This window comes from Nanhaiella sioensis (genome assembly GCF_046557775.1).
GTDB classification, from domain to species: Bacteria; Bacillota; Bacilli; order Bacillales; family SM2101; genus Nanhaiella; species Nanhaiella sioensis.
The window spans coordinates 1-57,671 of record NZ_JBKAEG010000001.1 but is presented as its reverse complement, the minus strand read 5'-3'; the positions used below and the strand labels follow the sequence as shown (position 1 = coordinate 57,671).

At 33.7% G+C, this 57,671-nt stretch carries 57 protein-coding genes (1 of these 57 running past the window's edge); 41 read left to right on the top strand and 16 right to left on the bottom strand.

Annotation, left to right across the window (positions count from 1 at the left end):
- Window positions 1–975, top strand: partial view of an esterase/lipase family protein gene (locus V1503_RS00290; RefSeq protein ID WP_410623917.1) — the 3' portion only. It extends 363 nt beyond the left edge of the window; only the last 975 of its 1,338 coding nucleotides appear in the window; its start codon lies off the left edge, out of view; the stop codon is at window positions 973–975.
- Window positions 976–1,256: 281 nt separating this feature from the next.
- Window positions 1,257–1,835, top strand: a complete 579-nt coding sequence (locus V1503_RS00285) for a DUF6944 family repetitive protein (protein WP_410623915.1) — start codon at window positions 1,257–1,259, stop codon at window positions 1,833–1,835.
- 348 nt (window positions 1,836–2,183) lie between these two features.
- Here the strand turns inward: V1503_RS00285 and V1503_RS00280 are convergent, their stop codons facing one another.
- The gene (locus tag V1503_RS00280) at window positions 2,184–2,579 is read right to left on the bottom strand and encodes an RDD family protein (RefSeq protein ID WP_410623913.1); all 396 of its coding nucleotides are present in this window, start codon (window positions 2,577–2,579) and stop codon (window positions 2,184–2,186) included.
- Window positions 2,580–3,090: 511 nt separating this feature from the next.
- Between V1503_RS00280 and V1503_RS00275 the strand changes: the two genes are divergently transcribed.
- The 9 genes from V1503_RS00275 (at window position 3,091) to spoIIP (ending at window position 13,711) form a co-directional block, all read left to right on the top strand.
- On the top strand, window positions 3,091–3,546 hold the full coding sequence (locus V1503_RS00275; protein ID WP_410623911.1) for an SRPBCC family protein: 456 nt from the start codon (window positions 3,091–3,093) through the stop codon (window positions 3,544–3,546).
- A gap of 570 nt (window positions 3,547–4,116) precedes the next feature.
- The gene (locus V1503_RS00270) at window positions 4,117–5,727 is read left to right on the top strand and encodes a long-chain-fatty-acid--CoA ligase (RefSeq protein WP_410623909.1); all 1,611 of its coding nucleotides are present in this window, start codon (window positions 4,117–4,119) and stop codon (window positions 5,725–5,727) included.
- A 457-nt stretch (window positions 5,728–6,184) separates the two neighbouring features.
- The gene (locus V1503_RS00265; RefSeq protein WP_410623907.1) at window positions 6,185–6,751 is read left to right on the top strand and encodes a TetR/AcrR family transcriptional regulator; all 567 of its coding nucleotides are present in this window, start codon (window positions 6,185–6,187) and stop codon (window positions 6,749–6,751) included.
- 76 nt (window positions 6,752–6,827) lie between these two features.
- Window positions 6,828–7,712, top strand: a complete 885-nt coding sequence (locus V1503_RS00260; protein WP_410623905.1) for a 3-hydroxyacyl-CoA dehydrogenase family protein — start codon at window positions 6,828–6,830, stop codon at window positions 7,710–7,712.
- On the top strand, window positions 7,712–8,491 hold the full coding sequence (locus V1503_RS00255) for an enoyl-CoA hydratase (protein ID WP_214482336.1): 780 nt from the start codon (window positions 7,712–7,714) through the stop codon (window positions 8,489–8,491). Before V1503_RS00260 ends, V1503_RS00255 begins: the two co-directional genes overlap by 1 nt.
- A gap of 243 nt (window positions 8,492–8,734) precedes the next feature.
- Window positions 8,735–9,514 (top strand): SDR family NAD(P)-dependent oxidoreductase, encoded by a 780-nt coding sequence (locus tag V1503_RS00250; protein ID WP_320257288.1) that lies wholly within the window; start codon window positions 8,735–8,737, stop codon window positions 9,512–9,514.
- A gap of 34 nt (window positions 9,515–9,548) precedes the next feature.
- On the top strand, window positions 9,549–10,328 hold the full coding sequence (locus V1503_RS00245) for an enoyl-CoA hydratase/isomerase family protein (protein ID WP_410623902.1): 780 nt from the start codon (window positions 9,549–9,551) through the stop codon (window positions 10,326–10,328).
- 17 nt (window positions 10,329–10,345) lie between these two features.
- Complete coding sequence (locus V1503_RS00240) at window positions 10,346–11,326, top strand: quinone oxidoreductase family protein (RefSeq protein ID WP_410623900.1); 981 nt, start codon at window positions 10,346–10,348, stop codon at window positions 11,324–11,326.
- Between the two features lie 1,239 nt (window positions 11,327–12,565).
- Window positions 12,566–13,711 carry a stage II sporulation protein P gene (spoIIP, locus tag V1503_RS00235; RefSeq protein ID WP_410623898.1) on the top strand — a complete coding sequence of 382 codons (1,146 nt, stop codon included), beginning with the start codon at window positions 12,566–12,568 and terminating at the stop codon, window positions 13,709–13,711.
- A gap of 1,764 nt (window positions 13,712–15,475) precedes the next feature.
- Here spoIIP and V1503_RS00230 read toward each other — a convergent pair.
- Window positions 15,476–16,669 carry an aminotransferase-like domain-containing protein gene (locus V1503_RS00230; protein WP_320257285.1) on the bottom strand — a complete coding sequence of 398 codons (1,194 nt, stop codon included), beginning with the start codon at window positions 16,667–16,669 and terminating at the stop codon, window positions 15,476–15,478.
- A 623-nt stretch (window positions 16,670–17,292) separates the two neighbouring features.
- Window positions 17,293–18,018, bottom strand: coding sequence for a sulfite exporter TauE/SafE family protein (locus V1503_RS00225; protein ID WP_410623896.1), 726 nt, complete (start codon window positions 18,016–18,018; stop codon window positions 17,293–17,295).
- Window positions 18,019–18,768: 750 nt separating this feature from the next.
- Between V1503_RS00225 and V1503_RS00220 the strand changes: the two genes are divergently transcribed.
- The 6 genes from V1503_RS00220 (at window position 18,769) to V1503_RS00195 (ending at window position 22,385) form a co-directional block, all read left to right on the top strand.
- Window positions 18,769–19,155, top strand: coding sequence for a YbaN family protein (locus V1503_RS00220; RefSeq protein ID WP_410623894.1), 387 nt, complete (start codon window positions 18,769–18,771; stop codon window positions 19,153–19,155).
- Window positions 19,156–19,343: 188 nt separating this feature from the next.
- Complete coding sequence (locus V1503_RS00215) at window positions 19,344–19,778, top strand: dUTP diphosphatase (protein WP_410623892.1); 435 nt, start codon at window positions 19,344–19,346, stop codon at window positions 19,776–19,778.
- 30 nt (window positions 19,779–19,808) lie between these two features.
- Window positions 19,809–19,997 carry a hypothetical protein gene (locus V1503_RS00210; RefSeq protein ID WP_410623890.1) on the top strand — a complete coding sequence of 63 codons (189 nt, stop codon included), beginning with the start codon at window positions 19,809–19,811 and terminating at the stop codon, window positions 19,995–19,997.
- On the top strand, window positions 19,988–20,125 hold the full coding sequence (locus V1503_RS00205; RefSeq protein ID WP_410629357.1) for a DUF3221 domain-containing protein: 138 nt from the start codon (window positions 19,988–19,990) through the stop codon (window positions 20,123–20,125). Before V1503_RS00210 ends, V1503_RS00205 begins: the two co-directional genes overlap by 10 nt.
- 539 nt (window positions 20,126–20,664) lie before the next feature.
- A complete protein-coding gene (locus V1503_RS00200; RefSeq protein ID WP_410623888.1) occupies window positions 20,665–21,453 on the top strand; it encodes a VOC family protein in 789 nt (262 codons plus the stop codon).
- Between the two features lie 287 nt (window positions 21,454–21,740).
- On the top strand, window positions 21,741–22,385 hold the full coding sequence (locus V1503_RS00195) for an MOSC domain-containing protein (RefSeq protein ID WP_214482346.1): 645 nt from the start codon (window positions 21,741–21,743) through the stop codon (window positions 22,383–22,385).
- A gap of 351 nt (window positions 22,386–22,736) precedes the next feature.
- Here V1503_RS00195 and V1503_RS25130 read toward each other — a convergent pair whose 3' ends face one another.
- The 3 genes from V1503_RS25130 to V1503_RS00175 form a co-directional block, all read right to left on the bottom strand.
- Window positions 22,737–24,422: a methyl-accepting chemotaxis protein gene (locus V1503_RS25130; RefSeq protein WP_496113354.1), complete on the bottom strand. Its 1,686-nt coding sequence runs from the start codon at window positions 24,420–24,422 to the stop codon at window positions 22,737–22,739.
- Between the two features lie 418 nt (window positions 24,423–24,840).
- A complete protein-coding gene (locus V1503_RS00180) occupies window positions 24,841–26,217 on the bottom strand; it encodes an MATE family efflux transporter (RefSeq protein WP_410623885.1) in 1,377 nt (458 codons plus the stop codon).
- A gap of 183 nt (window positions 26,218–26,400) precedes the next feature.
- The gene (locus V1503_RS00175) at window positions 26,401–26,838 is read right to left on the bottom strand and encodes a MarR family winged helix-turn-helix transcriptional regulator (protein ID WP_410623883.1); all 438 of its coding nucleotides are present in this window, start codon (window positions 26,836–26,838) and stop codon (window positions 26,401–26,403) included.
- 333 nt (window positions 26,839–27,171) lie between these two features.
- On the opposite strand from V1503_RS00175, the gene V1503_RS00170 reads away from it, so the two are divergent.
- Window positions 27,172–27,330 carry an LPXTG cell wall anchor domain-containing protein gene (locus tag V1503_RS00170; RefSeq protein WP_410623881.1) on the top strand — a complete coding sequence of 53 codons (159 nt, stop codon included), beginning with the start codon at window positions 27,172–27,174 and terminating at the stop codon, window positions 27,328–27,330.
- 257 nt (window positions 27,331–27,587) lie between these two features.
- On the opposite strand, the gene V1503_RS00165 is transcribed toward V1503_RS00170, so the two are convergent.
- Entirely contained in the window at window positions 27,588–27,788 is a 201-nt protein-coding gene (locus V1503_RS00165) for a cold-inducible protein YdjO-related protein (RefSeq protein WP_320210574.1), read from the bottom strand.
- A 367-nt stretch (window positions 27,789–28,155) separates the two neighbouring features.
- On the opposite strand from V1503_RS00165, the gene V1503_RS00160 reads away from it, so the two are divergent.
- Window positions 28,156–29,037: a DMT family transporter gene (locus V1503_RS00160; RefSeq protein ID WP_410629355.1), complete on the top strand. Its 882-nt coding sequence runs from the start codon at window positions 28,156–28,158 to the stop codon at window positions 29,035–29,037.
- Window positions 29,038–29,157: 120 nt separating this feature from the next.
- Here the strand turns inward: V1503_RS00160 and V1503_RS00155 are convergent, their stop codons facing one another.
- The gene (locus V1503_RS00155; protein ID WP_410623879.1) at window positions 29,158–30,594 is read right to left on the bottom strand and encodes an NAD(P)/FAD-dependent oxidoreductase; all 1,437 of its coding nucleotides are present in this window, start codon (window positions 30,592–30,594) and stop codon (window positions 29,158–29,160) included.
- A 367-nt stretch (window positions 30,595–30,961) separates the two neighbouring features.
- On the opposite strand from V1503_RS00155, the gene sigY reads away from it, so the two are divergent.
- The 6 genes from sigY (at window position 30,962) to V1503_RS00125 (ending at window position 34,693) form a co-directional block, all read left to right on the top strand.
- Entirely contained in the window at window positions 30,962–31,525 is a 564-nt protein-coding gene (gene sigY / locus V1503_RS00150) for an RNA polymerase sigma factor SigY (protein WP_410623877.1), read from the top strand.
- On the top strand, window positions 31,479–31,820 hold the full coding sequence (locus V1503_RS00145) for a YxlC family protein (protein ID WP_410623875.1): 342 nt from the start codon (window positions 31,479–31,481) through the stop codon (window positions 31,818–31,820). The genes sigY and V1503_RS00145 overlap by 47 nt, the downstream gene beginning before the upstream one ends.
- The gene (locus V1503_RS00140) at window positions 31,817–32,035 is read left to right on the top strand and encodes a sigma-Y antisigma factor component (protein WP_410623873.1); all 219 of its coding nucleotides are present in this window, start codon (window positions 31,817–31,819) and stop codon (window positions 32,033–32,035) included. The genes V1503_RS00145 and V1503_RS00140 overlap by 4 nt, the downstream gene beginning before the upstream one ends.
- Before the next feature lie 34 nt (window positions 32,036–32,069).
- Window positions 32,070–32,945 carry an ABC transporter ATP-binding protein gene (locus tag V1503_RS00135; RefSeq protein WP_214482356.1) on the top strand — a complete coding sequence of 292 codons (876 nt, stop codon included), beginning with the start codon at window positions 32,070–32,072 and terminating at the stop codon, window positions 32,943–32,945.
- Window positions 32,946–32,958: 13 nt separating this feature from the next.
- Entirely contained in the window at window positions 32,959–33,756 is a 798-nt protein-coding gene (locus tag V1503_RS00130; protein ID WP_410623870.1) for a DUF2705 family protein, read from the top strand.
- A 661-nt stretch (window positions 33,757–34,417) separates the two neighbouring features.
- Complete coding sequence (locus V1503_RS00125) at window positions 34,418–34,693, top strand: hypothetical protein (RefSeq protein WP_214482358.1); 276 nt, start codon at window positions 34,418–34,420, stop codon at window positions 34,691–34,693.
- Window positions 34,694–35,018: 325 nt separating this feature from the next.
- Here V1503_RS00125 and rarD read toward each other — a convergent pair whose 3' ends face one another.
- On the bottom strand, window positions 35,019–35,930 hold the full coding sequence (gene rarD, locus V1503_RS00120) for an EamA family transporter RarD (RefSeq protein ID WP_214482359.1): 912 nt from the start codon (window positions 35,928–35,930) through the stop codon (window positions 35,019–35,021).
- 214 nt (window positions 35,931–36,144) lie between these two features.
- Entirely contained in the window at window positions 36,145–37,794 is a 1,650-nt protein-coding gene (locus tag V1503_RS00115) for a M20/M25/M40 family metallo-hydrolase (protein WP_410623867.1), read from the bottom strand.
- 462 nt (window positions 37,795–38,256) lie between these two features.
- On the opposite strand from V1503_RS00115, the gene V1503_RS00110 reads away from it, so the two are divergent.
- From V1503_RS00110 to V1503_RS00100, 3 genes are all read left to right on the top strand, one after another.
- The gene (locus V1503_RS00110) at window positions 38,257–38,850 is read left to right on the top strand and encodes a dienelactone hydrolase family protein (protein ID WP_410623865.1); all 594 of its coding nucleotides are present in this window, start codon (window positions 38,257–38,259) and stop codon (window positions 38,848–38,850) included.
- 68 nt (window positions 38,851–38,918) lie between these two features.
- On the top strand, window positions 38,919–39,083 hold the full coding sequence (locus tag V1503_RS00105; protein WP_214482362.1) for a hypothetical protein: 165 nt from the start codon (window positions 38,919–38,921) through the stop codon (window positions 39,081–39,083).
- Window positions 39,084–39,304: 221 nt separating this feature from the next.
- Window positions 39,305–39,523: a hypothetical protein gene (locus tag V1503_RS00100; protein WP_214482363.1), complete on the top strand. Its 219-nt coding sequence runs from the start codon at window positions 39,305–39,307 to the stop codon at window positions 39,521–39,523.
- Window positions 39,524–39,744: 221 nt separating this feature from the next.
- On the opposite strand, the gene V1503_RS00095 is transcribed toward V1503_RS00100, so the two are convergent.
- From V1503_RS00095 to lexA, 3 genes are all read right to left on the bottom strand, one after another.
- Window positions 39,745–40,878: an alpha/beta fold hydrolase gene (locus V1503_RS00095; protein ID WP_410623863.1), complete on the bottom strand. Its 1,134-nt coding sequence runs from the start codon at window positions 40,876–40,878 to the stop codon at window positions 39,745–39,747.
- A gap of 181 nt (window positions 40,879–41,059) precedes the next feature.
- Window positions 41,060–41,665 (bottom strand): TetR/AcrR family transcriptional regulator, encoded by a 606-nt coding sequence (locus tag V1503_RS00090; protein WP_410623861.1) that lies wholly within the window; start codon window positions 41,663–41,665, stop codon window positions 41,060–41,062.
- A gap of 693 nt (window positions 41,666–42,358) precedes the next feature.
- Window positions 42,359–42,982, bottom strand: coding sequence for a transcriptional repressor LexA (gene lexA, locus V1503_RS00085; RefSeq protein ID WP_214482366.1), 624 nt, complete (start codon window positions 42,980–42,982; stop codon window positions 42,359–42,361).
- Window positions 42,983–43,224: 242 nt separating this feature from the next.
- On the opposite strand from lexA, the gene yneA reads away from it, so the two are divergent.
- From yneA to tkt, 4 genes are all read left to right on the top strand, one after another.
- The gene (gene yneA / locus V1503_RS00080) at window positions 43,225–43,539 is read left to right on the top strand and encodes a cell division suppressor protein YneA (protein ID WP_214482367.1); all 315 of its coding nucleotides are present in this window, start codon (window positions 43,225–43,227) and stop codon (window positions 43,537–43,539) included.
- A 12-nt stretch (window positions 43,540–43,551) separates the two neighbouring features.
- Window positions 43,552–44,202 carry a YneB family resolvase-like protein gene (locus tag V1503_RS00075; protein ID WP_320257267.1) on the top strand — a complete coding sequence of 217 codons (651 nt, stop codon included), beginning with the start codon at window positions 43,552–43,554 and terminating at the stop codon, window positions 44,200–44,202.
- 607 nt (window positions 44,203–44,809) lie between these two features.
- Window positions 44,810–45,040, top strand: coding sequence for a DUF896 domain-containing protein (locus V1503_RS00070; protein WP_214482369.1), 231 nt, complete (start codon window positions 44,810–44,812; stop codon window positions 45,038–45,040).
- 221 nt (window positions 45,041–45,261) lie between these two features.
- Window positions 45,262–47,268, top strand: a complete 2,007-nt coding sequence (gene tkt / locus V1503_RS00065) for a transketolase (protein ID WP_410623857.1) — start codon at window positions 45,262–45,264, stop codon at window positions 47,266–47,268.
- Window positions 47,269–47,351: 83 nt separating this feature from the next.
- On the opposite strand, the gene V1503_RS00060 is transcribed toward tkt, so the two are convergent.
- Entirely contained in the window at window positions 47,352–47,774 is a 423-nt protein-coding gene (locus V1503_RS00060) for a YuzC family spore coat inner layer protein (RefSeq protein WP_410623855.1), read from the bottom strand.
- A 305-nt stretch (window positions 47,775–48,079) separates the two neighbouring features.
- On the opposite strand from V1503_RS00060, the gene sirA reads away from it, so the two are divergent.
- From sirA to V1503_RS00025, 7 genes are all read left to right on the top strand, one after another.
- Window positions 48,080–48,517: a sporulation inhibitor of replication protein SirA gene (gene sirA / locus V1503_RS00055; protein ID WP_214482372.1), complete on the top strand. Its 438-nt coding sequence runs from the start codon at window positions 48,080–48,082 to the stop codon at window positions 48,515–48,517.
- A gap of 185 nt (window positions 48,518–48,702) precedes the next feature.
- The gene (locus tag V1503_RS00050; protein ID WP_214482373.1) at window positions 48,703–48,915 is read left to right on the top strand and encodes a YneF family protein; all 213 of its coding nucleotides are present in this window, start codon (window positions 48,703–48,705) and stop codon (window positions 48,913–48,915) included.
- Between the two features lie 308 nt (window positions 48,916–49,223).
- Window positions 49,224–50,972 (top strand): ABC transporter transmembrane domain-containing protein, encoded by a 1,749-nt coding sequence (locus tag V1503_RS00045; RefSeq protein WP_410623853.1) that lies wholly within the window; start codon window positions 49,224–49,226, stop codon window positions 50,970–50,972.
- A gap of 2 nt (window positions 50,973–50,974) precedes the next feature.
- Window positions 50,975–52,762 carry an ABC transporter ATP-binding protein gene (locus V1503_RS00040; protein WP_410623851.1) on the top strand — a complete coding sequence of 596 codons (1,788 nt, stop codon included), beginning with the start codon at window positions 50,975–50,977 and terminating at the stop codon, window positions 52,760–52,762.
- Between the two features lie 116 nt (window positions 52,763–52,878).
- Complete coding sequence (locus V1503_RS00035) at window positions 52,879–53,586, top strand: cytochrome c biogenesis CcdA family protein (RefSeq protein WP_214482376.1); 708 nt, start codon at window positions 52,879–52,881, stop codon at window positions 53,584–53,586.
- A gap of 178 nt (window positions 53,587–53,764) precedes the next feature.
- Window positions 53,765–54,121, top strand: coding sequence for a response regulator (locus tag V1503_RS00030; protein ID WP_214482377.1), 357 nt, complete (start codon window positions 53,765–53,767; stop codon window positions 54,119–54,121).
- Between the two features lie 411 nt (window positions 54,122–54,532).
- Window positions 54,533–55,009, top strand: a complete 477-nt coding sequence (locus V1503_RS00025) for a CcdC family protein (RefSeq protein WP_410623848.1) — start codon at window positions 54,533–54,535, stop codon at window positions 55,007–55,009.
- 221 nt (window positions 55,010–55,230) lie between these two features.
- Here V1503_RS00025 and V1503_RS00020 read toward each other — a convergent pair whose 3' ends face one another.
- Window positions 55,231–55,656 (bottom strand): DUF2621 domain-containing protein, encoded by a 426-nt coding sequence (locus V1503_RS00020; protein WP_410623846.1) that lies wholly within the window; start codon window positions 55,654–55,656, stop codon window positions 55,231–55,233.
- 484 nt (window positions 55,657–56,140) lie between these two features.
- Window positions 56,141–56,347, bottom strand: a complete 207-nt coding sequence (locus V1503_RS00015; protein WP_320257262.1) for a KTSC domain-containing protein — start codon at window positions 56,345–56,347, stop codon at window positions 56,141–56,143.
- Between the two features lie 511 nt (window positions 56,348–56,858).
- Between V1503_RS00015 and V1503_RS00010 the strand changes: the two genes are divergently transcribed.
- The gene (locus V1503_RS00010) at window positions 56,859–57,002 is read left to right on the top strand and encodes a hypothetical protein (RefSeq protein ID WP_410623844.1); all 144 of its coding nucleotides are present in this window, start codon (window positions 56,859–56,861) and stop codon (window positions 57,000–57,002) included.
- Between the two features lie 132 nt (window positions 57,003–57,134).
- Window positions 57,135–57,524, top strand: coding sequence for a hypothetical protein (locus tag V1503_RS00005; protein WP_410623842.1), 390 nt, complete (start codon window positions 57,135–57,137; stop codon window positions 57,522–57,524).
- Window positions 57,525–57,671: the final 147 nt, after the last annotated feature.

Below are 57,671 nucleotides of genomic sequence, written 5' to 3'. Positions count from 1 at the left end.
GAGTTGTTTGCCCAAATCAAAGGAGGAACAGTTGATTACGGTGAGGTACATTCACTTGAGCACGGTCATGATCGTTACGGTAGAACATATAGTGGTTTTTATCCTGAATGGGGAGAGGTGAATTCCACTACTGGAGAGGTTAATAAAATACATTTAGTTGGTCATAGTTTAGGCGGTCCAACGATTCGTTTATTAACACAGCTGCTGGAACATGGGGACGAAAATGAATTAGCTGTATCAGATTCAAACGACATATCATCTCTTTTTAAGAAAGAGACTTCTTCAATGGTTAGTAGTGTGTTTACTATATCTTCTCCGCATGATGGATCTACAGCTACAAGATTAGTAGACAGTTTTTTTCCAATGACAAAGGAGATAATAGCTTTAGCAGCAAGTTTAACAGGAAAAACTGACAATATTCTATATGACTTTAAGCTAGATCAATGGGGACTAAAAAGAAGAGAAGGGGAAACATTTGAAAGCTATGCTAATCGTGTATATAACAGTTCTATTTGGAACGATACGAAAGATACTGCAGAATGGGATGCCAGCCCAGAAGGTGCACGTGAAATAAATAGCTGGGTATCAGCACAACCTAGTACATATTATTTTTCAGTTTCCACGGAACAAACTTACCCATCTATATGGTCAGGAAATCATAAACCTGAATTATTTATGAACCCAATATTATACATTCTCAGTGATTTTCTTGGAAAATATACAGAAAACGGTAGTATTACTATTAATAGTGACTGGTGGAAAAATGATGGTGTAGTCAATACAAATTCAATGGATGGACCAACATTAGGATCAACAGACGAGATAGTATTTTACGAAGGGTTACCTGAAAAAGGGGTATGGAATTATTTGGGTGAATTCAATTCGACAGATCATATTGATATTGTTGGTATTGGCTTATATGACGTACGTAGTTGGTATCGTTCTGTTGCTGATTTGTTAGGCTCCTTACAATAATAAGAATGCCCAATCCCCAAGCCGTGAGCAATTAGACTTTTATTAATTAACCAAGGATGTCCTTGATTGTTGATCATCCTATAAAATAAGGCTTAAGGTTCCTTTGGGTCTGTGAAACGATGGACCATCTAGCTATTAATTATGTTGAATTTGTAACAAAATAAATAATAGGAAACGTATTGAAAAAATTATACGATCGGTGTAGGCCTTGCTCCATAACAATTTATATCACTTGAATACAATGAATGTATCAATGTTTTTAGAACGGTGGTGCAAGGCGGGTGGTGACTGAGGGGAAAGAATTAGAAGTTCTTGGTGCGTGGATTCAAGTTGTTGGGAGTGTTATAGCTGCAATTGGGCAATCTGGACGGGTTGATGAACAAGCCGTTAATGACCAACTTATTGTGCTAGGAAATTCTTTAAAAGCTGTAGGGAACTCTTTTAGAGCTATAGGAAGAGAAAAACAACAACTAGCTGAAAATAACAAAGGTAATGATTTGATTATTTTTGGGAATTGGTTACTAGCAGGAGGGTCTGCTGCAAGTGCTGTAGGTGCTGCAATGATGGAGGCACAAAATGAAGATGAAGGTTTGCAAATTGGAGTGATTGGTAATAGTGTACAATCACTCGGGGCTTCATTCGGCGCAGTGGGTGCTGTTTTTAGGTCATCAGATCTGTTGGCTCTAGGAAATAGCATTCAATCTTTCGGTGCGGCTCTGTTAGCAATTGGTATTCTTTACATAATAAATGGCAAAGAGAAAATGGGAAGAATTTTGTCAAGTTTAGGTAGTTGGCTTCAAGCTATTGGAGCATCTATTACAGCGATTGCACTTACTAAAACGTTAAACAATAATCGTTAATTTCTTTATATAGCTAGCTTATTTTTCACAGTGCGATTGAGGTTGTTTAAAATATGGATAATTTTCATAAAAGCTTCTTTGACTATTTTCGTATTTGGTTGCTTTATTGCTCATAAATTTAAATATCTGGTGAATATTGAAATGATTGACCGAATTTTAGTTCTATACGTGTTTTCCCTTACTAAAAAAATAACAATTAGTGCTAAAGCAGTAAACAGTATAACTAAAATCCAGGTTTTAAAAATTGCAATAATTGTCTTTAGTAGTCAAGTTCCTCAATAGAGCCATGCAGTAAATGTAGTCTATTCTTTTGATCCACGATGTTCAAACACATACGTGACTTATAAGCTAATTATCATAAGTCACGTATGTGTTTGCAACAAAATCATGTATTGAGCGATTATCTTCACGTAACAGAACCATAAATATACTGACAATAATGCCTATACCAAGTGTTAAACCATATACGATACCTGCAACTATGACACGCAAAACCATAGTCCCGAGGTGAACATTGGTGCCATCTATTTTAACAATTCGAATACCTACTATTTTTTTTCCGATTGTGTATCCCTTCCAAAAAACAGGAAGTAAGGTTCCGTAGATTACTTCAAATTCGTTTAGTAGGAAACTTTGTTCATTGAAAATGTAATAAGCGATAAAAGTAATGGGTAAACCAATAAGTAACCAATCAAAGAATAATGCGGCAAGACGTACACTAAAGCCTGCTGAGTTTTCGGACATTTAACTTCACCCCAATATAATTACAGTCACAGCATCTTTATAGCATATTACAGTTATAACAGCTTTGTGTATAAGGGGAGGAAATTTAATATTCGAATGTTAACATACTGCTATTACCTTCTTTATCTTTTAATCATCGTCTCTCCACACCTATGCCATAAGGCAAATATACATTTAGGGAGAATCTCAAAAATACACTTATAGTTTAAGACACATAATTAAAGGTTATTTTCGTAAATATTATTGCTATTATTACGAATTTTGTACTATAAGAAGTGGCTTTAAATGCTAGTTATCATGTTACAGGAGAAGAGATGATCCGAACGGTCGTTTTGTACGTGTTTATTTGCTAATTCAGACTTATGTGTATGTTACATAGTTTAATATAAGATTGTATAAATATTCAGTGAAAATACTTGCGTATCTATGATTTACATAATATGATAGAATTATCAAACATACCAACCGGTTAGTTCAAATATACATAGGACAAAAATGAGGGGGCGTTATGTTGATATTCCTAGCAGAAAAACAAGCAGAAATTAACAGACCAATAGAAGATGTATATAATTATGTAATTAATATGGAAAATTTCGGCAAATGGTTTCCTAATGTAATAGAAATGACCTCTAATAATACGCTAGCTCACGGCGAAATAGGTAAAAAATATACTGAGCAAACGAAACTACCTTTCAATATAAAAAAATCAATACCAATCACTGTCATTGAATCAACACATAATTCAAAGTTCGTAACTGATGGTGATTTTCCACCTTTGATGGAAAGAATGACAGTTACTTTTTCGGCTAAGACAATAGATAGTACCCTTGTTACTTGGAAAATGGAGAGTAGAAACCATTCGAGGTTAGCCAATGTTTTCTTTATGCCAATAGCAAAAATAATAATTAAAAATCGAGCAGAAGAGGGTATGTTGAAGCTTAAACAAGAGCTTGAAAAGCCATCTTAATTTTCAATTTGGAATCCTTTAAGTAAACTTGAATTCGTTAAAGGACATTCTTCTCTGTATAACTGAAAGAATCTAAACATATGTGAAGTGTCTAAAACTTTCATACAATCCATCAACTAGACTTCCTCAACTTTGCTGTTACTTAACTAATTAGTACAGTGAGTTGTTAGTTTTTTATACAAATTACCAATTATTTCATACGAGAAGGCTGGTTGATTACATGTCTATGGCATGGGTGAAAATATGATAATTAATAACATAGTCATTATAGAATATTTTTTTAAGTCTTGTATGAGTTTACATGACAAATGACTAGACATTTATCAATCGTTATCGAATTGGAGGTGATAGTATTATAATTGTGAATCTATCATGAATATTGAAAGCTACGCATAAATTGTAAAAACAGAAATTCAACAAAACAATATATTATCTTTCGTTTATGGATGGAATGCTGCAAATACCCTATCAAAATTATTTTTCATAAAAGTAAGTTGTTAGATACGTGAGAATAAATTGTCTTACATCTGAGGGTTAACTTAGAAAAAATAATAACTTGGGGGTTGTTTCGTGACTGATAAGCATGTTTGGTTAAACCATTATCCAGATGATATCTCAACAGATGTTGAAATTCCTAACACAACATTACCACAAATCTTACAAAATACTTCAGAGGAATACCCACAAAATGATGCTATTTTATTCTACCAACAAAAGATGTCATATAAAGAATTAAATATGTCTGTTCAAGCTTTTGCATCATCAATACAACAGTCAGGAATTAATAAAGGTGATCGAGTTGCAATTATGCTACCAAATTGTCCTCAATATGTCATTTCATTTTATGGGGTGTTGGCTGCAGGAGCAATCGTAACACAAATTAATCCAATGCTGGTAGAGCGAGAATTGCAATATATTTTAGCAGATTCTGGGGCGCAAACTGTTGTTGTCCTAGATATGTTATACCCTCGAGTGAAAGCGATTCAACAAAATACAGGATTAAAAAATATTATAGTTGTTAGTCTACAACCAAACGATCAAACATATAAACCAGACATATCCTTCTATGAGTTTATGAAAGTTGGAAACGGAATTGTAAGTCCAGTTGACACAGATCCTGAACATGATATAGCTGTCCTACAGTATACAGGTGGAACGACTGGTAGACCAAAAGGAGCTATGCTAACACACCGTAATTTAATAGCAAATAATGTGCAAGCACAAGAGTTTTTCAAAAATGATGTAGAAAAGGGTAAAGAGCGTTGTTTAATAGTTCTACCATTTTTTCATGTTTTTGGTATGTCGGCATGTATGAATTTCTCAATATTTAATGCTGCTTCAATGGTCCTTCTACCGAGATTTGATGTTGAGGAAGTATTGCATACGATAAAAGCTGAAAAACCAACGATTTTCCCAGGAGTTCCGACAATGTTTATTGCTATTTTAAATCATCCTAATGCCACTGACTACGGAATTGATTGTATTAAGGTTTGTAATAGTGGGGGAGCACCAATGCCAGTGGAAGTACTAAAAGCATTTGAAGAAAAAACTGGCTCTAAAATAGTTGAAGGCTTCGGCATGTCTGAATCAGGTCCAGTTACACATTCTAATCCATTATTCGCTGAGCGAAAAACAGGAAGTGTTGGGATTCCATACCCTTCAACTGATTTTAAAATCGTTGACATTGCAGAAGGCAATCTAGAGGTACCAGTAGGGGAAGTTGGTGAACTGATCGTTTCAGGACCTCAGATCATGAAAGGATATTGGAACATGACTGATGAAACGATGCACACTCTCCGTGATGGTTGGTTATATACAGGGGACATTGCTCGAATGGATGAGGATGGATACTTGTATATCGTTGATCGAAAAAAAGACATGATTATTGCAAGCGGTTTCAATATTTATCCGCGTGATATAGAGGAGGTTCTCTATGAACACCCTTCTATACAAGAAGCTGTAGTGGTTGGAGTACAGGATGCATATAGGGGTGAAACAGTAAAAGCATTTATCGTTCTTAAGCAAGGGGAACAAACGAATGAACAAGATATTATTAACTATTGCAAAGACCATATGGCTTCATACAAAGTACCAACAATTATAGAGTTCAAGGCTGAATTACCGAAAACGACGGTTGGAAAAATATTAAGGCGTGCTTTGCGGGAGAATAATGTTACGTAAAATCTTTTTGAAAGATGATTCAAGACGAACAGGGAGCATATTGATTAAGATACATATTGTCTAACGATATGTTTCCGTTCTTTTTTTATCATAGAAACACCGCTAAAAGAGTTTGTTGTATATACGGTTTTTCCGATATTATAACAACAGAATTCTAAAATGCCATTAGGGTTAGTCGTGTACACACTATATAAATGAAATGCTCTTTCGTAAAGTTGTTTTTTTATAATTATGGTTTGTGTGATGAGTTTTATAGGAACTTAATAATTAATAAGTATAAAGATGTTAAGAACACTGTTGTATACATGCTTATAACTTAATTATAAAAGCAATAAACATTGCGAAAGTAGCCTAATGAATCAATATCAAGCAAACCTAGATTTAACTAATATAGAAATTTGAGGTGATATTTTGTGTTATAATTCCATTAAAAAATATAGAATGTGAGGATATAACTTTGAAACAACGTATTAAAGAGCAGAGCATCCTTCTGTTTGAGAAAAAAGGATTTACTGAGACTTCTATACAAGATATTGTTGATGCTTTAGGAGTAACAAAAGGAACGTTCTATTATTATTTTTCAAGTAAGGAAAAACTATTAATGGATATTCATCTACATTACATCGACGATCTGCTACAACATCAACTTGAAATTTTAGTAGATAATAAAAAAAGCTGTAAGGAAAAGCTGAAGGATGTTGTATTATTGCTTATTACGGATATAAAAGAACAAGGGCCAAGTGCACGAGTGTTCTTACGAGAGCTAAGAAATTTAACTAATGAACATCTTCAAAAAATTCTAGCGAAACGTGACAAATTCAGACTGAATATCGAGCAACTACTTGCTGATGGTGTCGCGAAGGAAGAGTTTCGTAAGGACCTTGAAATAGACATCATTACTTTTGGTATATTAGGTGTAACAAACTGGACGTATCAATGGTTTGATCCAGCAGGGACAAAATCTGATCATGATGTTGCAGAAATATATATTGATATGATTTTACGAGGAATACAAAAAGAATAAGTTAAGTCTACTCTAGTTTTGCTAGGGTTTGAATAAGATCTACATACTAACTAGTTAGTATAAAGGAGGGTGTGTTATGAATATTCAAGATATTAAGAATATTTGTGTAGTCGGCTCTGGACAAATGGGACATCAAATAGGAATGCTATGCGCATTAGGTGGATTTTCAACAATAATTCAAGATGTGAGTTCACAATCATTAACAAAAGCTAAGACAGGTCTTGAGTCGATTATGGAAACATGGGTAATGAAAGGTAAAATAGCTGAGGATCAAAAAGAAGCAGCCCTTAAAAGGTTGTCATTTACTGAAAGTTTAGAAGAGGCAAGTTCGAAAGCTGACTTTGTTATTGAAGCAATTGTAGAAAAACTTGAAATAAAGCGCGAGGTATTTAAAAAGTTAGATGAGTATGCGCCAGCACATGCTGTTTTAGCAACGAACAGTTCGACGATCGTCAACTCACTTATCGCAGATGCAACAAATCGTCCTGAGAAGGTTTGTAATATGCATTTCTTTTTCCCGCCTCTTGTGATGGATTGTGTTGAAGTAGTAATGAGTGAGCAAACTTCAGAAGAAACTGCACAAATTACTTTAGATGTTTGCGAAAAAATTAACCGTAAAGGAATTCTACTACGTAAAGAAATTTCAGGGTTTGTTGCAAATAGAATTCTCATTGCTCTTCAAAAAGAAGCGATGTATTTATATGAAGAAGGAATCGCTGATTATAAAGACATCGACTTGATTGTAAAGCAAGCGTTGAAACATCCGATTGGACCGTTTGAATTAATGGATTTATCGGGATTAGATGTAGGTTATTATGTTATGCAGCAGCGCTTCGCTGAAACTGGTAATCCAAAAGATAAACCACCAGCTTTTATTGAAGAAAGGGTAAAGGCAGGTTTGTTAGGAAGAAAAACGGGAAAAGGCTTTTATGATTATTCAAGCAAAAAGGTGAAGCAATAATGGAGCCTAATGTGGAATACGAAAAAGTAAATGGTGCAGCGATAGTAACCATTAATAACCCACCGTTAAACGTTATGAGTAGCTCAGTAAGTAAAGAATTATTAGAAACATTTTTATTGCTTGAAGATGATACTGAAGTGGTTGCTGTTATTTTGACTGGTGCTGGTTCAAAAGCATTTATGGCTGGCGCAGATATACGTGAGTTTCCTAGTTTAATAGGGAAAACTGGATTAAAAAGCAAATTTTTAGAAAGCCATCACGTGCTGAACTATATCGATACATTTAGCAAGCCTACGATTGCTGTTCTTAATGGGATAACATTTGGTGGAGGTTGTGAGTTAGCATTAGCATGTGATATTAGAATTGCTGAAAATCACGTGCAAATAGGATTGCCAGAAATAAAGCTAGGTCTTTTTCCAGGTGGAGGAGGTACTCAACGACTCCCTAGATTGATAGGGGAAGCTAGAGCAAAGGAAATGATCTTCACTGGGGAACCTATTTATGCGGAAGAAGCTTGGCGTATTGGCCTTGTAAATAAAGTAGTGGCAAGTGGGAAGGGCTTATTAGCTGCGCAGGAGATGGCAATGACCATTTGTCAATATTCCCTTGCTGCAATATCACGCAGTAAACAAGCCATACAAGAAGGTGGCCAATTAACGGTTGAAGCCGGTCTTAAAAGGGAAGCAGAATTATTTGAAGAAGTGTTTCAAACTGCGGATATAAAAGAAGGTGTAAAAGCATTCTTAGAAAAACGCAAACCAATATTTACACATAAATAACTGATAGGTATTGTTACAAACATGAACTTAAAATATTTTGATTATTTAAAACTTTAAGTAAAATAAATGCTGTTTTCGCTTGGATTTTCGTATTGAGAAGTAAACACGTACTCAACTAGAATCATGGCATCTATTTTTCTATGCAGCGACTAACAATATAATACCGTTTTTTATAGTATTAATCAGATTACAACAGCAACAATCTATTCGAAAAGAGCCAAAATAAAAAAGGAGTGAATATGTATGAGATTTTCTGACACAGTCGTAGTGATCACCGGTGGAGGTAGTGGAATAGGTGAGGCAGCAGCTCATAGAATAGCAAAAGAGGGCGCTGATGTTCTAATAGTAGGAAGGACTCAATCTAAATTAGAAACAGTATCAAAACAAATTAATGAAGAGGTCAATAGAAATGCTGTTCAATATTTCGTGGCAGATGTAACAAATGAAGAACGTATCACAGAGTTAGCTGTTTTTGTACAAAAAAACTATGGTCACTTAGATATTTTAATAAATAACGCAGGAGCATCCCCCGTTTCTAGATTATTTAATACATCAACAGAAGACTGGGATTTTGTTCAAGAAACAAATTTAAAAAGTGTGTTTCTCGTTTCTAAATATTTAGGACAACTGATGGCGGAAAGTAGTGAAAAGGATGAAGGAAAGCGCAAAGACAGAACAATTGTCAATGTCGCTTCATTATCAGGCCATAAAGCTGCGCCAACTTTACCTCATTACAGTGCTGCAAAAGCAGCGGTGGTAAATTTATCTAAAACACTTGCTCATGAACTTGCACAATTTGGAATCCGTGTGAACTCCGTATCACCTGGCTTTATTAACACACCCATGACTGAAATAAGTCTTGAAAGTGAACGGTTTATGAAAACGATTGAGAGAAGCACAGCTATGGGTAGGGTAGGCGAAGCAGAAGAAATAGCCAATGTAATAGCTTTCATGGCATCATCTGAAGCTTCATATATGACCGGATCAGATATCGTTGTAGATGGTGGCTGGCTTATATCATAAGCTGCGAAACTAGTAATAAGGGAGGTTGATAGAAATGCAAAATGAGCACCTAATTGTTAATATCGAAGGTCCTATTATGGTTCTAACGTTGAATCGGCCAGAAAGCCTTAATCCGTTTAGTTCACATATGATACTAGGTTTATCAGAGGCAATGAAAATAGCTAGAGACAATGATGATATTCGAGCTGTGGTCATTAGAGGGGCAGGTAGAGCATTTAGTGCAGGTGGAGATGTAAAATCCATGGGCGTAGCTTCGTCACAACAAATTTACGATCATATTGGTAAGCTAAATGAATGTATAAAGCTTATGAAAGATTTACCTAAACCAATTATTGCAGCTGTACATGGTTTTGCAGCGGGCGCAGGGTTTAATTTAGCATTGGCTTGTGATCTTATTATAGCAGCTGACAACAGTAAATTTGTCTTTAGTTTTTCACAAGTAGGACTAATTTCAGACGGAGGAGGGTCCTATTTCTTTCCAAGGTTAGTAGGGCCATATCGTGCTAAAGAATTATTCTTTAGTGGAGAAACAGTTTCTACTGACCAAGCTAAAGAACTAGGTATATTAAATCGAGTTGTTCCACTTGAAAGCCTTGAATCTGAAACGACAAAGCTAGCGATGAAGCTTGCCCATGGTCCAAGTAAAGCTTATGGAATGATGAAGAAAATCATTGATCGATCTTACGAGTCATCATTAGATGATATTTTGGAGCAAGAACGAATTACACAAACGTTGATGATTCATACTGAAGACCATTTAGAAGGTGTTAGCGCATTTAAAGAAAAAAGAAAGCCACAATTTAAAGGTAAATAGAAAAGGGGAATATGACTATGAAAGCAGTACAGATAGATAAATTTGGTGGACCAGAAGTTTTACAATATGTTGATTTGAATAAACCAATGCCTAAAGGCAATGAAGTATTAATTGAAGTAAAAGCCATCGGAGTAAATTATGCTGATACAGCGAGAAGAGAAGGACAGTATGTAGTTGAGACAACATTACCGTATGTTTTAGGAGGCGAGGTTGCTGGTATTGTAGTTGCAGTTGGAGAAGATGTTACTTCTGTTAGTATAGGTTCGAAAGTTGTGACTATCATGGAATCAGGTGGATATGCAGAGTTTGCGATGGTCGATGAAAGATCAGTCATACCGATACCTGATGGGGTTGATTATAACCATGCTGTTATTTTGCCGATACAAGGATTAAGTGCCTATCATATTTTAAAAACAATGGGGCGCCTTGAAGAAGGTGAAACAGTCCTTGTTCATGCGGCTGCTGGTGGAGTCGGTTTACTTGCCGTTCAGCTCGCTAAGTTATTTGGTGCAGGTAAAGTAATAGCAACAGCTAGTACTGATGAGAAGTTAGCACTCGCCCAAGAGATGGGAGCTGACGTAACTTTAAACTACACTGTAGACGGCTGGGATAAAGAAGTAAAGAAAGCGACAGAAGGTAAAGGTGTAGATGTAGCACTTGAAATGGCTGGTGGAGATATTTTTAATAAAACAGTCCGTTGTTTAGCACCATTCGGTAGACTTGTCATATATGGTGTAGCTAGTGGAGAAATGAGCACAATGCAACCAGCAGAGTTAATGAGACGTAACCAATCGGTTATTGGTTTCTTTTTACCACAAATTATGCGTAAACCACAGTTCCTCCAATCTAGCTTATTAGAATTACTTCAATATGTACAGACAGGTCAATTAAAATTAACAGTTGGAGGCGTATACCCATTAGCAGAAGCAGCAAACGTTCATACACTATTACAAGCAAGAAAAACAACTGGAAAAATTGTTTTAGTGCCGGGGATCTGACCCACAATGCGTTAATGTGGGAAAGTAGTAGTTAATTTAAATAAAGACTATATTTGCATAGGTTAGTGTTTTTTGTACTAATTAATAAACACGAAAACAACTGGATGTAGTGGTATCTTTTCTTCTAAAAAATGGTGAATGCTGAGTAAACGACAGTTTTATATTCTAGTTTTGAAACGATCGCAACGAAGTTTATGAATAGAGTCAAAATAAAAAACAGAGTGGCTCCGACCACTCTGTTAAACTTTATAAGAAGGAAGATTATTAGTGTAATAGCAATTCAGCTGTTTCTCGGTTACAGGATGCTTTCCTGTATTTGGGGTTGATTATATAATCCATATTTTGTTGTTAAGCTTATTATCATAACAGTAGCTTTTTATTACTGGATGTCAAAATAGTAAATTCCAACGATGATCTTTACAAAAAGCCAATTGTTCTCCTAAAAGGGTAAATCATACTATATAGTAAGATAGAATATTTTATGCTAATGGTTATAACTTGTGTAGGAAAATGACAAGAAAATAGAAAAATGATTAAAATACCTAAGAAACTTATATTTGGCATGTGAAAACATGCATTTTTAGAATGATAAACATAGCATAGTAAGTACTTGGATATAAAACCGCTTGGTTAGTTATAGTGAATTATCAATGTGTTGCTAATGGAAAAGGATTCACTAACAACGTAAATTGAAAGGAATCATTTTTCTTCACAGTCATAAATCAGTCAGTACAAAAGCTTCTTATCGGAACTGCTAAATAACCTTCTTGTTGCTCCTCGAACTTTCTCTGCTTGTTTCTACGGCTGTTGAAATTGGTTGAACTACTTTACAATGTCTTTTTATCGCTAAAACTACCAAAGTAATACCCAAAGGTCATTTGTTTCAAAATCCTAAAGGTCATTGGAAACAGTTTATCCTTTGTATCTCTATAGATACCATTAAAATATCCACAGTAATCACATTCTACTAAAAAATTAAATTTATGATTTACGGTATGATATCAGTAGATTTTTTCAATTTTTATTACAAAATCTATTTATACGGGATATATATAAGGTTCCGAATTAGAAGCTGTTTCTTTATAACATATGAGGATAAAGCCAATAGGTCCGACCACCTGTACTTAATAGTGTTAATGGAAATTAGTGGTATAATCTACTATTCTTTATATTATTTTGTTAAATTAATATATTGTATCCTTTCTATGCATATAGATTAACATAGGGGGGATTATATTTATGAAGCCGTATAGAAACAAAAGGTTATTGCTCATGACTAGTATTCCAATGCTGATATTTTTCATCTTCTTCATATCAACATTAATCGTTAGCTTAAACGTTAAATATGAATCTAGCTTTATTGATACTGCGTTAGGAAATGTAGAATCAGAAGACCTACTAATTCACTTTCTGAAGGCAGAAAATCAACATTTTACTCTAGAAGAAAGTGAGAATGATTTATTTTCTATTAAGAATATAGCTGAATCTATTCTACAATTTGGCACAAATATTATTCTAAGTGATACAACAACATTTTTTGGCGGAGAATTACCAGGCATAACTACCTCCTTAAACAAAACGAGTATAACCGAAGAAACTGAGTACGTATTTGAATCGTCACCACCAATTGAAGTTTTATTAAAAGAACGAGAAGTCGCAACAGAAAAACTAAAACAGGATGAAAACATAATGTTAGTTGAAAATAATCTTGTTGATCATATACCAAATAAGACTGTATATATCTATCAGACGCATAGTTGGGAATCTTTTTTACCATATATAAAAGATGCTAGCAGTCCAAATCATGCAATCAGTAATGATAATCGAGTGAATGTCGTTGCACTAGGTAAGCGCTTATCAGCTAATCTCCTTAAAGAAGGGATCGGAGCACATCATGATCAAACAAATATGACAGCAAAGTTGCATGAGAAAGAATGGAAAACAACAATGTCATATAACTTGTCTCGTGAGATTTTAGAAGTCAACACAAATAACAATAGTCATGTAGAGTACTATATTGATATACATCGGGATTCGGCACGTAGAGATGTTACAACTAAAATGATTAATGGAATTGAATACGCAACATTATATTTTGTATTAGGAACGGAAAATATAAATTATGAGCAAAATAAACAATTTGTCGAAAAACTTAATAAAGAGCTGAATAAAAGGTACCCTGGAATTAGTAGAGGAATATATCAAAAATCAAAAAAAGATGGAAATGGAATATATAATCAAGATATATCTAGTAAAGCTATCACGTTAGAAATAGGCGGTGTAGACAATACATTTGAAGAACTTGAAAGAAGTGTTGACGCTTTCTCAGAAATTTTTTCAGATTTATATTGGGCAGGTCGTGAAGCGATAGAGGTAAATGGATGAGCAGTAAAAAATTGACTAGCAAGCAAATCACATTATTCAAATGAGGTTAGATGTTCGTACAAGCTGTTTAAGGTTTTCAAAAAGCGGAAGAATGAATAGATAACCTACTTACCAATAAACCAAACCGTTTTGTTTTGATGGTTTGGTTTTTTACTTACTTAATACATTGGTAATCTTTTTTATCTTAAATATGTAGTGAAAAGATTAAAGGCATTTTAAGATCATATGAATACTATATTTGCTATTTTCTCATTAATGATAGGAATATAATCAGGAAAACATTATACTCAGGCCTTTTCTCCATAGTTAAGCAAATTTAGTAGAGTAGCTAGATTTATTTTTTAAGGGAAAAAGTAGATATCATAATATTTATGAATAACATACAGCCAAGTAAAATTATGCACGTTATGATTGCGTAGGAAAAAATAAAATATAAAAGACTAATATTTCCATCTATTATAAGGAAAGGTGTAAATATGTAATCCGAGAACGCTATGCTAATGAACTCTATAAAAACAAGAACTATGATAAGTGTTGCTAAAATTTTTTTGATTTGTATTTTCATTAGAAAAACCCTCCTTTTTAGCCTTTATATATACAGACGAATAAGATTACAAAAAAGTTGTAATAAAATACAAAAATTTTCTTACAAACTTACTATCGTATACATCCACATATAAATCTGTCATCAGTGACCCTTTGTCACCTTATTAATTCACTCCAATTGAGATAAGCGCTCACAACATTTTTTGATTGAACAACTATTACTAAATCTAATTCCAGAGAGCTTCAATACGCAATGTGCTCAACGAACTTATAAGTTTTCAACCATCTAAGTAGAGGTATGTTCCTTTATACTACGAAACCTGATCATTTATTTAGTGTAAATTGCACTAAAACCTGGAAATTATATTGTTATTGTTATTGAAGTGGATTGAGTGTGTAGAACGACCATATAATATTAATTTGAAGATTTAACCGTAAATAAAAGGAAGGCGACAAGTGAGGGGTGAGGACAAAGAAAAAAGCTAATGTCATCATGACTGGGGTTATGGAAAACAGTCAATAGCTCACTTTACTGAAAGTAAAGCTGTGTGTGTACTGTTTGAATAAGTTCCAACTGTAGTGGCAGGAATGGTTGAAGCTTTAATAATGATATTGACAAGCAATGACAGATGTTTATATACATATTCATAGATGGAATGCTCCGGATGGCTACCTTACTGAAATAATAGGTGCTGCCTTTATTAACTTAGCTGTTATGCTATTACAATGATATAAAGCCTAATTATTACAATGCTATACAGCTGTAATGATAAGAAAGATCGGTTTACATAAGCTATTCAACAAGGACTTAACCCCATTTATGTTTAGTTACTTTAGCTATTTCAGAAATAATGGTTTTTGTGATAATGCTGTGTCATCACTAACAAATGTGCTAGTGATGACTGCAGAAGGATTAACTATTTAGAGGGTTAGAAGGTTGTATACTGTTGCAATTTTGGTAATGATATATTTTAAGAACTTTATTTCCGTTCGATGAAAATTGGCGATAAAGCTTTATGTTAGTGCCTCTGAAGTATTTTTATTTACAATTACCGCTAATGGGGCATGTGAAATTAAAACGTTCAGGAATGCAACCTAAATCAATTATTATCACAGGTCTTTATCTCTCATAACAATCCTTAAGCATTATTAGTCAATCATGGGGTTGAAGGTCAAATTGGTAAAGAACAAATGAACTATTGCAGGTACGATGTCAAGTTAGACATTTGGAAGCATGCTTTCAGCTGCAAACACGTCGACTAAAGTGCCCATTCCTTCTCTAAGCTTGTCGGGAGTCGAGTGAGAAAAATTTAAGCGTAGAGTATTTAGTTCAGGAGAGCTAACATAAAATGGTTTACCTGGTACGTACGCAACACCTTTTTGAATGCAAGCTGTCAATAATTTAGTAGCATCAATGTTCGCAGGGAGAGTTACCCAAAAGAACATGCCACCTTTCGGAATATCATAAGAAATGTTTGGTATATTAGCTGAATCCAACAATTCCAGCATGATTTTCATTCTTTTATGATAAACAGCTCGAATTTGTTTAATATGATTATCAAGATTAAAGTCTGTACAAAGGTGATAGAGTGCTTGTTGAGATAAAGAATTGGAATGAAGATCTGCAGCTTGTTTTGCCTGTGTCATCATCCTTATAATTTGGTGAGGACCTTTAATCCATCCTGTGCGTAATGCTGGTACTACTGTTTTAGAAAAAGTACTTGTATAAACAACCTGAGTCCCGCTCTGGTCCAGTGCTGCAACAGGTAAGTATTCTTGGTCATCGAACTTTATTTGTCCGTAAGGATCATCTTCAAATATAATAACGTTTTTCCTTTTCGCATACTCTAGTAACTTTTGTCTACGTTCCATAGACCATACTCTACCTGTAGGGTTTGAAAATGTTGGTACAACATAAATACATTTCGGCTTATATTTTCTAATTTTATATTCAAGATCATCAGGTAACATGCCGTGCTCATCACTTGAAACAGGCAATATAGTAGCCTCACATGATTTAAAAACTTGAAGAGCTGCTAAGTAAGTTGGATTTTCAGTTAGTATGATGTCACCAGGGTTAAACATTATCCTTGAAAAAAGGTCAATCGCTTGTTGTGAACCAGTCGTTAACAATAATTCATTAGTAGTTGTTACAATTTTTTGTTTTTTCAAAAGCTCAACAATCAAGTCACGTAGTGGAGTAAAGCCTTCGGTAACACCATATTGAAGAGCTTTTTTTCCTGATAAAAATGTTTTTTCGAAAGCATCTTCAACAGCTTTAATAGGAAATAAACTCTCATCAGGTAAACCACCAGCAAAAGAAATTACATCTCCGCTCTCAATGATTTTTAATAGCTCTCGAACTTCTGACCCTTGTAAATGTTGAACTCGTTTAGCAAATCCATATTTCATATTATAGCCACCTTATAAATTATCGAATTTTCAAAAACTTATGATTAATCATATTACGATAATTTAAATTGTCAATAGGATAAACAAAAGTTTATTTTTTTTATAAGATATGGTTGAGAATAGGTTGAGCACTTAATAAATGATGATTGATAGTTTCATAGGGGTAGCATTACTTTACAATTTCTAGAAGTCTTATTCGCAAATGAATCGTAGAAGAAAATCTGCTAACGTTAGTTATATGGCTGTCATCGTACGTCAAAACACTAACATCCAAGTAGTAAGGTGACAAAGTTCTAGTTTTGGATAATTTGTTGAAAATCATTCATTTGCACACATCCAATATGAAATTCAATGTTCTCTTACTTGTAACGAAACACCACCCTTAGTTTTAACTAATGGTGATTTAGGTATTTGTTCAAGGCTGTTTTCGTATTGATTGACTCCTTTTGTCCTAAAATATAAGGTCATATACGCATAGCGTTCGTAGCAAATTGCTCGTGCTACATTCTCTAGTCCCAAAGGAATATAAGCTATATTATTATTGGTAGTTAATCCTTTTCAGGAAATACCGTGTAGCCACGTTTTTCGTTTATTAATATAAGGATAGTCTCAAATTCAGGTGGTCATATACTTAGAATTAGTTGAATAATTAGTATGGAAGTTACTATTCTCAGGAGATTCTTTACGTGATTTGTTGAGAGCCTTGTAGCAACTCTTACAGCTATGAGTCCACCAATTAGTGAACCTGTTGCTAGCAATATCGAGATTTGCCAATCGAAATAACCAGCAAAGAAATAGGTGAAAAATGCGCCAATACAGCTCATAAAGGTCTGAAAACGTGTAAAAGCCACTGCTTTAATATATGACAATCCGTTGTATAAGTGGGTATACATTAATAAGGTAGCCTGTCCTGGTCCAAATAAACCGTCATACACTCCGATGAAGAATAACAGTGGGTGTGTATTTTTCAGAATGATGTTATTCACTACTTTTTCTTGTGGTAGTTTCTTTAGTAAATTCACCACTAACGCAAAACTGAGTAATACAATTGCAATCATCGTCATTTGTTGTTCAGATAATACAGATGCACAAAGTGCCCCTGCAATCCCTCCAAGTAAGGCTAAAGGAACAATAACCACTACTGAAGAGAAAGTAACTTCTTTTTTCCATAACAGCGTATAAAAACTAGAAAATGAACTAAATATATTTGAAAATTTGGCTGCAGCGATAGCTGAATGAATAGGTACACCAAGCAAAAGTAGAGCTGGCATACTGATAAGTCCACCGCTACCAGCCAATGTTCCAATAAATGATGCGCAGATCCCTATTAATATTAGTAAAATCATCATAAATATAAATCCCTCCTTTCATATCTTTTATCATATAACCCATTTATTTATAATTAAAATACGAATTAATGTATACTTAACATAAGTAAAACTTATTGGTTTTTATGTTCTATAAAGGTGTTTTATTTAAAAATGTTTTTAAGAAATAAACACGATCATAACTCCTCTTATGTAAAATGAAGATTGAATAAAATTATTTATCGTGGTATCAATAGCAACAAAGTGTATGAAAAGAACCTTGATAAAAGATAGGGTGCAACTCACATTTTTATGTTGATGAAATATGAGTAGAATACATTTCAATAGTCAGTTTAATAGCAAAATTATTTGACTGGAGGCTAAATGATGAGATATATGTAATCCAAGAGGAAAACTACATTATAACTACATGTAGTGAGAAAACTCCACCTTACGAAAATAATGACATTAATTCAAATGGATATATATACGTTTAACGAGAAAGAAATAATGAGGAAGGCTACTATATTCCATGGGGATTTTATAAATTTTAATAACTAGCAATATAAAACTCTAATGGCCGTAGTAACATACCAACAATGGAAAAAAGTCTAGATAAATATTTAATGGTAACATTGTATAAAAATTAAGTATGCATACCGCCGACGGTTAGCTTTTCCTTATCTACGGTGTTATAATGTTGCTAATGTTAACTCTAAACAATTTAATTCATAATACTTGGTTATTTTTTGACAAATATAATTATTTAATCTAGCAGCAAGGAGTTCGGTTATGAAAACACTTCAAAAAACCGTATTGATCGTAATAGGAACAGTTGCTTTAGTATGTGGTGTCATAGGTATCATATTGCCCTTAATACCGACTACACCTTTTTTATTACTAGCAGGTTTTTGTTATGCTAAATCATCGAGAAAATTATATGATAGGTTAATGAATAATAAAATACTTGGGGAGTATATAAAAAACTATCGGGAGCATAAAGCGATTCCTATGAAACCAAAGATAATAGGGGTCTTGATTATTTGGAGCTCAGTTTTTTATACATTTTTCTTTTTGTCAGCCATAATATATCTTAAAGTTATATTCTTCATTGGTGCAGTTGTAATCACTTATTTAATTTTATCAATTAAAACGTTAAAACGTGACATAACAGCTTAGCGAGGGTGCATTTATGCATCTTTTTTGTTGGTTGTTGCGATATCGCATAAAGATTAATACTGTCATTAAAGAACTTAGACAGGGTTCGTATAATAAAACGGTTTATACTAATAGAGTATGGACAATTATTTTTAGCATAACTTTATTTTTACTATATAAATTAGTCCATGGTAGAGGAGAAAACATAAATGTCATTAACGATAAAAATTAAATATTTTCATAATCAATTACCAAAAATCAATAAAATTGAAGTTGGGGATTGGATTGATTTACGTGCAGCTAAAACTGTAGAAATCCGAAAAGAAGAGTTCTGTTTAATTCCTCTTGGTGTTGCGATGGAACTCCCTGATGGGTACGAAGCGCATGTTGTACCAAGATCAAGTACATTTAAAAATTTTGGTATCATCCAAACAAACTCAATGGGGGTAATCGATGAGTCGTATAAAGGTGATAATGATCAATGGTTTTTCCCAGCGTATGCTCTGAGAGATACTAAGATTGAATTTGGAGATCGGATTTGTCAATTTAGAATGATAAAAAAAATGCAGCATGTGACTTTTAAAGAAGTAGCCGTTCTAAATAATGAAAATAGAGGTGGCCACGGTTCTACAGGAACGAGGTAAATAGATTGAATTTATGGTGGATGTCTAATAATGACATTAAGGATATCACTCTTGATATTTACTGTTTTTATATTGCTTTCAGCCTGTAACAATAATGAAGAATATTTAGCCGAATCAGACTTTATTGGGGAAGTAATAAAATTTAATAATCAATCAATAGAAATGGAAGTTAAACAAGGTGTTTTTTTGAAAAAGGAAACACCGGTAATATTATTCTAAGCTATGGAAAGTCGGTTGGTAAAAGCAGCTTGGAAAAAGGTAAGAAGTTTATAGTATGGATAGATGGTGAAGTTTTAGATAGTAGCCCAATGCAAGCAACCATTGGAAAGATTGAAGTTTTGGATTAATGCATTTTGGTCTATTTAGGCAATGAATATTACGTTAGTTTAGGTGTTACATCTAACGGGTAATTTTGGGACTAGTATAGGCAAACTTCCTATGGAAGCGGTAGATGGGAAAATAAGTCGTCTCAAACAAAGGAAAAAAATAATATTTTTGTACCAACGATGATTAATAAGAATAATTAGCTGTATTTACTTAGTGCTAACAACATTAAATTCACGAAAAAACTGCAATTTTAACATGGGAACTTCTACATAAAAGGAGTTTCTTTTTTTGTTTTAGGCTTTTTTCTTAATAAGATATAAGGGGGTACATCTAGCGTTCGTAGCATCTTTGGATACTTTAAATAGATGCCGGTTGTGAAAACGACTTCTTTATTTTCTAGGTTGGACTATAGCAAAGAATGTTATGATAAGAGCGTTGTTGAAAACAGAATTTCCAAAAAATATTGACATTAAACCCACTTTAAGGTTTAGGATATATGTGTAGATATTCTTATTAAGGAGCGTGATTGGTTATGTTTCGTTGGGATGGAGGCTTCATCATGGTTTCGTGGGAGCGATTTGACGAAGGGGTAAAATGGTACACAACACATATGGGATGGGAGTGTTTAGATCAGGTTCAGACGCCATTGGGAAAAAAAGCTTTTTTGAAAATGCCTAGACAAGGAGTAGTTACGGTAAAATCATTTGATTCCGATATAGACCATTTCATAAATGAAACTGCGGAAGAAGGTAATGTTAGGTTGTGTTTTGAGATTGGCAGTATCGAAAATACACTTAACTATTTTGAACAGCATGGCATTACATACTCAAAACAGGTCAATTTAGTAAATGGTTTGAAAACGTTTGATTTTTATGGGTTTGAAAATGCTCGATTTACAGTTTTTGAAAATCCTACAGAGAAGGATCATTACCCTGATGCTAGACTATTAGGATTTGGTGAGATCAATGCAAGAATCGGTGTCACTGATATAAGCAAAGCTGTTGATTGGTATACGACTCATCTAGGTTTTTTGAAGGTCACTGAACACCCGGAGAAAGGATATGCTCATCTTCAAACGGAAGATGCCTATGACTTCAATGTTCATCAACAAACATTGATGGATAATATTTTTCTAGAAAAAATTGTTGAACCAGTTAGAGGGAATCCAGCAGTACGTACATATTTTGATATTAGACCGGATAAATTTTATGAAACATATAATAGACTCAAAGATCAGCATATGGAATTATCAGAAATTGCTGGGAATCCATTGGAAGGGTGGGGAGGATTCCACTTTTTTGACCCTGATGGAAATCGAATTAACGTTTGGTCGTATCGCATGATGTAACCAGCAAAAAAGTAATAACGAATCAGGTTTCATATATTATGTATGTTACCGTTCTTAACAATTAATATGTTCACCGTTATCATTTCATCTTATAAATTGTTGACAGACGTTTGTTGCGTAAGTTCACACCTCTGCAGATGAGCTTTGGATAGGGTTGTCACTTCATTTGCCGATGTTCAATTTCCTAAGATTATTATATGAAGCAATTGAGCATAAAAGGAAAATGTTGAACATATTCAAAATAACAGCTAGAATAAAAACGTTAATGGAAAATTGAGGTGATTAACATGGAAAGAAACATAGTTTCTATAAGTATTGGGCAACCCAAAAGTTATGTTTGGAATGGAAAAACCGAAGATTCAGGCATAGGGAAACAAATCATTGAGGAAGCGTTTTTAACAACAGAGGGGTTTGTAGGTGATGGAGTAGCTAATCAAAAGTATCATGGTGGACCAGATAGAGCAGTTTGTGTTTATCCATATGAGCATTACTTACAGTTTGAAAAAGAGTTTAATAAATCTATTGAACCACCAGCATTTGGTGAAAATATAACAGTGAGGAATATGCTTGAGAAAGATATTTTTATAGGAGATATATTTGCTCTTGGAGATGCAATTGTTCAAGTTTCACAGGGCAGAATTCCTTGTAATACGATTTCGAAGTTCAACGAAATTGATTCTCTACTATCTAGATTCGTAGAAACAGGGTATACTGGTTATTTCTTTAAGGTCATTAAAGAAGGTGCTGTGAACTGTAACTCAGAGATCAAATTAATCGAGCGTGCACAAAATAACGTGTCCATCTGGTCTGCTAACCAAGTTTTATTTCATGATAAGAAGAATAAAGAAGCTATAGAGGAAATTTTAAAATGTACAGACTTAGCAAATGCATGGAAAGGCAAGGCTGGAAAATTATTAAAAAATCTCACTTAACCATATAATACATACCGTTTATTCATAGAAATCACTTTTCAACTATGAATTAAACGTTATTTTAGGAATACCAGTAATGAAAGATAGCTTGTTAATGATTAATCTGTATCACATGCATAAGGAAAAGAGAAAAAGGTTTCGACACAATAAATCGTATTATGAAGTAATATAAGAAGCCGGCACTATAATATAATGTGGAAAAGAGAATACATAAAAAGCGTGCTTTGATCAATCTTTTATCAAACACGCTTTTTATATTTGTAACTTATTGAGTTATATAAAAAGTGATAAGTAAACTTAATGTCATTACTACAGTTCCATCGAAGAATCGTTAACTATAATGAATTTTACTTAAGTTATTTTAAACTTCAATATTTGATTATGCAATTTATCGGCTAAGGCAGATAAGGATTCTGCGGAACTTGTGATTTCTTCTGTAGTAGCTAACTGTTCTTCAGAAGCTGCAGAACTTTCTTGGTTTGCTAAAACAGATGAATGTGCCATTTCTTCTACAGATTTTGAGCTTGAAACTAATTGCTCATTTGCTTCAGCCATCGTTTGGATAGAACGCATAACCTCGTCTACTTTCGTAGCAACGTCAGATATTAATTGAGATATATTGCCGAATACGTCATTTACTTCTTCTGTTAAGGTAATGCCCTCATTTACCTTGTCTGAACCTTCGCTCATATGTTTTACAGAGCTTCTTGTTTCATTCTGTATCTCATGTAATACTAAAGCAATTTGTGATGCGGATTGCTTTGTTTCTTCTGCTAGTTTCCTTACTTCATCTGCAACAACAGCAAAGCTTTTACCATTTTCTCCTGCTCTTGCCGCTTCGATGGCAGCGTTTAAGGCAAGCAAGTTAGTCTGTTCTGATATATCGGTAATAATATTAATAATATTACTAATCTTATTGGATTTTTGGTCAAGCTGATATATTTGACTTGTGCTGTCAGTTACTATATCAGTGATCATATTCATTTGTTCAACCACTTTTGTAACAATAATAGAGCCATTTTCAGAAGCAGCAGTTGCTTTTTTAGAGATCTCTACCATGTCACTACTGTTAAGTGCTATTTCTAATGTATTGTCAGATACCTTCTTAATCGTTGAAGAAATATTATTAATACCTTGTAGTTGTTTCTCAACACGTTCAGCCGAATGTTGAGCCAGTGTTGCCATTTGTTCAGTAGCTAATGAACTTTGCTCTGTGCTTGCACTTAGTTCTTCAGCTGCTGCTGCGAGTTGATCTCCTGCTTCAGCGGCATTATTAACTAACACTTTTAAATTATCTTGCATTGTGTTGATATCATTTCCTAACAAAAATAATTCATCTTTAGTCTTTATTTTGATGGGTTCACCCGTTAATTCTCCATCAGCAATTTGACTTACACGCATGCTTATCGTTTTTAAAGGATTAGTAATTTTCCTTCCTGCGATTAGTGCGATAACAAAGGAAGTGATTATTGCTATGACTAGACCAATCAATAATAACGTTTTTGTAGATTGGTAAATTTTATTGTTTTGTGATGATAGTTCATTAGCAAGATCTATATTAACCTTCATGAGTTTTCCGACTTTGTCCTCAACTTTGTCGAATTGATCACCACTTAATGCAATTCCTTCACGAGCCTTTTCATATTGACCTTGCATAATAAACTCAGTATTTTCAGAGACTCGTTCTTTAAATAGTTCCCAATCATCTTCTAATTGTTGAAAAATTTCTTTTTCTCCAGCAGTCATTGAATTTTCCTTATAGTATAGTAACATTTGATCAACGGTATCCATACTAATTTTTGCCTTTGCTGTCATTGAACTATCTTCATTGACTAAAGCTTGAAGCATTTGAATTCGCGTGTTACTAGCATACTGTGCAATTCTACCAATTGAAGAGGTAGGTACTAGTCTTTCATCTACTATATGTTTGCCGTTTTCGTTAATATTAGAAATATTAACAACGGCGTAACTCCCCAGTATAATGATGATTATTATTAAAGATGAATATGAAAGTAACAGTTTTGTTTTAATTTTCATCCGTGTCTCCCTTTCTAAAAGTGGTAACGTTAACATTAGTACATTGATTAATTGCTAAATACATAGTCGAGTTAACAAAGCAACCTGTATTTTCTTCAAGCATTTCCATATTAATGCATGTATAGCTGTAAATCAAGATCATTTTTGTGAATTCTTATAGTATTTTTAATAAAGTAGGTGGGTTGGTATTTATTGTCCAATACAAATCCTTTTTAAACAAACTTCGTGAATAGAACCTAAAAAAAGATTGATCGCTATGCCGATCAATCTTTTTTACTATATAAATATACTATGTGTGTAGAAAAAGTAATATTTATTATAAGTAGGGAGAATAAACACTATTGTCATCATTTTAAAAAAAACATAATGTAAGGGAGAATACAGTCATTACAGTCATTGCAGTTATTGTCAATTTATACTAGGCGGAGGCATTTGCATTGCTATTTTGTGTTTGTTTCTTCCAAGTAATTATACGATCCTTCCATGCATAGGCAAAAGTTATGATAAATGCAAACAAATCAGCTAGCGGAAAAGCAAGCCATACGCCTGTTAATCCATACAGACGAGGTAATAATAAAACGAGAGGGATTAAAAATAATACTTGGCGAGCCATTGATAATATGAATGCTGGTTTAGCTTTGCCAAGTGCTTGATAAACACCTCCAATTACCATTTGGAAACCAACTGTGATCATGAGTGCAAATATAATTCTGAGCGCATTTTCACCCATCGTAATTGCCTGAACATCAGATGTGAAAATTGAAATTAATGGTTTAGCAAATGCTAGGACAATTACGAATACTGCAGTTGAAATAATTGTTGTTACTTTAATGGATAACATTACTGTATCGTTCACACGTTCAGGCTGTTTCGCCCCATGGTTATAGCCAACAATAGGTTGCAAGCCTTGAATAACTCCGAACATCGGCATGACAGATAGTGCCATTACCTTATGAATCATTCCGAATACTGCTACCCCAAGCTCACCACCGTAAATAATTAACATCCTATTTACTGCAACAAACATAATACTACCTGCAATTTGTCTAATGAAAGCAGAAGAGCCGATAGTTAAAATGGATCTAATATATGATAGTTTTAGTTTGAGGTGTTTAAATGAAATGCTCAAGCTACTTTTCTTACTTATAAAGAAATAATTAAATATATAAAGCGCTGCAACAACTTGTGAAATAATAGTAGCGATGGCAGCACCTTTGACACCCATATTTAATGTGAAAATAAATATAGGATCAAGGATAATATTTATAATCGATGAAACAATCATTGTTATCATGGCTGTTTTTGCGTTACCTTCTGCGCGTACAATATTGTTCGAAGACATGGCAAATGCAAAAAAGATCATTCCTAATAAAATAATGCTTAAATAATCCATTGCATAAGGAAGGATGGAATCCGTTGCACCGAAAAGTCGTAGTAACGGTTCTAGAAATAAAAGTCCAAGAGTAATTGCTATTAAGTTTAAGCTGAGTAATAAAGCAAGAAAATTACCAAAAACATGATTAGCTTCTTCTTGCTTTTTTTGCCCAAGTTTAATTGATATGACTGCCGAACCACCTATACCAATGGCAGCAGCAATTGAAGACAATATCAATTGCAAAGGAAAGGCTATTGATACGCCAGCAACTCCAAGTGTCCCTACACCTTTAGCTATAAAAATTGTATCAACAACGTTATAAAGCGACATAACTAACATGCCGATCATTGCAGGAATCGATAATTTAGACAAAAGTTTGGGTATTGGTTCGGTACCTAAGATTTCACTTCTATTATTCATGCATATTCCCCCATTTGTAATTTATTAGCTTCCTAACTATTTGTAAATATTTTTTTTCAACCATCATCCTTATAGTGGCAATAATATAATTAACATTAACCAATGTGGTTAATGTTAATGAACAAGTCAGATATGGATATTTGGTAGATGATATCTAAGAGGGGAGTCAAGATTATACTCTCTTTAGTCATTTGCTTCCTTGCAAGTATTTCTTTTCAACTTCTTTAACCAAGATACCATAAGGGCCTTTTCCTCTGGTGAAAATCCACTTGTAAGCTCATTTTCTAATTCGACAATAATATTCCATAACTGCTCAATCTTTTCAGACCCCTGGTTAGTTAAATAGAGTCTTTTTAAACGTCCGTCTTTACTGTCACATTTTCTTGTCACAAGTTTTTTATTCTCAAGTTGTTCAATTAACCCTGTCAATGAGGAAGGTTTAATTTGCAAAGCATCAAGTAGCTCTGACTGTGATAAGCCTTCCTTTTCTTTTAGATGATAAAGGACGCGGTATTGTGCGATCGTTACTCCGTGCTGCTCTAATTTGTTATTCTGTATATTTGTAAGTGTTCTAGCAACTACTTTTAAGTTGAAACCAACATGGTTGAGATAATCATCCATTTAGTTAGCCTCCTAATTATTATAATATAAAATATACACCTAATTTTGTCGCAGTGCAACAGGAATGCTTAGGAAAATATTAGTATGATACTTTAAAATTATTTAGGGTACGTAAAAATCATAATAAATCGTATAATAGATGTTATAATAAAGTGCAAAAAATAGAAGGTGGATTTATATTTATTAATGCATAATTGAAAGGCTCTTTTTGAACGGCACGGTGGATTTACATGCAGCTGAGAGCATCCACTTTTAAACTAGGTATCGATTTTAATAGAAAAAATGTATGAATGGGAATAGTGCTTCATAAAGCTTGGGGAGGAGATGGAATTGATGAAAACAAATATTATTCAGCAAAATCATAGTATCACTTATATAGGGTTTTTCCTTCTTTCTATCATATCATTGATATCTCTGCGTAAATTTAGAAAAATCGAGAGCAAAAGACTTGAAATGAAAGAAAAAATAGCTGAATTTCATGGGGGAATTTAAGTTAATTTTAAAGAGTGTTGGAGGTTGCTACCTATGAAGGTGGTGGTTTTTCTACCAGGAGATTAGTGGCTTAAGTCATTTTGTGACTGTCCTTGGACGATTTCATGTTTCAATCAATCCCGTGCCATCATTGTCATATTTTGTCACACATGATGATGGCACGGATCGTAATTGTTTCTTCTGAATATACAAACTATGCTTATTGATATGATTTATTAATGGTTAATATGGTTCGTTGATAGATAATATTATTGAGGTTATGAAATAATGGAGTTATTGTGAACGATTTCCAACTCTTTAAATGCCATCTCCATCTCACTATTACAAGCTGGGCAAGTAGTTTGATCTTTACTTCTAAAATTATCTCGTACCCAACAATTACACAACTCAGATGAGCATACCCATATTTTTGTTTCTTCTGTTTCAATTTCTTTGATAACCTTTTTGCCAAATACCATCCAATCAACCTCCTAAGTGATGTAACAAGAGAAGCCATCCGATTTTGGATAGCTACATTTGTTCAGGAAACGATTTACTTAAAAACAATTCGTCCAAAATTTAATATATGCAATTTTTAATAAAACATTCATGAAAAATAAACAAGTGATTTACCTTGAAGTAATCGAGATTACCTTTAATACTTGTACATTACTTTAATTTTTATTATTTTGCAAATTTTACAATGCTTTTGAAATTATTTATAATTAATATTTAATGTCAGTCAGAGCATATAGTGCATTTCCAATAGAAATAAACTAAAGTCGGACAAAAAGGAGAGCATTGTTAGTGAAGACAAAGTTTTCGAGATCAAAGAAATCGGCAGCAATGGTTGGCATGATTGTAGCTATGAGTATTTTTGGATCTATTGGATTTGTAGCTGCAAAAACTGGACTTCATGCGTTTGAATTAGTTTTTGTGCGATGTGTTTTTGCTTCAATTTTTTTAGGCGTATTTTGGTTATTAACAGGAAAATTCGCTTCGGAAAAGTGGAACAAACATGAAGTAAAACAAATTATTTTTTGTGGTCTTATATTAGTGCTAAATTGGGTGTTTCTTTTTAAAGCATTCGAGATGATGCCTGTTACTGTTGCTGTATCAATTTATTATTTAGCCCCTGTGATTGTTTTACTGCTTGGTAGTCTTTTTTATAAAGAAAAGTTAACTGTTGTGACTGTTTTAACGATAAGCGTCTGCTTTCTAGGAACAATGCTCGTTTCGGGTTTAGGAACTAATACACCATTTGGCGAATTACTTTCATCTGGTCTCATTTGGGCATTTTTAGCAGCTGTGTTATATGCTTTTCTTACTCTATTAAGCAAAAACATTCGCCAATTAAGTTCATATGCAGTGACTGTCATTCAAACAACACTCGGCGCGATTTTGTTATTACCTTTTGTTAATTTTGAAGCGTTTATGGGGTTAGAAACAAGTAATTGGATTGCTGTAACACTCATTGGATCTCTCCATACAGGTGTTGTCTATTTTTTGTTTTTTGGAAGTGTGAGACATCTATCAGCAGGTTTAATATCAGCGTTAGTTTTTTTAGATCCAATTGTAGCCATTTTACTCGATACAATGATTACAGGTTTTCGACCTAGCTTTCTACAAGTGATTGGAATTGTGCTTACATTTATCGGCATGGCGATTACTTTAATGTTGTCACAAAATAAACGATCTGTAAAGGTGGATGAGTCTGCAGCATCATAACAAATTTCGTAGTTCAAACATTAAAAAGACAAATAATAGCAACGAGGAAAACCACATGGGTTATATTGATGCCCATGTGGTTTTAAAAAAGTAGTTACTTGATGCTATTAAACTACTGAACTATTTAATTGTTTCAATAATATCACGGGCAATCCATACACCACATGCACCAGCTTGAGCAAGACCACGAGTGATACCAGCCCCATCACCACCAACATAAAGTCCATCTATTTCTGATTCAAACTTATTATTAAGATTCGGTCGTGCTGAATAAAACTTTGCTTCAACTCCGTAAAAAAGTGTATGTTCAGATGCAAGACCAGGAGTAACGTGGTTAAGTGCTTCTGTCATCTCTATTAAACTTTTCATCGTGTTATAAGGTAATACAAGACCTAAATCTCCAGGTACGGCCTCTTTTAAAGTTGGTTCTAAAAACCCTTCCTTCATTCTTTTTTCAGTTGAGCGGCGACCTTTTAAGATATCACCATACTTTTGAACGATAATCCCGCCGTTTGATAAACGGTTTGCTAATCTAGATACTTCGTGTGCAAACTCATTTGGTTGATCAAATGGTTCAGCAAATTTATGTGATACGAGTAGAGCGAAGTTAGTATTGCTACTTCCTAAGTTAGGATCTTTGTACGAATGTCCATTAGCTAGCATGATCCCTGAATGGTTTTCGACAACAACATGACCAGATGGATTACTACAAAACGTCCGAACGGTTGTTCCTACAGAAGAATTGAATACAAATTTACCCTCATATAAATGTGTATTAATTTCCTCCATAACTATATCTGATGTCTCAACCCGAACACCGATATCTACTTGGTTATTTATCATGTTGAGTCGTCGTTTTCTAAATATATTTGATAGCCACGCGGAACCGTCACGTCCAGGAACAATAACAACTTTTTTTGATGTTATAATTTCACCGTCCGTAAGTTCGATTCCTTTCACCGTATGATGACCGTCACTCTTCTCTGTAATGATATCGGCAACTTCAGTTTTAAATTTCATCTCTATTTTTCTTTTTAAGTATTCATAAATACTTTGTAGTATTTGAAGGTTTTGTTCTGTTCCAAGGTGACGAACTTGAGCACGTAATAATTTTAAACCTGCTGCATAACCTCTTTTTTCAATGTCACGAACCTTGGAAGTTAATGGGTCTGTAATTGTTTCTGTAGCTCCGTGTTGTAAGTTAATTTGATCAACATATTTTATAAGATCTACAACTTCAGAATTAGGCAGGTAATCTGTCATCCATCCACCAAATTCACTTGTAATATTAAATTTTCCATCAGAGTATGCTCCTGCTCCACCGAACCCGTTTGTTATTGAACATGCTGGTAAACAACCTGAAAAATCTTTCTTTCCAGCTGGTGGAGGGCATTTTTGGATTTTTTTCTCTAGAATTGGACAATGTCTACGGTATATATCGTGACCTTTATCTATTAATAGGACATTGGCATGAGGCATTTTTAAGGAAATTTCATAACTAGTAAAAATACCAGCTGGTCCTGCACCGACAATAATTACATCATAATCAAAATTCATGAGAAATCCTCCATTGACTTTATATTGTGAATTTACAAATATTATTTTTTTTGCTCTAACCAGAGGATAATATAACAATTATTTAAATAGATGTCAACTAAATCACGAATAATATAAAATAAATTAATAAAAATGTTCGTAAAAATACAACGTCTTTTCAAGAGTACTTTAATCGTTTTAATCTTAAGCTAAAGATTTGTTTATAATATGTATAGGCAGTGAATAATCATAGTTCACTGTCATCTAAATATACTTTTCAAAATTATTACGCATTTATGTAAGGTTTTTTGAACGAATCTATCATGTATAGCGTATTATTATTGACTCGAAGGTTGGGGTGTTTGGGTTCCCATGAAGGAGGGTGGGTATGCAGGAACAGGAATTGATAGAGAATGCAAAACGAGGAGATTCACAAGCTTTTGCAATATTATTTCAACATCATTATCCCTTTTTAGTAAAGTATTTAATAAAAGTCACAATGAATTACAATTTGGCAGAGGAACTTGCTCAAGAAACGATGACAAAATGCATAGAAAAAATAAGGTTATACAATGGGAAGTCGGCTTTTTCTTCGTGGCTCATTTCTATCGCTACAAATGTTTATATAGATCAATGTAGAAAAAACAAACGTGAAAAAAAATGCCTTGAACAAATGCAAACTTTGCGGGAAATGAGATGGCAGTTTGAAACTCAAAATGAGGAGTGGGCTGATGTTAATCAAGCATTGGGACAATTAGCTAGTAATTATCGAATCCCGATTGTACTAAAGCATTATTATGGATATACGTATGAAGAAATATCAAAAATGCTTAATATATCAGTAGGTACGGCTAAATCACGTATTCATTATGGTATAGATAAGATTAGAAGGGAGTTGAAAATTAGTGACGAAAAACAAAGTAACACACATCGACGACAAAAAAAGCTATAAGAGCACTGTGGAAGAGGTTCATAAAGGCTTAGCAAGTATCGATCATCAGTTCTCAATCGAAACACCAGATTTAAACTGGCTTGAACAAAAAATAGTAGCGGATAAATTAGCTTTGAGAAAGAAATTTATACGAGATTTACTCATATACATTTTGATAATCTTGACCGTAGGCTCCGGGTTAATTGTGATATTAACTCAATCGCCAGCAATTTTTGTTGCTTTACAACTTGTTGTCACTGCCATCCTTCCAATTATCGTTTATTTTACAAAAGATAAGCAGGTGGCTGATGGATGACTAGCGAAGAATTAGTTGTTATACCAATTGTAGCCATCATACTAATTACTCAAAGTACCTTGTTATTTTTTGACGCAAGAAAACATGGGCATAACTATTGGCTGTGGGGAATCATTGGGTTAATACAAGCCCCTATGCCATCTTTATTTTATGTGCTATTTGTGAGGAGAGGTGGATACTATTTTAATAAGAGAAATAAAAAGCACAAAAAGTGAAATGTTTTCTCATTAATAGAAAGAGGGGAATACCGTGAATGCCATTCAGATGGATAATTTAACGAAGTTTTTTGGTAAAAATCGAGGAATTGAAAATGTTACCTTAGAAGTAGAAGAAGGAGAAATATTTGGATTTATTGGACCTAACGGCGCAGGGAAAAGTACAACCATCCGTACATTATTAAACTTAATATATCCTACGAAAGGAAGTGCTACTGTTTTCGGAATGGATGTAGTAAAAGATTCGAAAGAAATTCGTAAAATAATTGGTTATCTTCCTTCAGAGGTACATTACTACGATGATATGAAAGCCAAAGATCTACTTCAATATTCTTCGAAATTTTATAAACTAGATGCTACAGCTAAAATTAATGAATTAGCGGCAAGGTTAGATTTAGATTTAACGAGAAAGGTCGAAGATTTGTCATTTGGGAATAGAAAAAAAGTAGGAATAATCCAAGCTCTTCTTCATCAACCGAAGCTATTAATTTTAGATGAACCTACAAGTGGATTAGACCCGTTAATACAACAAACGTTCTTTGATTTACTTCATGAGTTAAGGAATGATGGAACAACTATTTTTTTCTCATCGCATTATTTAGGTGAAGTACAAAAAATGTGTGATAGAGTAGGAATTATTAAAGAGGGAAGGGTATTGAAAGTAGAACAGATTGAACAGCTCCGCCATAATCAATTTAAAAAAGTCTCAATTCTGTTCTCTGAACATCCGCCTCAAGGCTTGGACTTAGAGGGTGTTATTAATCAAGAAGTAGTTGGTGATGAAATGCATTTTTTATATAGTGGTAACGCGACTGCGCTAATTAAACAATTATACAATTTCAAATTAAGAGATATTAACATTGAGGAACCTTCATTAGAGGAAGTGTTCATGCACTATTATGAGAATTGAGGGGAGAAAAGCAATGTTATTCAAAAGGGAGTTTGCAAAAGCACAGAAAGCATTATGGATTTGGATAGCAGTTCTCGGAGGGTTAATCATAATGATGCTAAGTATGTACCCTTCATTTGCTGAGCAGCAAGAAACATTAGACCAATTGTTAAATGCTTACCCAGAAGCTATGCTTCAGGCATTTAACATGGATCAATTTAGCTTGCATACGGTTCTTGGATTTTATGCTATTGAAGGCTATTTGTTTACAACATTGTTCGGAAGTATATACGCGGTCCTACTAGCTTCTAGTATTCTCGTTAAAGAAGAAAGTGAGAAGACAGCAGAATTTTTGCTTTCTAAACCGCTAACTCGAACGGAGGTTGTAGGACAAAAATTATGCGCTGTGTTATTATCTTTAATAGTCTTTAATATAGCATTGTCGTTAATCACATACATTGGTTTTACGATTGCAGGTGATGAGCCTATAGAATCAACAACATTTTTTCTAATCACCATAGCACCTTTTCTACTACATTTAACATTTGCGGCAATAGCATTTTTCATATCTAGTGTGATGAAAAAATCGAGAAATATAATCTCCATATCGCTAGGTATTGTATTAATTTCATACTTTTTAGATATCATATCTGGCATTTCAGATAAATTTGACGCAATAAAATATTTTACACCGTTCGAATATGTTGATTCTGCCTCAATCATGATTGATAACACGATAAAACCTCTGTACTTGATAATTATGCTCTTAATCATAACAGTGAGTTTCATAGGGGCATTTACTGTCTATCGAAAAAAAGATATTGCCTCGTAACCTTATAATTATAAAAAAGCATAACCCTTAAAAATGTTACCCTCATTAATGAGGAGTAATGTTTTTTTGTTTAGCATGCATTTGCAATAACAGTTGTTTCTCGTACTAAGAAGTTAACGCCTCAACTACGGTTCATAACATTTTTTTCTAAAACCTATTAATCTAAAATTACGACGTTCGTTTGTTGTACAATGGTAACTAAATTTACGGAAAACGTTATTATGTAATAAAATACCATTAAAAAATAACGAATAGACTATGATATTATTAAAAGTAAAGGCTTTTTTCGCATTAATTGATTGTTACTTTTGAGATAAAAGTATGTATACATCTATTTTTTCGGACCTTTTCTAGTTTCAAGACTATTGATCTAGCAACAAAGTTTAAGAGAAGAGCCTAACTATAATAAGCTAATAATCTATGGATTTATAGAATGGTAGGAGGGCAGCTTACATAATTTAAGGCTAGGCTATTTCAGATTGGGGTTTTTCCTACTAAGATATAAGCACGTATACGTGGCATCTTTTCTACTTTTTACTTATTGAGCTCTCACAAAATTCATCATACCGTCCATTTTTATAAAAATAGCCTAATTTTATTTCGAAGAATGTTAACCGAAAAAATTTCTTAAAAAAATGTTAATGATGGAGTTGAAAATAGATTGACTAAAATACTAAAACAAATATATAGGATATTGAAAGTAGCTTTGCTAGTTTTCGGGAGTGTCGAGTTAGTATTCGGCAGACCGTTTTTAGGAGTTCTGTCTATGGGGGGATGGTTCTTAATTGATGGAGTTGAAAAAATAATACAAAATTTTAGAGAAGGTAATAGAAGAGGCATCATATTTAATGTGATATTTTTATGTGTGATCATAGGTTTTTTTTGGTGGCGGGGCTATGATATTTATCATTGGTACCATTTTGATTACAGATATTAGATTCAATGAATTAACCCACATAAAAAACGCTTTTGATGCAAACTTCTTCCATGGCTGAATAAAGTTAAATATGTAAAAAAGTATATATTAAGCTTGTATGCTAATTATCTAGCAATAGAAACAGGTGCGTATATTCAATTACCTGTTTCTATTTGTCAGTTGTTATGATGGCTGTTTTACAATGATGATTGTTTTTCTTAGACATAAACACGAAAGCAACTCTCACTGGAGATACCTTTTCTTCATTAAACTTAGATGAATGGCGTGAAGATTCAGCTAGTTATAATAGTATTAAAGCTTAGCGGACAAAGTCTTGAATTAATGTTCACGCACGTAGAGTTTTCTTCTCTGTTTGTTTACCAAGATGTAAATTTGAAGCTGTATAAATAACAAGACCACACCAAATGGACGTAAAGCTTGCTAGGTGAACTTTTGTAAATTCTTCTTTAAAAATAAACACCCCAATTAATAAACTTATTGTAGGAGCTAAGTATTGAAAAAAACCATTCATTGATAGTGGAATGCGTTTTACTCCCTCTGCAAAGCATAGTAATGGTATCGCTGTTGCTACTCCACTTCCAATTAATAATAACACTGTGCTGAAAGAACTCGACAAGAACACGCTTGTGCCTTGTGCTTGTATCGTTCCAAGATAGATGAAAGCAATTGGAGTAACGATAGAGGTCTCTATTGCGAGACCGAACAGTGAGTCCAGTTTAACTAATTTTTTGGCTAACCCATATAAGGCAAAGGATAGTGCCAATGATAATGCAATCCAAGGGACCTTTCCATATTGCAACGTTAATATTCCTACACCTATCCCCGCAAAGAGAACAGATATAATCTGCCATTTTGTTAATTTTTCCCGTAAGACGAGTACACCGAGTAATACACTTAAAAGGGGATTAATATAATAGCCCAAACTAGCCTCAATAAGGTGGTCGGTATTTACCGCCCAAATGTATATAAACCAGTTTCCACTTACTAAAACCCCTGCAAGAAATACAGCTGCCAATTTCTTCGGTCGATTTAGTAATGAATTAAACTCTTTTTTAAAATTCATAAATCTATTTTTAAAGATAATAATTGATAAAACAAATATAAAGGACCAAATAATTCTGTGAGCGAGTATCTCACTAGCAGGAACATGCTCAATCAATTTCCAATATAATGGCAGTATTCCCCAAAGCACATACGCTATAATTGTATAAGAGACTCCAACCTTAGTTTGCTTCAAAGTATATCACTCATTTCACTTAAGAATATTTTCTATTGTAGTCAACAGCAGTGAAATGTGCAATAAAAGAATTCTACGTTTTAATGCTTTTGTTCTGTTATAAAACATTCCAGAAAATTAAACGACATGAACCCGATCACGTAACCTCTTTGGAATGATGGTATATATCTAGTTCATCTTTTTGAAGACTTTTCGGCAGAAGGAGAAAATACATTTAACAACCTTGATCAGACTTCGAGTAACCAAATAATCTTTGGATACAGTATGGGAACAACTCCAGCAACGTGTCACAAGTATAATTAACATCTAATCTCTCTGTCCATTTATGAGCATCTCGTCCTATTGGTCCAACATTTAATACAGGTATATCTAATTGCTTTAAATCTTCAATTGGCAGTGAATATCCATGATCCCAAAGTGGGAAATTAGCAATTAATGGTTGAATGGATGATGGTGAATGTTGGAGTCCGACATAGCTTAAATCGGATATACCATTAAAAAACAGCACTTGCTGAAATAGTATGTTGTGCATACGGTTAGCATGGATATTTAAGTCTGACATAACTTGTTGAATCATTGGATGTTCATGGGAATAGACAGCTGGATAGAAGGGTGGAGCAAAAAAGAGAACGATCATTGGTGATAAATGTTTACATAAAGAAGAAAGTTGATCAACTATAGTAATAGAAAGCTCTCGATCATCTAGATTTTGCTTATGCTGTTCGAATATTTCTTGATGCAATGCTTCAATTCTTTTACTTCCGTACCTTTCTTTTGCGTATGTAACGAGCTCTTCATACGTATAAACTTTTACATGTAGGGATGGTGTTTCAGAATTTGTTAATGCTGCAAAGCTGCTAGCTTTATCAACAAATGATTGTTGGATACGTAAGGCAGCTGTATTCGTAATTTTTTTTAATTCGTCTGTAAGTTTATTCATTGGTTTTTTAAACATGAATACATTAAAGAGCGTCACAGCTTTATTTGTTACTTGTACAGAGTATTCTTTTTGTAGGTCATGTTGAATAAGGGCAGTTGGTGGAGGGGTTACTTCATTATTTATTTTTTCACAAAGAATTGTATTTAACTCTAATTCATCGTTAATGATTGAAGCCATGTAATTGGCATTTAGTCCTGAAAATGGCTCGCCAACATGTGTTTCTTTGCCATAACAAAAAAATCCGGGCAAAACTTTGCCAATTGTTCCGGTATAAAGATATTTTGTTTGATCGCCTGGAAAACGTGAAAACATCGGTTCCGAATTGAGTACAGCAGTATATGTTAATTTGTGAGTATCTGCTAATTCAAGAAGGGTAGGTATAGCAGCTCTCATACCTACAGAATTCACTTCCTCATCAGGAACTGTTAGCAATAAAATATTTCCATCAAAATCCCCGTTACATGCTAACTCAATCATTGCCATGTGCATAGCCAGGCCACATTTCATATCCATCGTACCTCTTCCGAATAACCAATCCCCAGTTTCCAAATCATCGCTTACTTCTTTTGCCATTTCAAATTTGTGTTTATAGAAATATGCTGTTAACTTTTTCGCATCAAAGGCAAGGTGATGGAGGTTGCCGTAATCAGCAACGTCAACGACGTCAAAGTGGCTAAGGAGAATGACGGTTTTTTTACATTTGTCAGACCTTTTAACTAGAGCCGACGCAAAATAACGTCCATCGTCTGTTGCATGTAAGGTTATATGGTCTTTGTGATTTTGAAAATAGGGTAGTGACTCGAGTTCAGATATTACAAATTGTGGTAACCATGTTTCTGCTTGAGAACCAGTAACACTAGGAATACTTACAAGCTGGCAAAGAAGATCTATGAATTGCTGCTTTGATTGCCATTTTTTACTCATATGATTATCCCTCCACTTACTTTATGGAATAGTTAATTATAATTAATCTTTAAAAACTATTGAACACTCAAATTTTTGTAAAAAAGCCAGCCTAATTAAAGTTGTTAATTATTCTACTAGAAAAATTTACAAATTAATAGACTATTATTTAATTTTATCAAAGTTACAATAAGGTAAACAGAATCAACCCATTATAGAAAATACGCTCAATAATTAATCAATTAAAGATTTTTTCTAATTACAAATCCGAACAATTGAGGAGTCTATATGTTGTAGAAAAGGTTCTGTACGAACATTTTTTAACTATTGTTAACAAACAAATGACATCATTAACAAGTAGGTTATAAGGTTGTCATCGTTATAAAGAAAAGAATACGCTCTGCATTTATGGTTAAGTGTGCAATGTATGAGCACAATTATACATTGAAGAAATTAGGTCAATAATTATTAGGGGTAAAGTAAATGATTTCTTACAAAAATAAATCAGACAAATTAGTGATCGTTGTTCATGAAATATACGGCGTAAATGAGCATATGAGACATATTTGTAAAGAACTATTCAATAAAGGCTTCGATGTGATTTGTCCCAATTTGTATAGTGAAAACAATCAATTTCATTACGATGAGGAGAAATTGGCTTATCACCATTTTGTTAATAAAGTCGGATTTGCTAGAGCAGCTACCTACGTTAAGGCACTTTTAAAAAAATCTAGGCAGGAATACAGTAAAATCTTTATTCTTGGTTATAGTGTAGGTGGGACAGTCGCATGGCTGTGCAGTGAAGACCAGAATTGCGATGGAGTTATTAGTTATTACGGTTCAAGGATAAGGGACTTTATTGACATGATCCCAGCTTGTCCCACACAACTAATTTTCCCAGAGAATGAAAAATCATTTCATGTCGATCAATTGATTACTAAACTAAACGATAAAGAAAAAATCACCATTAAAAAATATAGAACAAATCATGGATTTAGCGATAACAACTCAGAGAACTATTGTGAATTATCTGCTAAGCATGCATTTAATGAATTGTTACGCTTTATAAGTAGTTAATAAGAAAGGGTCTTCGAAAACTTTGTTGCATTTTTTCACCTACATTTGAGCAACTGGATGAGTATGATATGATTTTTATAGTCTTTAAAGAAGATAAGGTGCCGAACGTGTTTAGCGCTTATTACAAGGCGCTTTTTGTAAACTTTGTTCCTATAGTTCCTAAAACAGATGATAAAGATACTGTTTTACTCAACAGTCATCGTTTTATAGAAGAAGCTTGTCTCGAATACTAGTTTTATACGAGTTATATTTTGTTACGCAAACTACATTCTATACAAAAACCAGCCTGTTATGAAAATCTACAATTAATGTGAAAACAGCCAATAGAAAAATCTGAACTAGGTAGAAATGTTAATGTATTGCTGTTTCAATCCGCATTCTTTGCCAAAATCATGAAACTTCCTACTATTTTTATTCGTATATTATATATATAACTAAATTTGGGGGAGTTTGTATGAAATTTATAATATTTGGGTTTATCTTGTTAGTTATTATTATTGCCATTACTGCGATTAGTACTGGAAATGCTAACAGAACAAAACATCGTATTCATAAGACAAGTTCATCAACTAGTAGTAACAATGATGGAAATGGTGTAGGCTTATATTCATCTGATTACGGTCATGGCGACAGTGGGGGCAGTGGTGACAGCGGAGGAGGAGGGGGAGAATAAATAAAACTAACTGTATTTTTAAATAAAGGCCCATAAACGTGGTTTTATATGTTAGTCATCGTTGTACAGAAGAAAAAATGCTAAAAATTTCTAGTTGAAACGTGTTCTTTCTTAATACGAAAAACAACTTAAATTATAAACCCATTAACTGATTTATATTAGTTAATGGGTTTTCTTCAGCAGGTTAGCTTTATCTTTATTTTTCTAACCCTACAAAATTGTTATTCTTTTTCATTTAACCAATTTGCCATGACTCTGAGAGCAAGGCTGAAATTTCCCACCTGACAGTGATTATGAGCATGATCATCTCTAGTGAAGATTCTTTCAGTTATAGACTTTGCATTCGTTAAAGCTTTTACTTGAATATCGTGCATTTTTAGCGGTATAAAATGATCTTCTGACCCTGTTAATATTAATACATCTTGTGTAACGTGTCCTGATTTTAAATGTGCAGCATTGAATTCTAATAATGCCATGCCACCATCTAACGGAGTATCAGTTTTAGTAATATACATTAAATTATCGGTTCCCCATTTTTCTTGCGGCATCATCTTCATTTTTACATCAGCCATCCAATACATTAATTTAGGATGTTTGAAAAGCCATAAAGCAAACTTCTCAATAATAGGTGGGGGGATTTTCATGTAGTCGTAGGCTATACTAAGAGCAATCACTCGTTTAATTCGCTGTTCATGCGCAGCTGCTCTGAAGCAAAGCCAGCCACCCATGGACACACCTAATAAGGTTACGTCATTTAACTTAAAGTAATCTAGAACGGCTTTTGTTGGTTTTTCCCATTCATAACTTAGTGCTAAGCCAGATTTTTTTAAGGCACCACCTTGCCCTGGACCTTCAAATAATATGACCTCATAGTTTAAATGTGCAAAATAGCTTGCCATTGAGTATAGCTCTTCCATAAATGAATCAAATCCACCATGAATGACAATTGTTCCTCTGGCATTTTTATTGTTAGAAGGTAGTCTCATTGCAGGTAAGTATACATTTTCATAGGGTATGTTATAACGTTCAATATCATGTTCAACAAACAGGTCATTATAAAACATTTCAATGAATGTATCATACAGTCTTAATTTATCTGGGTCATTCGGATGAGTAAAAAATTCTGCAGCCCTGTAATAAAATGTTCCATTCATTATGCGTTTTTCATCAATAGCTTTTTCAGCCTGCTTTATCATTTCCTCCTTCCAATCTTCTAACTTTTTTATTCTGGTAGCTGCATCCACCATGTCTTCTTTTCGTGTGTATCCCATTGAATACCACCGATTCATTTGATAGTCTATAATTTTTGTTTTATGAAAATCATGGTATCCTACAGGATAATCAAATTGGGCCATATAATAACTCTCCTTTTCAAATTAAGCTCGTTATTTTGAAAAATAATTGAATGCAGAAAGGAATCATTACTTCAACGATGCACAGATGTAGCATATACCTTACTCCAAATTATCAGTTAGTCAGGTAGAGACATAAATCTTCACCTACTTTGCTGATGTCAACATGTGATGGTTAAGATCATTATTGATCTGTCAGGCCATTTTTAAGGAAATCAATTAAGTGGTTTAGACTTGACTCATAGTGATCAGGCTTTGACATATCCGCTACATCCACAATATTAGTGAACAAGAAACCAATTAATGATTGGACGAATTCCAGTGGTAGTGTCTGCCTAATTTCACCTTTGTTATAGGATGCTTCAATGAGCTTGTTCATTTGGTCATTATCCTGAAAATTATGCCTTGTCAACGCCTTTTCGTATATGGGAGTTCCTTTTTCTTTAATAAAGCTGTTTGCAAAACGATTAATATCTGGATATTCATTGGAAAATTGCATTCCAATTCGGATTTGTGTTTTAAATATCGAAAAAATGTCTTTGGAATAATCACTTGGATTCATAACCTTGGCAAGGAATAGTTGCTTTTTTTGAATCAACATGTCTATGAGATTTAAGTAAAGATCTTCCTTGTTGTTAAAATGGTAGTAAAATGAGCCCTTACTCATATTCGCTGTCTTCAAAATATGATTTAATGAGGCTTTGTCATAGCCTTTTTCCACAAATTCATTTAATGCTGCTTGCATTAACGCATCTGAATGTTCGAATTCTTTATTAAATCCTCGCGTCAATTACATCATCTCCTACAAGTTTTTAATCTTAATCGTTAGCTCTGTTCGTAAACTTTGTTGTTATAGTTCTTTATCCTGAAGATAAAGAATACCGTCATTTTATATGAGAATAGATGGCACGAAATCTAGCTGTATTCGTGTTTATTAGTGCAAAAAAACACGCTATGCTGAAATAGCCTGATAGTTAATGCTGCTTGCTTATTATACATATTAGACCGAATGGTCTAGACCGTCAAGTCTAATCTCAGGATAACAAGCATAAAATTGGTGACATAGTGGGGGATATGAGAAAAAGTGACTAAGAAAATCATTGAATGATAAATTTAAACTAAAGATTTTTTGCTTGAATTTTGTTTTTTTACTAAAAATGGACAGTATTATGAGTTTTATAGGAGCTTAGAAAAGGTGTCTTGAACGTTAGATATATACGTGTGTATATCTTAAAAGTAAAAACAGCAACCATTGTGAAAATAGCCAATCAAAATGAATTCTGAGGGAGCTTACAATATGACAAAAAAATCCTTAGCTCAGAGGTTCTAAGCTAAGGATTGGATTATAATATGAGATCGTATGAATACATTAAAAAGCATTGTGGACTGCTAACCTGTATGTTAATCTATCTGATTGGAACAACGTTTTAAAAGAGACTGTTTGTCAAAGAATAGATCATACATTCGTTATGTACAATAGTGTTTAATGGATGGTACGATACACCCCGATTACTTTTCCTAATATAGCTACATTACGAAGAATAATAGGTTCTAAAGTTGAGTTTTCTGGCTGAAGTCTTATGTAGTCTTTTTCTTTAAAAAATCTTTTTACTGTTGCCTCGTCATCCTCTGTCATTGCAACAACGATATCTCCATTTGAAGCAGTTTGTTGTTGCCGAACAATGACGTGATCCCCATCTAATATACCGGCCTCAATCATGCTATCTCCCATTACTTCAAGCATAAATACATTTTCGTCAGGGGATACAAGTTTATCAGGAAGAGGGAAGTATTCTTCAACATTTTCAATTGCTGTTATTGGTTGACCAGCTGTTACCTTTCCTATGATCGGTACATTCATGACGTTATTTTTTGGGATTACATCAGCAGGATCTAAATCTAATATCTCAATTGCTCTAGGTTTAGTTGGGTCTCTGCGGATTAGTCCCTTACTTTCTAAACGAGATAAATGACCATGAACTGTTGAGCTTGAAGCTAGCCCTACCGCTTCTCCAATTTCTCTAACAGAAGGTGGATATCCCTTTGATTGTACTTCTTGTTTTATGAAATCTAGTATGTCTTGTTGCCTTTTCGATAATTTTGCCATCGTTAGCACCTCATTATAATAATCTTTTCTATTGTTAGCATGTATACCCGTTCATAACATTAAAAAATTAAGATCATCTATTAATACTGTAAGGATATACTAGAAAGATTTTACTTTCATTCATTATAGCACGACTTGTTATGTATAACAAACGTAAGTTCGTAAAAATGTTGACATAAAACATTTGTTCGTATACAATAACTAAAAACGAACATGTATTCTGTTAATCAGGGGGACTTATTATGAAACAATCTAAAATTTACTATATCTTGTTTTTTACTGTTTTTATCGGCTTTGCTTTTGCACTAATTACTTCTTATAAGGATATCGAGAAAAATGATTATATTACTATTAAAGTAGAAGATGGAGATACACTTTGGGATATTGCGTCCGAGTATAGTAACAGTCACGATTTATCAATCAATGACTTTATCAGTTGGGTAGAGGATGTAAATCAAATAGCTCCTGATAGAATTTTTTATGGTGATGAAATTTATATTCCAGTGTTAAAATCAGAAGGTAATAAAATGTATGATACTTATGCAGTTAACAATTAATCGGAGGTAGAAATGGAAAAAGCAATAATATATTGTCGTGTTAGTACAAATAAACAAACACAGGAGACATCATTAACACGACAAAAGGCAGAATTACTCCAGCTTGCAAACAGTTACCATTTTGATGTGAAGAAAGTGGTTGTAGAAAGGGCAAGCGGATATGACATGGATAGAGATGGCATTTATGAGCTATTGAATGAAATTAAAGAACAGCATATCGATGCCCTTTTAATACAAGATGAGACGAGGCTAGGTAGGGGTAATGCAAGAATAGCTTTGCTGCATTTTATTTTAAAGGAAAGAGTTAAAATATACACAGTTCATCATCATGGAGAGTTACAATTGTCAGAAGCTGATTCCATGATGTTGGAAATTGTTAGCATTGTTGAGGAATATCAACGAAAAATACATAATTTAAAAATTAAACGGGGAATGAAACGAGCTATCGAAGAAGGATATAGACCTGAGAGGAATTTAAAAAACATCCATGTAAGCTCAGGTAGAGAAAGAAAGGAAATACCTATTGAGGAAATTATAAGGTTACGCCAAAATAATCTCACGTTTTCAGATATAGCGGCAACATTACGTGGTCTTGGATTTGATGTGTCAAAAGCAACGGTACATCGACGTTATAAAGAATATATGCATAATAATTTAGAGTAGATGGCTAACAATAGAATGAACGAATGCTGTAGTATACAAGTTACAATTGTATACTTATATTACGTTGTTATTGAAAGGCACTTTTCGTAAGCTTTGTTACTATTATTATGACATTAGTACCAAGAAAAGTGGCTTTACATGTTAGTCATCATTGTAGAGAAGAATAGATGCCACAATCTGCAGTTGAGTCTAAATATAAAAACAATCATCAATGCGAAAACAGCCTTTCGAAACTTGGTAGCTATTATAATAAAGGAATAGACAGTAAGACGGAGTTTTGAATGGGTCCCCAAAATTATAAGTAGAGAAGGTACGACAAAAGCTAGATGTATACGTGATTAATTCTTAGTCTGAAAAGCAACAGTCTGTATGAAAATAGGCTATTAAAATGACACTATTGGCAATATCATTGTATTCAACTAAAGTGGAAGGTTAAAACGTAATTATTAGCCGATTGACTATGTTTTCAGAGAAGAAAAAATCCAGCAATTGCTAATTGTATAAGTCTTTAGTTTTTTGTACTAAAACAAAACCGTTGAAAATGAAGCTCTCTTCTTGTAATATGTACAGAACATAATATCCTATTGAATAGAAAGGAAGCATTGACGTGTTATCAAATGAAAAAATTAATCGTATTAACTATTTGTCAAAAAAATCTAAATCATCTGGGTTAACGGATGAAGAAAAACGTGAACAACAAGATTTACGCAAGGAATATATTCAATCGTTTCGTAATTCGATGGAAAATACTTTACATTCAGTAAAAGTAGTAGATAAAGAAGGAAATGATGTTACGCCTACAAAATTAAAAAAGAGTAAGAATAGCCGTTTTCATTAAGGCTAGAGTTATTACCATTCGTAAATTTTTATTTTATAATCTTCCTAAATTATAAGCTGAATGAAGGAAGTTTAAGGATACATCATTTTATGTATGGTTTTTTGTACATACTATGAAAAGATGTTTTCTTGAACAAAATGTATCTTTTTTTCACAATGTATGTACATTTGTTCATTTTGAATATATGATATGTACTATAATGATTGAAAGGGTGGTATTTTATGTCACTTAATATTGATGATTTATCTATTGCTGCAATCAGAACTTTATCGATTGATGCAATTGAGAAAGCTAACTCAGGACATCCAGGCATGCCGATGGGAGCTGCTCCTATGGCATATACGTTGTGGACTAAATATATGAACCACAACCCGTCTAATCCTCAATGGTTTAATCGTGATCGCTTTGTATTATCAGCTGGGCACGGATCAATGCTATTATATAGCTTATTACATTTAAGTGGTTATGACGTAACGATGGATGATATTAAAAATTTCCGTCAATGGGGAAGCAAAACACCAGGGCATCCAGAATATGGGCATACTGCTGGAGTTGAAGCAACAACAGGGCCACTTGGTCAAGGTATCGCGATGGCTGTTGGTATGGCTATGGCTGAAAGACATATGGCATCTACATATAATAAAAATACATTTAATGTTGTAGACCACTACACATATACAATTTGTGGTGACGGTGACTTAATGGAAGGTGTATCAGCTGAGGCGGCATCGCTAGCAGGTCACCTTAAGCTAGGACGTCTAGTTGTGTTATATGATTCAAACGATATATCTTTAGACGGCGACCTCGATAAGTCATTCTCTGAAAGTATCAAAAACCGTTACCAATCATACGGCTGGCAGTATATTCGTGTTGAAGATGGTAATGATATACAAGAATTATCACAGGCTATTGAAGAAGCGAAGGCAGATACTGACCATCCAACGATGATTGAGATTAAAACAGTCATTGGTTACGGAGCACCTAATAAGTCAGGTAAGTCGGCAGTACATGGATCTCCACTAGGTGCAGATGAGTTAAAGTTAACGAAAGAGGCTTACAACTGGACATTTGAAGAAGATTTCCATGTACCGTCTGAAGTGTACGACAATTTCTCTGCTACTGTGAAAGATGCTGGTAGTAAAACAGAAGATGAATGGAACCAAATGTTTGCTCAGTATAAGGAGCAATACCCTGAGTTAGCAGCGCAACTAGAAGCAGCTATTACAGGGAAACTTCCAAATGGTTGGGAAAAGGAGTTACCAACTTATGAGGAAGGAAGTAGCTTAGCGACAAGATCCTCTTCTGGTGAGGTATTAAATGCTATTGCTAATAGTGTTCCACAATTTATAGGTGGATCTGCTGATCTAGCAGGATCTAATAAAACAATGATTAAAGAGTCAAATGACTTTATGCCAAATTCATATGGAGAAAAAAATATATGGTTTGGTGTACGTGAGTTTGCCATGGGAGCTGCTCTAAACGGTATGACACTTCATGGTGGTGTGAAAGTATTTGGTGGGACTTTCTTTGTATTTTCTGATTACTTGCGTCCTGCCATTCGCTTAGCAGCTTTAATGAAATTACCAGTAACGTATGTATTTACGCATGATAGTATTGCTGTTGGTGAGGATGGACCAACTCACGAGCCAGTTGAACAGCTACCAGCACTACGTGCAATGCCAGGTCTATCAGTCATTCGACCGGGTGATGCCAATGAGACAGCTGCAGCTTGGCAGGTGTCAATTGAAGCTACTGATAAGCCACACGCACTTGTGCTTACACGTCAGAACTTACCGACTTTACCAAACACGAAGCGTGATGCATATGAAGGTGTAAAACGAGGAGCATATGTTGTGTCTCCAACAAATAATGACAATGTAGATGCATTGCTCTTAGCATCTGGCTCAGAGGTTAGTCTAGCTGTTGAGGCGCAGAAGTCATTAGCTAATGATGGCATTCATGTATCAGTTGTTAGTATGCCATCTTGGGATCGTTTTGAAGAACAACCACAAGAATATAAAGATGCTGTTTTACCTAAAAACATTAAAAAACGTTTAGGAATTGAAATGGCTACTTCATTAGGATGGGAAAGATATACTGGCGATGAAGGTGAAATTTTAGCGATCAATCAGTTTGGCGCATCTGCACCTGGAGAAAAAATAATGGCAGAGTATGGTTTTACAGTTGAAAATGTAGTTAACAAAGTAAAGAGCTTATTACAAAAATAAGCAAAAGAGGGCCTTTTTTCAAGGGCTCTTTTTTTTAGGCTGTTTTCGCAGACATTTTTTTCTTTTAGAATAGGAACGATAGCTTAACTTCTCCAACGCAAAATAATACTTAAATGGCAACAATCAATTTCACTAGTTGCTAAAATAAAAGTGATTGTAATACCATCTGGATTAAATGAACATTCAACTTCTGAAGTAATCCCTGTTGATTTAATTAATTGTTCAACTTTATTTAACTGAGACTCTTGAGCGGCGGTCATGACCTGATGTGCAAATTCCTTAGAGTAAGCAATTTTATTTAGAACTAAAGCGGCCTCACTCATCAACTTTTGCATTTCTTTTGCGGATTTACTAAACATTGTAGTGTCAACAGGAGGAAATTGTCTGTTGTTATATGGGTGTCGACTAGTATGGTTTATTTGATAGTCGTTAAGGCATGGAGGGGAATTATATATTATTTGATAATGGTATGCACTAGGATCACAATTACCTTTGGGGTTAAACACCTTATCATACCTCCTTCAATCTTTCTGTTAAGCTATTTTCGCTTGGTCGTCGTTTTCGCATTAATTGTTATATTACACGAATTGTATGCATGTTTTTTGTTTTAGAAGGAAAAACAGTTATCTATGTGTAAGTAGCTTTCAACTTTTATATTATACGCTCATAAATAAAATAGGTGATTATCATTAACAGAGAGATTAGACAGAATTCGGCAAAACAAGTGGTTCATTTTTGCGGAATAAGACAATAATTTAAATAAGACAAGTCTATAATTAAATTAAATATGTAGGATAAGGGAGGGAACTTTGTGAGACACTATCGTATTTATTTAATTGAAGAACAATTTGCTAAGCATTATTTTGGACGAGAGAAAATGCTATTACAGCTGTTTGTAGATTATGAACATGCTAATGGTGCAAGAAAACAATTACTAAAAAAACAAATTGAGTATATAACTCAACCAATTCCTACTCAAACAATCCACAAATTATTGGTGAAACAACTACACAACCAGAACGATAATAACTCTCATCGTAAGGTTCATTCCATATTATTGCCTGATAACAAAAGCTATGCAAAATTAGTCGTATATGAAGAATACATGCAATTAACTGCTGAAGGAAGCTATGAAGCTGAAGCTGTATTTTTTGAGATTATAAGAAAATTCGACCCATGTTTCTTAGCAATGGATATACAGCTCGATCGGTATGGCTGGTTAAAACCAGTTAAAATGAATGCTCTATAGTAATGTTAGTGAATCTTTCATTACCATTATTGTATATATAATATTTTGAATATTCTGCAAAAAATAATAAAATGACATGTTTTTTATAAAAATTACTTCTTATTGAGACTTTTGTGCTCAACTATTGTATAATCGTATTTGGTTTAGTACACTGTAATGTAGACAATTTGAAGGAGGAAAATAGTATGTGGGAAATAGTTCTATGGGTATCTTTAGGTTTAATTGCTGGAGTTGCTCTAGGATTTTTCATAGCTCGAAAATATATGATGAACTATCTTAAGAAAAATCCACCTATTAATGAACAAATGTTGAAAGTGATGATGGCGCAAATGGGTCAAAAGCCATCACAAAAGAAAATTAATCAAATGATGAAAGCAATGAACAACCAAATAAAATAAAGTTGTAAGGCACTCAAATGGTTGGGTGTCTTTTTATGAATTCGATTACAAATAATGAAGATGGTCTGCAAATAAACTGTTATGAAGTTTTCGTATATGTTAGATTATTCATACATATTATTTCTTTGCAATACTAATAAACATTATTTTTAATGTTTATGTATATGTACATACCTTATCATAGTAAATATCAAGCACTTTCTCACTGAGCGATGAAATCTTATTGGTGAAGAAAGGGTGAGGCAAGAGACTTAACTTAGTACAGCGATTTTCAAGCTTACTTGACTGAGTTCAATGGGGGACAAAAGATGAGTGTTTTTAAAGACTTGATGTGGTTTTTTAAAAAAGAAAAAAAGTCATATATTTTTGGAATTCTCGTGTTGTGTATAGTAGCTATGCTCGAACTTGTTGCGCCTAAAGTAATTGGGATTGTTGTAGATCATATTAATGATCAGACGTTATCTATTAATCTCTTATTAAAGTGGATGTTGTTACTAATTGCGGTTACTATTATAGTTTACTTTCTCCGTTTAGTATGGAGGATGATGATTTTTGGATCTTCAGTAAAGCTGGCTAGGTTGTTACGCAACCAATTATTTGAACATTTCACAAAAATGTCTCAATCGTTTTACCAAAAAAAGCGTATAGGTGACTTAATGGCACATGCTACAAATGATATTCAAGCCATTCAGCAAACAGCGGGTGCGGGAGTATTAACACTTGTCGACTCAGTAGCTACAGGTGGTTTTGTATTAATTACGATGGCAGCCACGATTAGTTGGAAATTAACATTAATTAGTCTAATACCTTTGCCTTTTATGGCATTAGCAACCAATTTTTACGGAACATTATTGCATAAACATTTTCATAAAGCACAGGAAGCTTTTTCTTCTTTAAACGACAAAGTTCAAGAAAGCATTAGCGGGATAAAAGTTATTAAAACTTTTGGACAAGAAAAAGAAGACAATGAGGCATTTTTTGAACAATCTGAAGACGTCGTCAAAAAGAATGTAACTGTGGCTAGGATTGATTCGCTGTTTGACCCTACTATATCTCTCATTGTTGGACTATCTTTTCTCTTGGCAGTTGGGTTTGGCTCCAGATATGTCCTACTAGGTGAGATGACATTAGGAGAGTTAGTTTCATTTACGACGTATCTAGGTTTACTTATATGGCCTATGCTGGCTTTTGGTTGGCTGTTTAACATTGTGGAAAGAGGAAGAGCATCATATGACCGTGTGTCTAATTTATTATCTGAAAAAATCGACATTGCCGATGATTCAAAAGATAGTAAGAAAATTCCTTCTGGTCATATTACCTATGATATTAATAGCTTTACGTACCCTAATGAACAGCAAAATGTTTTACATGGAATTAAATTTAAACTACGAAAAGGAGAAACAATTGGTATTGTAGGTAAAACGGGTGCAGGTAAAACAACTCTTTTAAAGCTCCTTCTACGAGAGTTCGATAAATATGAAGGGAAAATCTTATTTGGGGAACATCCTATTGAGAAGTATTCTTTGCATGAATTACGTAGTGCCATAGGTTATGTGCCACAAGATCATTTTTTGTTTTCAAGTACAATAGCAGATAATATAGCCTTTGCTAAACCAGAAGCATCAATATTTGAAATACAGCATGCAGCAAAGCTAGCTCATATTCATGAAGACATTATCGGATTTACACATGGTTATGAAACAATAGTTGGAGAAAGGGGTGTTTCATTATCAGGTGGACAAAAGCAACGGATAGCAATTGCACGAGCCTTATTGATGGAACCAGAACTTCTCATTTTAGATGATTCTTTATCAGCCGTAGATGCGAAGACAGAGGAGAAAATTCTTTCGTCTCTAAAAGACAACCGTAACGGCAAAACAACAATGATAACATCTCATCGATTGAGTGCTATTCAACATTCAAACCTCATTATAGTTATAGATGAAGGTAGAATTATGGAACAAGGGACTCATGAACAGCTAATGAATCAAGCTGGCTGGTATAAAAAGATGTATGTTACTCAGCAATTAGAAGCACTTGTTGAATTTGGAGGATAAACATGGATAAATCAATTTCTGCTAAAAAGCAGCGTCAAGTGTTGTTTCGACTGCTTTCGTATACGAAAGCCCATAAAAAATCTTTTGTCATTGCATTTACTTTATTAATAACTGCAACAACAGCTGATATCATCGGTCCAATCTTAGTCAAAATATTTATTGATGACTATTTAACGCCACAAAATCTAGAATATGGACCGATTCTATTGTTGGCAATTGGATATTTAGGTTCGATCTTGGCTAAGGTCATTATCCAATATTTCCAATTATTAAAATTTCAGCAAATAGCACTAAAAATTATTCAGCAATTACGAATTGATGTATTTAACAAAGTACATCAACTTGGTTTATCGTATTTCGATAAAACTCCTGATGGGAGCATTGTTTCTAGAGTAACGAATGATACAGAAGCAATCAAAGATATGTTTGTTAGTGTGTTAGCAACTTTCGTTCAAAACGGTGTATTTTTAATTGGTATTTTCGTGGCTATGTTTTTATTAAATGTCCAATTAGCAATTTTTTGTTTAGTCCTTATTCCAATTATCTTTCTTATTATGAAAACTTATCGTCGTTACAGTTCTAAATATTATCAAGATATGCGTGAAAAGTTGAGTCAGTTAAATGCTAAACTAAATGAATCCCTTCAAGGTATGGCAATCATTCAAGTTTTCAGACAAGAACGCAGATTAAGAGAAGAGTTTGCTCATATTAACGAAGGTCATTTTCGTGCGGGAATGAAGAATATTAAATTAGATGGTTTGTTATTACGTCCAGCTATAAACGTAGTTGCTACATTGGCATTAATCCTAGTGCTTTCTTATTTCGGGATAATTTCAATGGATGGACCTATTGAAATTGGAGTACTGTATGCATTTATTAGCTATTTAGACCGTTTTTTTGAGCCTGTTAATGAGATGATGATGAGATTATCACTTTATCAACAAGCCATTGTTTCAGCTGATAGAGTATTCAATTTAATGGATGAAAATGAACTAGCACCTGAAAGCGATAGCGATAACAATCCTTTGATCAAAGTTGGCAATATTGAGTTTAAAAATGTTAGTTTTTCTTACGATGGTAAACAAGATATCTTAAAGAACATTTCGTTTACTGCAAAAAAAGGAGAGACAGTTGCTTTGGTTGGGCATACTGGTAGCGGGAAAAGTTCGATCATCAACCTGTTAATGAATTTTTATCAATTTAATCGAGGAGATATTCTTATTGATGGAGTATCTATTAGAAAATATAAAAATAAGGAATTAAGGTCTAGTCTTGGCCTCGTCCTTCAAGACCCATTTTTATTCGTTGGTACGGTAGCTGATAACATCAAACTGAAAAATAATTCTATAAAAGAAGAGGATATGAAAAAAGCTGCACAATTTGTCCAAGCTGATTCATTTATTGATAAGCTACCGAATAAATATAATCAAGAAGTAGTTGAAAGAGGGTCAACATTTTCTAGTGGTCAACGTCAACTCATCGCTTTTGCAAGGACAATTGCAACAAACCCAAAGGTACTTATACTTGATGAAGCAACCGCAAATATCGATACTGAAACTGAGGAAGCCATCCAAGCTGCATTATCTAAAATGAGAGAGGGTAGAACGACAATAGCAATTGCTCATCGACTTTCAACAATCCAAGACGCAGACCAAATTCTCGTTCTCCATAAAGGTGAGATTGTTGAAAGAGGTTCTCACCAAGAGCTTCTTCAATTAAAAGGCCTATACTATAAAATGTTTATTTTACAAAATGGTCAATCTGATAAATTAGAAGAAATAGTATTTTAAGGAAATCATGAACAGAGATAGTAAGTTCGACACAAATATGTCACAATTTCAAATGAGGATTTACCTCTTTTATTTGCTAGAATATAAAGAGAATCTACTACGTAGGAGTTGTTTAAATGGCTGATGTTAACATCTTTCTAGCATTTGGAGCTGGTTTTTTATCTTTTATATCGCCTTGTTGTTTGCCATTATATCCAGCATTCTTGTCATATATCACCGGTGTTTCTGTTGGAGAATTGAAAGATGAAAATACCAAATTAGCAAAAAGAAGCTTATTACATACAATATTTTTTCTACTTGGTTTTTCAGTAATCTTTGTTGCGATAGGATTTGGTACATCATTTATTGGAGAATTTTTTATTAACTACAAAGATTTAATAAGGCAAATTGGTGCCATATTAATTGTTTTCTTTGGTCTAGTTATAATTGGAGTCTTTAAACCTAAATTTATGATGAAAGACGTAAAGCTCGAATTTAAAAATCGTCCATCTGGTTATGTAGGATCTTCTTTAATTGGTATGGCATTCGCAGCAGGTTGGACACCTTGTACTGGTCCAATCCTTTCAAGTGTGTTAGTGCTAGCTGCAGCCAATCCCGGTTCAGGAGTAATATACATGACTGCGTACTCTTTAGGTTTTTCAATACCATTTTTAATCCTATCCCTTTTCATAGGAAAAATGCACTGGATACGCAAACATAATGTAACCATTATGAAAATTGGTGGATTTATAATGATAGTCTTTGGAATTATGTTGTTTTTTGACTTAATGACGAAAATAACGATTTATCTTACGCCATTTTTTGGTGGTTTTACAGGGTTTTAACTTAAGAGGAGTGACGGGGACTTTTGTTCCCGTTAATTTTTTAGACGGTCATTTTATAATAAATGAGGACTTTCATATCACAACAAAAGTATTGAAAAAATTGTGATTTTTCGATAAAGTATATGATGTTACGACTTTTTGACTATAGAGCTATTAGAGTCGAGGGGAGAAGAATTGTATGGCAAGAGTATTAATTGTTGATGATGCGAAATTTATGCGTATGACACTTGGAAACATAGTAAAGAAAGCACACCACGAAGTCGTTGGTGAAGGTGAAAACGGGAATGAAGCGATTAAATTATACGATGAATTACAACCTGATTTGGTAACTATGGATATAACAATGCCTGGTATGGGTGGAATTGATGCAGTTAAAGGAATTAGACAAAAATATCCACATGCAAAAATTATTATGTGTTCAGCGATGGGACAACAAAAAATGGTTGTTGAAGCAATAGAAGCAGGTGCAAAAGATTTTATTGTTAAACCGTTCGATGAGGGTCGTGTAATAGAAGCTATTAATCGAGTTATTTAAGTCGATAAAATGTTTAGGTTTCTGTTGACGTAATTTGGTAATAAGGAATTAACGACACTATCCCTAAAGTTCATGCTTTTCTTCTTTACAACTAAGCTCCATTCAGAAAAGTTTTTGCTATTATTCATAAAATTTGAGCAGTTGGTCTTAAGAGTGGCATAAATGCTACGAGCGATTGATATAATCGTGTTAGCTCTAAGGATGTAAAGTCGCGGAAATCACCTAATTTAAAGACGATAGCATAGAACCTCATTTTGATCTTCTAGACGATCGCAACATAAGTTAAAAAAAGCTAATGTAAAAAACCATTTAAGAAAAGACTTAAATGGTTTTTTTATTTATCTACTATCGTTTATAATGATGATTACGTATAATAAACTTTATAGATAAATAAGCAAAGGATTGATTTGATTGATTTACGCTTCATCAATAGTTGCAATTTTAATGGCGATTGCTGTCATCTTAATTAGAATGAAAGCGGCCAAGAAACCTACGAATGTTAAAAAAATAGTATTACCACCAATATTTATGAGCACGGGGGCATTGATGTTTATCCATCCGATGTTTCGTGTTTCTTCAGCTGAATTGATAGAAGCATTGACGGTCGGGGCTCTCTTTTCAATACTTTTAATTAAGACTTCTAAGTTTGAAGTGAGAGGGGAAGATATATATTTAAAGAGATCAAAAGCTTTTGTATTCATTTTAATAGGGCTACTTATCATAAGAATCATCTTTAAATCATACTTAAGCACACAAATTAACTATGCTGAGTTGAGTGGTATGTTTTGGATTTTAGCTTTTGGCATGATTGTACCTTGGCGTATTGCAATGTATTTTCAATATAGAAAGATTTATACATCAAGGTTAGACGCGAACGAATCGTTATAAACTTGCAAATTTTGAAGTGCTTTTAGCATAGGTCTTGTCAAAAACGGTTACCAAAATAGAATCGATTTTGATGAAATTAGTGATGATAAGGTGCATAAAGCACCGTTTACTCTTAATATGAAAACAACAAACAATGATAGCAAACGTAAAAATAGGCTGTTCTCAATTAAAATGTCCTTTAAAGGGAGCACTTTAATTGAGTCAGCCTCTTTTAATATGTGTTAAAAAAAACTTTCGTACGGTGTTAGATCAATTTGTTTTTCTCGTAATGTGCGAACTAAAAATTTATGATCTCTCTTAGGTGTTGCTAAAATATAACCCTTAATGACTAGACTTTGTGTTATTGAGTTTGCTTTTTCTTCTAATGCTATTTCACCAATTTTCCCTGCAATCTTTTGGCGGGCAACATCCCTAAAAAGTTCAGGTACTGGCTTAACTAATTCTTCTAATAAAGCTTTTTGGTCATTAGGCCACAAGTGATACGTTTTTTCAATATAATAATCTTGCCAATCCAATTCGGATTTACCATCCTCTTTCGGAAGTCTTTTGAAGAATTTGCGGAACATGAAATAGCCTCCGATTGCAAACATGCCAATAAGAAAAATAACCCAAAACAGAATAAACCATAAAAACCAACCAGTTAACATCTTTTTCACCTCAAAAAATTCTCACGTTCATAACATCAAAATTAATATTATTATTGTTTGAGCTATAAAGCAACAAATTCTATGAAAATGTTTTAAATAACATTTCGACATTAATTGTAACAATTTTCGTACATTAAAATATAAACAATATGTTAAACGTATACCTGATTATATAAATTAATGGTAGAAGCATCCTTGTGGCAAGGTCTATATGTATAGTGTTTTATCTTTGAGTGTGTTTTTTTGAATTTTCTACTATTAAAACGATGGATTTAGAAGTAGAAAGAACAAAGTTTATAAAAAGAGCAAAAAGAAAAGTTCTGCAAAAACTTGTTTTTTCCATTGTTATTGATAAAGAGGAATACATAACATGGGAAAATCTATACATACTGTTCTCGTGTCTCATCTAAAATATTACAGTGTAGATCTTTGAGAGGAACAAGAAATAACTACTTGTATAGCAGTTATTTCTCATATATATGATTTAAACGATACAATAACGGTATGAATTTTTAATATGTTTTGTAAAATATCCACTTTTTGAAGATGCTGCCATTAAGTTTCTGTATACTTCGCTGGGAACTTCGTAGTAGTCACAAGTAATATATTTAAATTTAAGCCTTAAAATCATCCCGTTGTAATCATATCCCACTGCTTCTATTTTTGATGAGTTTATTGCTTGTAGCTGCATGATATCACCTCTTTACAGAATATACATAATAAATAAAAATTGTGTTACTTTAGCTGTAAAATGGTAACTGATGCAATTTATAAGGCATATATATTTTAAGCACTCTATTTGTTGTTTGCTGCACTGATTCTCAAAGCTAGAATGTAGTTTTTCAAAAAAATATATTATAGGCTATGTTTTTTTATAGAGAAAAGCAAAATGAAACAATAACAGCTCATGGGGGGGGAGATTAGATTGAAGTTATTTAAAGAACAGCGTCATCTATGTAATGTAAAATATACACAAATGTTGACTAAAAATTAAGATATTTACCCAGTTTAATACTAAAGTGCAAACAATATTAAAGGAACTATCATTTCGAACACGTCAGATTTGTAGAAGATTGAAAACGACGAAATTAGCACGCATTAAGTTCTAACGGTATCAATCAGCACAAGGACCTCACACCTGTCTAAAAATAAGCTCAATAGCGTCATACAGTTCGAATGAGAAATGGTTAGAGGAGGTGTGTATGAGTCATACGATGACCAAAAAGAAATTGTGTGTGACGGAGAAGGTCGAGGTAGATTCAAAAGGTAAGGAGGAAGGCGTTAGTGTATCGGATATGAAAGCGAAGATCGAACGGTTTAAGCAATCGGTAGACACCGACGAATAGAGAGCGATAGTTAATAAGGAGGGATGCGGAATAATAGGGAGGACTTGATGTCGGTTGAGGTCGTACGTCCAATCACGGTTGTAAAAATCGGCATAAAATACCGTATTAAACTGTGATGATGGAGGTAGAACAATGAGTCAGTATAAGAAAGTAAGTACTTGTTGCGGAAGTGCTATCAAAGAAGATAAAACGTGTGATTGTCCGTGTCAATTGATTGTTGATGATATTCAATGTTCATTCGATAATTTAAGTAGTGATAACCCAATAATAGAGTTTTACAATGGAAGGGCAGTCGGATTGCACGGTAATGTCGTATTAAATGTAAGTGACCCTAATGATAAGGTAGTTTTTAACTTTACTTCAAATGGCGCAGTACAACCTATAACTCTAGATAATAACAACCGTTGCAAATTCTTTTCGTTGAAGAATGTAACTAAAGTAGATGTGATGTTTATGGGGGCAAATGGAACTACCTTGGATGGGTTTATTGATTTGCATGGAATGACAGAGTCGTGTAATTAAGTCTGCAAGCCGAACCCGACGCGCGGTACCTCGAACACTTTCGCCTTAGAACGGAAGGTTAATCGTATGCACTATTTTAGCGTAATAAAGTACAGGCAATACGCTAGAAACACCTTCATATCAACGATGTATAAAATCGTGTATGAT

Excerpts from the sequence above, each read along its gene's own strand:
- V1503_RS00280 (WP_410623913.1), bottom strand. The coding sequence starts at position 2,579 with ATGTCCGAAAACTCAGCAGGCTTTAGTGTACGTCTTGCCGCATTATTC.
- V1503_RS00260 (WP_410623905.1), top strand. The coding sequence starts at position 6,828 with ATGAATATTCAAGATATTAAGAATATTTGTGTAGTCGGCTCTGGACAA.
- V1503_RS00255 (WP_214482336.1), top strand. The coding sequence starts at position 7,712 with ATGGAGCCTAATGTGGAATACGAAAAAGTAAATGGTGCAGCGATAGTA.
- V1503_RS00250 (WP_320257288.1), top strand. The coding sequence starts at position 8,735 with ATGAGATTTTCTGACACAGTCGTAGTGATCACCGGTGGAGGTAGTGGA.
- V1503_RS00245 (WP_410623902.1), top strand. The coding sequence starts at position 9,549 with ATGCAAAATGAGCACCTAATTGTTAATATCGAAGGTCCTATTATGGTT.
- V1503_RS00240 (WP_410623900.1), top strand. The coding sequence starts at position 10,346 with ATGAAAGCAGTACAGATAGATAAATTTGGTGGACCAGAAGTTTTACAA.
- spoIIP (WP_410623898.1), top strand. The coding sequence starts at position 12,566 with ATGAAGCCGTATAGAAACAAAAGGTTATTGCTCATGACTAGTATTCCA.
- V1503_RS00230 (WP_320257285.1), bottom strand. The coding sequence starts at position 16,669 with ATGAAATATGGATTTGCTAAACGAGTTCAACATTTACAAGGGTCAGAA.
- V1503_RS00225 (WP_410623896.1), bottom strand. The coding sequence starts at position 18,018 with ATGATGATTTTACTAATATTAATAGGGATCTGCGCATCATTTATTGGA.
- V1503_RS00220 (WP_410623894.1), top strand. The coding sequence starts at position 18,769 with ATGAAAACACTTCAAAAAACCGTATTGATCGTAATAGGAACAGTTGCT.
- V1503_RS00215 (WP_410623892.1), top strand. The coding sequence starts at position 19,344 with ATGTCATTAACGATAAAAATTAAATATTTTCATAATCAATTACCAAAA.
- V1503_RS00210 (WP_410623890.1), top strand. The coding sequence starts at position 19,809 with ATGACATTAAGGATATCACTCTTGATATTTACTGTTTTTATATTGCTT.
- V1503_RS00200 (WP_410623888.1), top strand. The coding sequence starts at position 20,665 with ATGGTTTCGTGGGAGCGATTTGACGAAGGGGTAAAATGGTACACAACA.
- V1503_RS00195 (WP_214482346.1), top strand. The coding sequence starts at position 21,741 with ATGGAAAGAAACATAGTTTCTATAAGTATTGGGCAACCCAAAAGTTAT.
- V1503_RS25130 (WP_496113354.1), bottom strand. The coding sequence starts at position 24,422 with ATGAAAATTAAAACAAAACTGTTACTTTCATATTCATCTTTAATAATA.
- V1503_RS00180 (WP_410623885.1), bottom strand. The coding sequence starts at position 26,217 with ATGAATAATAGAAGTGAAATCTTAGGTACCGAACCAATACCCAAACTT.
- V1503_RS00175 (WP_410623883.1), bottom strand. The coding sequence starts at position 26,838 with ATGGATGATTATCTCAACCATGTTGGTTTCAACTTAAAAGTAGTTGCT.
- V1503_RS00170 (WP_410623881.1), top strand. The coding sequence starts at position 27,172 with ATGAAAACAAATATTATTCAGCAAAATCATAGTATCACTTATATAGGG.
- V1503_RS00165 (WP_320210574.1), bottom strand. The coding sequence starts at position 27,788 with ATGGTATTTGGCAAAAAGGTTATCAAAGAAATTGAAACAGAAGAAACA.
- V1503_RS00160 (WP_410629355.1), top strand. The coding sequence starts at position 28,156 with ATGGTTGGCATGATTGTAGCTATGAGTATTTTTGGATCTATTGGATTT.
- V1503_RS00155 (WP_410623879.1), bottom strand. The coding sequence starts at position 30,594 with ATGAATTTTGATTATGATGTAATTATTGTCGGTGCAGGACCAGCTGGT.
- sigY (WP_410623877.1), top strand. The coding sequence starts at position 30,962 with ATGCAGGAACAGGAATTGATAGAGAATGCAAAACGAGGAGATTCACAA.
- V1503_RS00140 (WP_410623873.1), top strand. The coding sequence starts at position 31,817 with ATGACTAGCGAAGAATTAGTTGTTATACCAATTGTAGCCATCATACTA.
- V1503_RS00130 (WP_410623870.1), top strand. The coding sequence starts at position 32,959 with ATGTTATTCAAAAGGGAGTTTGCAAAAGCACAGAAAGCATTATGGATT.
- V1503_RS00115 (WP_410623867.1), bottom strand. The coding sequence starts at position 37,794 with ATGAGTAAAAAATGGCAATCAAAGCAGCAATTCATAGATCTTCTTTGC.
- V1503_RS00110 (WP_410623865.1), top strand. The coding sequence starts at position 38,257 with ATGATTTCTTACAAAAATAAATCAGACAAATTAGTGATCGTTGTTCAT.
- V1503_RS00105 (WP_214482362.1), top strand. The coding sequence starts at position 38,919 with ATGATTTTTATAGTCTTTAAAGAAGATAAGGTGCCGAACGTGTTTAGC.
- V1503_RS00100 (WP_214482363.1), top strand. The coding sequence starts at position 39,305 with ATGAAATTTATAATATTTGGGTTTATCTTGTTAGTTATTATTATTGCC.
- V1503_RS00095 (WP_410623863.1), bottom strand. The coding sequence starts at position 40,878 with ATGGCCCAATTTGATTATCCTGTAGGATACCATGATTTTCATAAAACA.
- lexA (WP_214482366.1), bottom strand. The coding sequence starts at position 42,982 with ATGGCAAAATTATCGAAAAGGCAACAAGACATACTAGATTTCATAAAA.
- yneA (WP_214482367.1), top strand. The coding sequence starts at position 43,225 with ATGAAACAATCTAAAATTTACTATATCTTGTTTTTTACTGTTTTTATC.
- V1503_RS00075 (WP_320257267.1), top strand. The coding sequence starts at position 43,552 with ATGGAAAAAGCAATAATATATTGTCGTGTTAGTACAAATAAACAAACA.
- tkt (WP_410623857.1), top strand. The coding sequence starts at position 45,262 with ATGTCACTTAATATTGATGATTTATCTATTGCTGCAATCAGAACTTTA.
- V1503_RS00050 (WP_214482373.1), top strand. The coding sequence starts at position 48,703 with ATGTGGGAAATAGTTCTATGGGTATCTTTAGGTTTAATTGCTGGAGTT.
- V1503_RS00045 (WP_410623853.1), top strand. The coding sequence starts at position 49,224 with ATGAGTGTTTTTAAAGACTTGATGTGGTTTTTTAAAAAAGAAAAAAAG.
- V1503_RS00040 (WP_410623851.1), top strand. The coding sequence starts at position 50,975 with ATGGATAAATCAATTTCTGCTAAAAAGCAGCGTCAAGTGTTGTTTCGA.
- V1503_RS00035 (WP_214482376.1), top strand. The coding sequence starts at position 52,879 with ATGGCTGATGTTAACATCTTTCTAGCATTTGGAGCTGGTTTTTTATCT.
- V1503_RS00030 (WP_214482377.1), top strand. The coding sequence starts at position 53,765 with ATGGCAAGAGTATTAATTGTTGATGATGCGAAATTTATGCGTATGACA.
- V1503_RS00020 (WP_410623846.1), bottom strand. The coding sequence starts at position 55,656 with ATGTTAACTGGTTGGTTTTTATGGTTTATTCTGTTTTGGGTTATTTTT.
- V1503_RS00015 (WP_320257262.1), bottom strand. The coding sequence starts at position 56,347 with ATGCAGCTACAAGCAATAAACTCATCAAAAATAGAAGCAGTGGGATAT.
- V1503_RS00010 (WP_410623844.1), top strand. The coding sequence starts at position 56,859 with ATGAGTCATACGATGACCAAAAAGAAATTGTGTGTGACGGAGAAGGTC.
- V1503_RS00005 (WP_410623842.1), top strand. The coding sequence starts at position 57,135 with ATGAGTCAGTATAAGAAAGTAAGTACTTGTTGCGGAAGTGCTATCAAA.